Source organism: Chengkuizengella marina (genome assembly GCF_009910845.1).
Lineage (GTDB): Bacteria > Bacillota > Bacilli > Paenibacillales > KCTC-33759 > Chengkuizengella > Chengkuizengella marina.
In genome coordinates this window covers 57672-115342 of the sequence record NZ_SIJB01000007.1, presented here as the reverse complement: position 1 = coordinate 115342, position 57671 = coordinate 57672, and the positions used below count along the sequence as shown (strand labels likewise).

At 32.3% G+C, this 57671-nt stretch carries 53 protein-coding genes and 1 pseudogene (1 of these 54 only partly in view); 11 read left to right on the top strand and 43 right to left on the bottom strand.

Annotated elements, in window-relative coordinates; genetic code table 11:
- On the bottom strand, positions 1-851 hold the 5' portion of the coding sequence (gene cuyA, locus ERL59_RS02910; RefSeq protein ID WP_160644317.1) for a D-cysteate sulfo-lyase. It extends 160 nt beyond the left edge of the window; the window shows 851 of its 1011 coding nt (coding positions 1-851); it begins with the start codon at positions 849-851; its stop codon lies beyond the left edge, outside the window.
- Between the two features lie 140 nt (positions 852-991).
- Between cuyA and ERL59_RS02905 the strand changes: the two genes are divergently transcribed.
- The 3 genes from ERL59_RS02905 to ERL59_RS02895 are packed head-to-tail and all read left to right on the top strand — an operon-like array spanning position 992 to position 2915.
- On the top strand, positions 992-1867 hold the full coding sequence (locus ERL59_RS02905; RefSeq protein ID WP_160644315.1) for a LysR family transcriptional regulator: 876 nt from the start codon (positions 992-994) through the stop codon (positions 1865-1867).
- Between the two features lie 26 nt (positions 1868-1893).
- Complete coding sequence (locus tag ERL59_RS02900; RefSeq protein WP_160644313.1) at positions 1894-2607, top strand: sulfite exporter TauE/SafE family protein; 714 nt, start codon at positions 1894-1896, stop codon at positions 2605-2607.
- 32 nt (positions 2608-2639) lie between these two features.
- Positions 2640-2915 (top strand): GIY-YIG nuclease family protein, encoded by a 276-nt coding sequence (locus tag ERL59_RS02895; RefSeq protein WP_160644311.1) that lies wholly within the window; start codon positions 2640-2642, stop codon positions 2913-2915.
- Between the two features lie 47 nt (positions 2916-2962).
- Here the strand turns inward: ERL59_RS02895 and ERL59_RS02890 are convergent, their stop codons facing one another.
- The 8 genes and pseudogenes from ERL59_RS02890 to ERL59_RS02855 form a co-directional block, all read right to left on the bottom strand.
- A complete protein-coding gene (locus tag ERL59_RS02890) occupies positions 2963-3712 on the bottom strand; it encodes a metallophosphoesterase family protein (RefSeq protein ID WP_160644309.1) in 750 nt (249 codons plus the stop codon).
- Between the two features lie 34 nt (positions 3713-3746).
- Positions 3747-4286: an HD domain-containing protein gene (locus ERL59_RS02885; RefSeq protein ID WP_235929768.1), complete on the bottom strand. Its 540-nt coding sequence runs from the start codon at positions 4284-4286 to the stop codon at positions 3747-3749.
- A gap of 61 nt (positions 4287-4347) precedes the next feature.
- The gene (locus ERL59_RS02880) at positions 4348-5538 is read right to left on the bottom strand and encodes a hypothetical protein (RefSeq protein WP_160644307.1); all 1191 of its coding nucleotides are present in this window, start codon (positions 5536-5538) and stop codon (positions 4348-4350) included.
- Positions 5531-6748: a DUF58 domain-containing protein gene (locus tag ERL59_RS02875; protein ID WP_160644305.1), complete on the bottom strand. Its 1218-nt coding sequence runs from the start codon at positions 6746-6748 to the stop codon at positions 5531-5533. Before ERL59_RS02875 ends, ERL59_RS02880 begins: the two co-directional genes overlap by 8 nt.
- Positions 6745-7689, bottom strand: coding sequence for an AAA family ATPase (locus tag ERL59_RS02870; RefSeq protein WP_160644303.1), 945 nt, complete (start codon positions 7687-7689; stop codon positions 6745-6747). Before ERL59_RS02870 ends, ERL59_RS02875 begins: the two co-directional genes overlap by 4 nt.
- A 42-nt stretch (positions 7690-7731) precedes the next feature.
- Complete coding sequence (locus ERL59_RS02865; protein ID WP_160644301.1) at positions 7732-8544, bottom strand: hypothetical protein; 813 nt, start codon at positions 8542-8544, stop codon at positions 7732-7734.
- 64 nt (positions 8545-8608) lie between these two features.
- A pseudogene (locus ERL59_RS02860) lies at positions 8609-9165 on the bottom strand (alcohol dehydrogenase catalytic domain-containing protein).
- A gap of 91 nt (positions 9166-9256) precedes the next feature.
- A complete protein-coding gene (locus ERL59_RS02855; RefSeq protein WP_160644299.1) occupies positions 9257-9724 on the bottom strand; it encodes a site-2 protease family protein in 468 nt (155 codons plus the stop codon).
- Positions 9725-9948: 224 nt separating this feature from the next.
- Between ERL59_RS02855 and fadR the strand changes: the two genes are divergently transcribed.
- The 5 genes from fadR to ERL59_RS02830 all read left to right on the top strand — a co-directional run bounded on the left by fadR (position 9949) and on the right by ERL59_RS02830 (position 17171).
- A complete protein-coding gene (gene fadR / locus ERL59_RS02850) occupies positions 9949-10641 on the top strand; it encodes a fatty acid metabolism transcriptional regulator FadR (protein ID WP_160644297.1) in 693 nt (230 codons plus the stop codon).
- Between the two features lie 121 nt (positions 10642-10762).
- Positions 10763-12352 carry an FAD-binding oxidoreductase gene (locus tag ERL59_RS02845; protein WP_160644295.1) on the top strand — a complete coding sequence of 530 codons (1590 nt, stop codon included), beginning with the start codon at positions 10763-10765 and terminating at the stop codon, positions 12350-12352.
- A 43-nt stretch (positions 12353-12395) separates the two neighbouring features.
- Positions 12396-13979 carry a glycerol-3-phosphate dehydrogenase/oxidase gene (locus ERL59_RS02840; RefSeq protein ID WP_160644293.1) on the top strand — a complete coding sequence of 528 codons (1584 nt, stop codon included), beginning with the start codon at positions 12396-12398 and terminating at the stop codon, positions 13977-13979.
- 141 nt (positions 13980-14120) lie between these two features.
- Positions 14121-15680 carry an FGGY-family carbohydrate kinase gene (locus ERL59_RS02835; protein WP_160644291.1) on the top strand — a complete coding sequence of 520 codons (1560 nt, stop codon included), beginning with the start codon at positions 14121-14123 and terminating at the stop codon, positions 15678-15680.
- A 603-nt stretch (positions 15681-16283) separates the two neighbouring features.
- The gene (locus tag ERL59_RS02830) at positions 16284-17171 is read left to right on the top strand and encodes an NAD(P)-dependent oxidoreductase (RefSeq protein ID WP_160644289.1); all 888 of its coding nucleotides are present in this window, start codon (positions 16284-16286) and stop codon (positions 17169-17171) included.
- A gap of 84 nt (positions 17172-17255) precedes the next feature.
- On the opposite strand, the gene ERL59_RS02825 is transcribed toward ERL59_RS02830, so the two are convergent.
- Together ERL59_RS02825 and ERL59_RS02820 are read right to left on the bottom strand one after the other, a co-directional pair.
- Complete coding sequence (locus ERL59_RS02825) at positions 17256-17633, bottom strand: DUF1499 domain-containing protein (RefSeq protein ID WP_160644287.1); 378 nt, start codon at positions 17631-17633, stop codon at positions 17256-17258.
- Between the two features lie 84 nt (positions 17634-17717).
- A complete protein-coding gene (locus tag ERL59_RS02820; RefSeq protein ID WP_160644285.1) occupies positions 17718-18647 on the bottom strand; it encodes an alpha/beta hydrolase in 930 nt (309 codons plus the stop codon).
- Between the two features lie 380 nt (positions 18648-19027).
- On the opposite strand from ERL59_RS02820, the gene ERL59_RS02815 reads away from it, so the two are divergent.
- Together ERL59_RS02815 and ERL59_RS02810 are read left to right on the top strand one after the other, a co-directional pair.
- Positions 19028-19957, top strand: a complete 930-nt coding sequence (locus tag ERL59_RS02815) for a stalk domain-containing protein (RefSeq protein WP_160644283.1) — start codon at positions 19028-19030, stop codon at positions 19955-19957.
- 235 nt (positions 19958-20192) lie between these two features.
- Positions 20193-20699 (top strand): hypothetical protein, encoded by a 507-nt coding sequence (locus tag ERL59_RS02810; RefSeq protein WP_328699890.1) that lies wholly within the window; start codon positions 20193-20195, stop codon positions 20697-20699.
- A gap of 105 nt (positions 20700-20804) precedes the next feature.
- Here the strand turns inward: ERL59_RS02810 and ERL59_RS02805 are convergent, their stop codons facing one another.
- The 18 genes from ERL59_RS02805 to ERL59_RS02720 all read right to left on the bottom strand — a co-directional run bounded on the left by ERL59_RS02805 (position 20805) and on the right by ERL59_RS02720 (position 42133).
- Positions 20805-21767, bottom strand: coding sequence for an ABC transporter permease (locus tag ERL59_RS02805; RefSeq protein WP_160644281.1), 963 nt, complete (start codon positions 21765-21767; stop codon positions 20805-20807).
- Position 21768: 1 nt separating this feature from the next.
- On the bottom strand, positions 21769-22839 hold the full coding sequence (locus ERL59_RS02800; RefSeq protein ID WP_160644279.1) for an ABC transporter permease: 1071 nt from the start codon (positions 22837-22839) through the stop codon (positions 21769-21771).
- Complete coding sequence (locus ERL59_RS02795) at positions 22836-24374, bottom strand: ABC transporter ATP-binding protein (RefSeq protein ID WP_456236788.1); 1539 nt, start codon at positions 24372-24374, stop codon at positions 22836-22838. The genes ERL59_RS02800 and ERL59_RS02795 overlap by 4 nt, the downstream gene beginning before the upstream one ends.
- Before the next feature lie 24 nt (positions 24375-24398).
- Complete coding sequence (locus ERL59_RS02790; protein ID WP_160644275.1) at positions 24399-25421, bottom strand: BMP family lipoprotein; 1023 nt, start codon at positions 25419-25421, stop codon at positions 24399-24401.
- Positions 25422-25788: 367 nt separating this feature from the next.
- Positions 25789-26088, bottom strand: a complete 300-nt coding sequence (locus ERL59_RS02785; RefSeq protein WP_160644273.1) for a hypothetical protein — start codon at positions 26086-26088, stop codon at positions 25789-25791.
- Positions 26089-26251: 163 nt separating this feature from the next.
- Complete coding sequence (locus tag ERL59_RS02780; RefSeq protein ID WP_160644271.1) at positions 26252-28558, bottom strand: thiamine pyrophosphate-dependent enzyme; 2307 nt, start codon at positions 28556-28558, stop codon at positions 26252-26254.
- A 29-nt stretch (positions 28559-28587) separates the two neighbouring features.
- A complete protein-coding gene (locus tag ERL59_RS02775; RefSeq protein WP_160644269.1) occupies positions 28588-29592 on the bottom strand; it encodes a 2-oxoacid:acceptor oxidoreductase family protein in 1005 nt (334 codons plus the stop codon).
- A 624-nt stretch (positions 29593-30216) separates the two neighbouring features.
- The gene (locus tag ERL59_RS02770) at positions 30217-31566 is read right to left on the bottom strand and encodes an ABC transporter permease (RefSeq protein ID WP_160644267.1); all 1350 of its coding nucleotides are present in this window, start codon (positions 31564-31566) and stop codon (positions 30217-30219) included.
- A complete protein-coding gene (locus tag ERL59_RS02765; protein ID WP_160644265.1) occupies positions 31550-32251 on the bottom strand; it encodes an ABC transporter ATP-binding protein in 702 nt (233 codons plus the stop codon). The genes ERL59_RS02770 and ERL59_RS02765 overlap by 17 nt, the downstream gene beginning before the upstream one ends.
- Before the next feature lie 35 nt (positions 32252-32286).
- Positions 32287-33387, bottom strand: a complete 1101-nt coding sequence (locus ERL59_RS02760) for an ABC transporter permease subunit (RefSeq protein WP_160644264.1) — start codon at positions 33385-33387, stop codon at positions 32287-32289.
- The gene (locus ERL59_RS02755; protein ID WP_160644262.1) at positions 33380-34261 is read right to left on the bottom strand and encodes an ABC transporter ATP-binding protein; all 882 of its coding nucleotides are present in this window, start codon (positions 34259-34261) and stop codon (positions 33380-33382) included. The genes ERL59_RS02760 and ERL59_RS02755 overlap by 8 nt, the downstream gene beginning before the upstream one ends.
- On the bottom strand, positions 34236-34646 hold the full coding sequence (locus tag ERL59_RS02750) for a GntR family transcriptional regulator (RefSeq protein WP_160644260.1): 411 nt from the start codon (positions 34644-34646) through the stop codon (positions 34236-34238). Before ERL59_RS02750 ends, ERL59_RS02755 begins: the two co-directional genes overlap by 26 nt.
- A gap of 215 nt (positions 34647-34861) precedes the next feature.
- Entirely contained in the window at positions 34862-35509 is a 648-nt protein-coding gene (locus tag ERL59_RS02745; protein ID WP_160644258.1) for an MOSC domain-containing protein, read from the bottom strand.
- A 208-nt stretch (positions 35510-35717) separates the two neighbouring features.
- On the bottom strand, positions 35718-37280 hold the full coding sequence (locus ERL59_RS02740) for a glycosyl hydrolase family 18 protein (RefSeq protein WP_160644256.1): 1563 nt from the start codon (positions 37278-37280) through the stop codon (positions 35718-35720).
- Between the two features lie 217 nt (positions 37281-37497).
- The gene (locus ERL59_RS02735) at positions 37498-39399 is read right to left on the bottom strand and encodes a glycosyl hydrolase family 18 protein (RefSeq protein WP_160644254.1); all 1902 of its coding nucleotides are present in this window, start codon (positions 39397-39399) and stop codon (positions 37498-37500) included.
- A 266-nt stretch (positions 39400-39665) separates the two neighbouring features.
- On the bottom strand, positions 39666-40556 hold the full coding sequence (locus ERL59_RS02730) for a PhzF family phenazine biosynthesis protein (protein WP_160644252.1): 891 nt from the start codon (positions 40554-40556) through the stop codon (positions 39666-39668).
- A 28-nt stretch (positions 40557-40584) separates the two neighbouring features.
- Positions 40585-41331 (bottom strand): SDR family NAD(P)-dependent oxidoreductase, encoded by a 747-nt coding sequence (locus ERL59_RS02725; RefSeq protein ID WP_160644250.1) that lies wholly within the window; start codon positions 41329-41331, stop codon positions 40585-40587.
- A 34-nt stretch (positions 41332-41365) separates the two neighbouring features.
- Positions 41366-42133, bottom strand: coding sequence for a nucleotidyltransferase domain-containing protein (locus ERL59_RS02720; protein ID WP_160644247.1), 768 nt, complete (start codon positions 42131-42133; stop codon positions 41366-41368).
- A gap of 754 nt (positions 42134-42887) precedes the next feature.
- Between ERL59_RS02720 and ERL59_RS21375 the strand changes: the two genes are divergently transcribed.
- Positions 42888-43433 carry a DUF6886 family protein gene (locus tag ERL59_RS21375; RefSeq protein WP_328699892.1) on the top strand — a complete coding sequence of 182 codons (546 nt, stop codon included), beginning with the start codon at positions 42888-42890 and terminating at the stop codon, positions 43431-43433.
- A gap of 12 nt (positions 43434-43445) precedes the next feature.
- Here ERL59_RS21375 and ERL59_RS02715 read toward each other — a convergent pair whose 3' ends face one another.
- The 14 genes from ERL59_RS02715 to ERL59_RS02650 all read right to left on the bottom strand — a co-directional run bounded on the left by ERL59_RS02715 (position 43446) and on the right by ERL59_RS02650 (position 57571).
- Positions 43446-44129: a carboxylesterase family protein gene (locus ERL59_RS02715; protein WP_160644245.1), complete on the bottom strand. Its 684-nt coding sequence runs from the start codon at positions 44127-44129 to the stop codon at positions 43446-43448.
- Positions 44130-44195: 66 nt separating this feature from the next.
- A complete protein-coding gene (locus ERL59_RS02710) occupies positions 44196-44729 on the bottom strand; it encodes a DUF1572 family protein (RefSeq protein ID WP_201763454.1) in 534 nt (177 codons plus the stop codon).
- Positions 44730-44837: 108 nt separating this feature from the next.
- A complete protein-coding gene (locus ERL59_RS02705) occupies positions 44838-45554 on the bottom strand; it encodes an MBL fold metallo-hydrolase (RefSeq protein ID WP_160644243.1) in 717 nt (238 codons plus the stop codon).
- 336 nt (positions 45555-45890) lie between these two features.
- Positions 45891-47360 carry an FHA domain-containing protein gene (locus tag ERL59_RS02700; RefSeq protein ID WP_160644241.1) on the bottom strand — a complete coding sequence of 490 codons (1470 nt, stop codon included), beginning with the start codon at positions 47358-47360 and terminating at the stop codon, positions 45891-45893.
- A 3-nt stretch (positions 47361-47363) separates the two neighbouring features.
- Positions 47364-47870, bottom strand: coding sequence for an A24 family peptidase (locus ERL59_RS02695; RefSeq protein WP_160644239.1), 507 nt, complete (start codon positions 47868-47870; stop codon positions 47364-47366).
- Positions 47871-47897: 27 nt separating this feature from the next.
- Positions 47898-48422, bottom strand: a complete 525-nt coding sequence (locus tag ERL59_RS02690) for a TadE/TadG family type IV pilus assembly protein (protein WP_160644237.1) — start codon at positions 48420-48422, stop codon at positions 47898-47900.
- 37 nt (positions 48423-48459) lie between these two features.
- Positions 48460-50613, bottom strand: a complete 2154-nt coding sequence (locus ERL59_RS02685; RefSeq protein ID WP_160644235.1) for a DUF5702 domain-containing protein — start codon at positions 50611-50613, stop codon at positions 48460-48462.
- Positions 50614-50632: 19 nt separating this feature from the next.
- Positions 50633-51601, bottom strand: coding sequence for a TadE/TadG family type IV pilus assembly protein (locus ERL59_RS02680; protein ID WP_160644233.1), 969 nt, complete (start codon positions 51599-51601; stop codon positions 50633-50635).
- Positions 51602-51633: 32 nt separating this feature from the next.
- Positions 51634-51852, bottom strand: coding sequence for a Flp1 family type IVb pilin (locus ERL59_RS02675; RefSeq protein ID WP_160644231.1), 219 nt, complete (start codon positions 51850-51852; stop codon positions 51634-51636).
- 9 nt (positions 51853-51861) lie between these two features.
- Positions 51862-52530 carry a type II secretion system F family protein gene (locus ERL59_RS02670; protein WP_160644229.1) on the bottom strand — a complete coding sequence of 223 codons (669 nt, stop codon included), beginning with the start codon at positions 52528-52530 and terminating at the stop codon, positions 51862-51864.
- A gap of 138 nt (positions 52531-52668) precedes the next feature.
- Positions 52669-53409 (bottom strand): type II secretion system F family protein, encoded by a 741-nt coding sequence (locus ERL59_RS02665; protein ID WP_160644227.1) that lies wholly within the window; start codon positions 53407-53409, stop codon positions 52669-52671.
- A gap of 18 nt (positions 53410-53427) precedes the next feature.
- Entirely contained in the window at positions 53428-54642 is a 1215-nt protein-coding gene (locus ERL59_RS02660; RefSeq protein WP_160644225.1) for a CpaF family protein, read from the bottom strand.
- The gene (locus ERL59_RS02655; protein WP_160644223.1) at positions 54635-55762 is read right to left on the bottom strand and encodes an AAA family ATPase; all 1128 of its coding nucleotides are present in this window, start codon (positions 55760-55762) and stop codon (positions 54635-54637) included. Before ERL59_RS02655 ends, ERL59_RS02660 begins: the two co-directional genes overlap by 8 nt.
- Before the next feature lie 177 nt (positions 55763-55939).
- Positions 55940-57571, bottom strand: coding sequence for a serine/threonine protein kinase (locus ERL59_RS02650; RefSeq protein WP_160644221.1), 1632 nt, complete (start codon positions 57569-57571; stop codon positions 55940-55942).
- Positions 57572-57671 lie beyond the last annotated feature (100 nt).

Here is a 57671-nt window from a genome sequence, read left to right as displayed (position 1 = left end):
AGCAAAATACCTTCCTTTTGAGCCAAAAGTTGAATTGCAGCTATTGTATCTTCAGAAGGCAGTGCATAACCAGGTCCAATATAGTCATCTAAACAATGAACAGCTTCTCTTGGTACATCATCATGTAAATCAAGTCGATCAACTAGATTACGAATTATTCCATACACTTTTTGTTCTTGCTGAAATTTACCCCGCCGAACATTTATACCTGTTACAGGGATATTTACTGTACTGTCATGAATACCTGCGACAAGCCCGGAATGTGTACCACCACTTCCACTAGCAGTAACAATATGATCAAATTGAATTTCCATTTCTTGTGATTGCTCTAAAATCTCATGAACACAATTTACATATCCCATTGCACCAATATCATTGCCCCCACCTTCAGCTACAATATAACCTTTGCGTCCTTCTGATTCTAATTCTTGTTTCATTATATCCATTTCTGATACAACGTCTGTACCGTCCGGAACTACTTTAATTTTTTCAACCCCCATCAATCTGTCCAAAAAAAGATTACCATTTCCATTCGGATCATATTTTCGATTTCTTTCTTCAAAAAGCAATCTACATTTAAGCCCTTCCTTTACAGCAGCCGCAAGAGTTAATCTGCAATGGTTGGATTGAACAGCTCCTGTTGTTATCAAAGTATCCGCACCTTGCTCTAGTGCATGAGCAACTAAAAATTCAAGTTTTCGAGTTTTATTCCCACCCCCTGTTAAACCTAATAAATCGTCTCTTTTTATGTATATATTCGGACCACCTAATATTTTTGATAAATGACGCAAAGGTTGAATAGGTGTATTATATTCAGTATATATTCTTCTTGGAAAATGTTGTAGATTCATAACTTTTCTCCTTTCCATGGTTTCAATCTCATGGTTTTTTGTGTATACTTAGAATAATTTTAATCATATCATTTGTAAAATATATTATATTTATGTTTATAATGAAAATTATTAATGATGGATGAAGGTTGTGACAATAGGTGGATCATCATTTACATATTTTTATAGCTGTAGCTGAAAAGAAGAACTTTACCCGTGCAGCCGAGGAACTGCATCTAACTCAGTCTGCAGTAAGCATCCATATAAAAACATTAGAAGAAAAATTTGGAATTAAATTATTTGACCGAACTAATAAATTTGTCAGGTTAACTAGAGCAGGAGAAATTTTATATTTTCATGCTAAAAAAATTATAAATCAATATGCTCATGTCCAGAGATTAATAGATGACTTAAAACTTATTCCTAGCGGCCCCCTTCATATTGGCTCTGGTTATACTTTTGGAGAGTATCACTTGCCTAAAATCATTTCACAATTCACTGAAAAACACGCTATGGTAACACCTAATATTACAATTAAAAACTCACAAGACATCGTTAACCATGTCATTAATCATGAGATAGAGCTTGGTATAGTTGAAGATCATATTGATTTGACTGAGTTAGAATCATTTACATTATTAAAAGATGAATTAGTTGTTATAGTTTCCTCTAAACACCCATTAGCAAAACAAAAGGAAGTTGAATTTGAGCAGTTACTTAAAGAACAATGGATTTTAAGAAAACCAGGTTCAGGCACTAGAAATACAGTAGATAAAGTATTTTCTCATTTTCAATTCTCACCCAAATCGGTCATGGAATTCGGTACATCTCAAATCATAAAAGAATCGGTAGAAGCTGGTTTAGGGGTTTCAATTATTTCAAAATCAGCCATTCAAAAGGAAATCATTTTAAACACAATCACACCAATCAAACTCAAAAACTATCCTATTGAGAGAGAGTTTATATGTATAACGCACTCTACTAATTTGAAAACTAGAACAGCAGATTTATTTTTACAATTTCTACAATCAATTTAAATCTTATACTGAAAGTAGGGCATCTCGTGGAATGGGTAATTTTAATTAGTATTGTATTTATTGCTACATCCTTACAAACAAGTACAGGTTTCGGTTTCTCCATTCTGGGTACACCTTTTTTATTTTTAATATATCCTGTGCAATCAGCGATTCAAATCAATATCATACTTTCTCTTTTTATTTCTGTTTTTATGATATATAAAATAAGAAATGAAATAAATAAAACACTAGTAACAAGATTAATTGTTGGAAGTTCGATTGGCATTATTCCAGGTTTATTGGTGTATCTAACCTTTAATGTAGAAACTTTTAAATTATTGATTGGGATATTGATTCTAGTTTTAACCTTGCTTTTAATTTTTAAATTCACTATGAAACAAACTCCATTGAAGGACTTTTTTACAGGAGGTATCTCTGGTTTACTAACAACTAGTATCGGAGTACCAGGTCCTCCCTTGTTATTGTATTTTTCTGGGGTAAATACTGACAAAACAGCACTGAGAAGTACGACATTAGGCTACTATTTGTTTATATATTTGATCAGTCTCATCATGCAAATCATTTTTGGAGGTACAAATCAAATGGTTTGGAGTTCAGCATTAGTTGCTATACCAGCGGTAATTGGAGGTATATTATTTGGTCAGTTATTATTTAAATGGATTGATCAAGGAACATTTCGTATCATTACTTATGGTATCCTTTTAATTACAGGTATTTTTATGGTGGTTTCCAGTTTGTAAAATTAACTAGAAAATTAAGCGGAGTGGTTTTTATGTTTTACGTTTATATATTAAAATGTTCAGACAATACCTTATATACCGGATATACTAATAATATGAATAAGAGAGTTGAAGTTCATAATCAAGGAAAAGCTTCAAAATATACTAGAGCAAGGTTGCCAGTAGAGATCGTATATTTTGAAGAATGTGATACTAAATCAGATGCATTAAAAAAAGAATATGCATTAAAAAAATTAACTAGAGTAGAAAAATTGAGGTTGATTAACGAAGCCAGCAAAGACCATACCTTATCCCAACAAATAGATTGAATGCTAACGTTCATACTATTGAACAGTCCACCTTTTTGAAATATATATCATATACGACCTAGCTTAATCCATTTCGCCCAATCATCTCTACCATTTTCTGTTGCTTTATCTGCAGCTGCATTCCAATTATAAGGTACTACAAGATGTTCAATCGTCCAAGGTCCATTATTTTTATTTAAAACTACATAATTTGCATGGGGATTTCCAGACTCCATATGATGAGGATATGGTAAATCATCTACGTATGCTGGCATTCCTACACTACCAGGATTTAAAACAATTTGTCCAGTTGGTAAATAAACTGTTCTAGGTACATGGCTGTGTGCACAACAAATTACGGATTTTTTTATATCTTTTACATCTTTCTCAATTTCTTCAGAATTTCTAAGATAAACACCATGTTGTGTAACTTCCTCAAGTAAATGGGCTTCATCAGAAGATGGTGTTCCATGACATAGAAAAATATCTTCATTCAATGATAATGTTTCCGACTGTTGATCCAACCATAATAGGTCATCAGAGGATAGCTGTTCTTTTACATATGTATAAGTACTAGATTCGATGAACTCTTCTGTAGGTTTTAGAATAAGTCTATCCTGATTGCCTTTAATAGATGTTATTTTATGAAATTGAAGCTTTTCAGCAGTCCTACGAGGATCTAATGGACCAGTTAAGCTATCTCCCAAATTTACGACATCTGTCACTCCTCTTTTTTTTATATCTTCTAATACAGCCTCTAAAGCCCATGAATTTCCATGAATATCTGAAATAATTGCTATTTTAACTTGATTTATCATATGTATTTACTCCTTCTAACAAAGATCTGATTTTTCACTTCAACTCTAACCCATCTTTTAAATCAACTATAAATTGTTTAGCAAAACTTTGCATTTCTTGATAAATTGGAATGGCTTCAGGCAAATAACATTTTCCTTTATCTAAAATATTCGATTCAATGAAATTTATCGTTTCTTCCAGTGACTGCCCTCTAGCCGTACCAGTTACTAAACATTTAACAATGATAAATGTTTTACCCCCTTCAATTAGATGAGTATCGTGCACGATTTTACCTTCTAATGTATCGGGAGTTTGATCTTTTAATGACTCCCAAGCAACTTTAATGATTTTTTGAATTTTGGATGGCTTTACTTCATTTTCTTCTAAAAATTTCACAATATCCGCTTCATGATTATAAATAAATCCATGAAAATAACATCCGTAAGTAATCAGCTCTTCATCCGCTTCTTTATATCGAAGCATGATACGTTTACTTGTTTGCAATATTCTTTTGATATGACTTAAATCATGCATCATGTCTTTGTCAGTATAATATGGGTTAACAAAGTGAATTAACTTTTGATTATTTATCAAATAAAACACTCCTAAAACTTAAAATACCTTATTCCTTTTTTGTTTTCAATTGAAAAGTTAGTTATATTTTCTTCTTAAAATTACCTTTTATTTTTTTAATGGAATCTATAAAACTTCTTTTATCTTGTTTATTGATTTTCTCAACTCCATATCTTGCCTTTTTATAAACCTCTATCATTTTCATTGATTGATTTTTATCTACATCAATACGTGTGAGCCAATGATCTATCGTTTCAGAAGGTTTCCTTCCCTTACCATATTTAGCTAAATCATGTTCAAACCGATCAATCTTCTTTCTAATCATTTTATTATTGTGGAAAGAGTATTTTTGTTTTATATTCATGAAACTTTCTGATTCTTCAAAAAGTTCTGTTGGGAGCATTATACTTTTTGAGTTTTTTGCAATCACAACATTTTTAGTTCGTTTATATAAGTAAATGAAAAGAAGCCCAACAATGATGATTACAGTTATATAAACTAAGGATGTAAGTATTGTTGAAAGTAACATATTTGAGTTCACTCCTTCTATTGAAGGCGGAACTTCATTAGCTCCTCCTGATTCCATTTCAGAAAAATATTCATCTATAGTTTCAATAGTTCCAATCTTTAAAACTAGCCATTCAACTATTCTCCCTAACGAATATATGAAAATAAAAGAAACTATATATATGATTACTTCAGACAATATTGGTAAAATAAAATAAACACATAAAGCGATGAATAGACTAACGATTATCATGCTCAAAAACATCCACATGTTCTCTTTTCTATTTTCATTTATTGCCACGTTTTCCCTCTTTACCAAAGGAAAAAGTATAATTTGTATAAAAAACAGATAAAGTACATGATCAACCATAAAGTCAGTAAACCATAGTAAACAAAAAGGAATGATAAGCAGAGAAAACATAATCTGTTTTTCCAAGCCCTCTTGTTTTTCTTCATTTAAATAAACAGTAAACCTCCAAATCGATATAATGGTAATAAGTATTGTATGATAAATAGTAAAATCAAATAATAGAGCAAAGATAAATATAACCAGAAGTGATATAAAGCTATAAATTAAGGTAGATCCTCCTTTTATTATACCCCATGTTATAGGAAATGTTCCTACCACATAAGTGATAATGAAGGGGACATATAAAGGAATCTGTTGATGAAGCAGAGATAGTAAGATCACTACATAATACACAAAAAATGCCTCGTAAATATAGTTTACCCAAACAAGATAATGATCTTTTATAAAACTAAGCAAAGGATCCCCTCCTTGCAGACATAGTGAATGGTTTTAAATTTGCAGAATCATCTGTTACATCCACCGTAAATATCGTTGTACCAGATTGATTTTGAGAGCTTAAAAAGTTAACTGTTTTATCACCTTGGTTACCAATATATATAATAATCCCGTCTTGATCTAGTTTTCTCTTCAATGAAGTATAAAAGGGCAGTAAATTAATTGAAAAACCTCCTGGAGATATTCTTGAAAGCATCTCCATTGATTTTAATAAATGTGTTTTCCCTTTTCCTGTTTCTATATGAAATTGAGATTGATTATAGTTCATTACAACATTCGAATACATCTCAAACGGAATATCAAACTTATGGGCATATTGACACATATATGTTGCATAACTAATGTAATCTTCAAATTTAGAAGAAAAACTCCAGGATGATGGATGGTCTAGCAAAACATTTAAAATGATGGTCCACTTCACATAAGTTGTTTTATCAAATTCTTTTGTCATAAGTGTATTGTTTTTTGCTGATAATCCCCAATGAACTCGTGAAAAAGGATCATTTACTGTATACTCCCTAGCACCTCTTATCAAGCTGGTATCTTCAAATAAAGAGTGGTGAGTAACATAATCTCCACCCTTCATTTTCGTTAACATATTAACATTAGCTATTTGTTTAGGTTCTGGAAAAACGATGACTTCTGTTCGAAATTTATATTTATATAATAATGATGAGTAACTGATATAAAACGGATCAATAGCTTTTAATTCTAGGTTTTGTAAATTTGCAGTACCGCGTTTTTTTGCTAAGATTTCAATTGAATAAGATTTCATAGATTTGTATTGATATGAAATTGGGAATTTATATATAGATCTATTGTTTCCTTCGATTGAACTCGATGTATTCAGACACTTTATAGTGTCTGAACATTGAAAAGAGATATGTCCTTGAGTTAGTGGAATGATACCTTTATGTTTAATAACCACCGGGATAGTCGCCATCTCATTAGGAAATAATCGAATCGTTTTCTTTTTATCTATTAGTCTAATCTTGTTATGAATCGTTTGTAAGTTATAGTAATTTATTCCATATATAACAAAAATAAAAAACATAGAATATAAAAAAAACGGTGACGAAACTAGGAAATAAGTTAGAACAAATACGATGGGTAATATGTACCCTAAATGTTTAAATATCTCCGGGATATGAACTTCTTTTTCCCACATCATGATTCGATAGCTCCAGATTCAACAGGGACTTCTATGGCTTCAACTATTTCCTGAATCACTTGACTATTCGTTGTTTTTAATGATCCTTCCGTGGATAGTATAAGACGGTGACTTAAAATATAAGGTGCTAAATCTATCACATCTTCAGGTAAACAAAAGGTGCGTCCATTCAAAAATGCTTTCGCTTGAATCGCTCGCATAAATGCTAGCGTCCCACGAGGACTAACCCCAGTTTCAATTAACTCTGATTCACGAGTAGCATAAATAATCGCAAGCATATAGGTTTCGATATCTTCTGTGATTGTTACTGTCTTAATTTCATCTTGTAAACTAGTAATTTTCTCTATGTCTATCACAGCCTCAATTTCCGAAAGAGGGTCTTCCATTCGATATCTGTTCATCATTTCTTTTTCTTGATCAAAAGTAGGATAACCCACTGGAATCACCATTAAAAATCGATCAAGCTGTGCGTCTGGTAATGGAAAGGTGCCATGTGATTCTGCTGGATTTTGAGTTGCAAACACAATATAGGGTTCAGGAAGTTTAAAGGTTTGTCCATCGATCGTAACCTGTCTCTCCTCCATTGCTTCCAGTAAGCTAGATTGTGTACGTGGGGTAGCCCGATTTATTTCATCTGCTAACAATATATTAGTATGAACTGGACCTAATCTTAATTGAAATTCCTGATCTTTTGGATTGAAAAATTGTATACCTGTCACATCACTTGGAAGCACATCAGGTGTAAATTGAATACGTTGGAATGAACCATTTATGAGAGTTGCAAAGGTTTTAGCTAATTTGGTTTTCCCAGTCCCAGGAACATCTTCTAGTAATACGTGCCCTTTACTTAATAATGAGATCAACAATAGCTCAACCACTCGATCTTTACCAATTACTACTTTTCCTACTGAGTTTTGAAAATCATTTAGAAAATTTGACATGATAACAGCTCCTTATTTTATGTGAATTTCTACCTATATCGTTTAAGATGTTATTTCCTTAATATAATCTATCCATTCTTTTTCTAACTCATTAATTGTCTTACCATATACTTCTTGAAATTTCATATCTAAGTGGTCTGTATTGTAAATTTTTTCAAATTTATGAATACCATATGTATCTATTAAATAGGTAATGAAAGAACCTGCATGTATGTAACTCTTTCTTTGAAGTGTAGAGTCTTGCTCTGGTCTGAAATATTCATCATCTATATTTAAATCTATTAAATTTTGTAATGGAATGTTATGTTTTACATCTATATATCGTTTCATAATCCAATGCAATGGTTTGTTTACTTTTCCGTACTTATTACCCATATAGACAGCGTATCCCTCTTGGGTAAAGTACCCTTTTTCTGATCCAAAATGTTCTCCATATCCAAGTAAGGTATGTGTCAGTTCATGAACAAGCGGATATTTTTCATTCTTTATGTTATACAAATTGACACTAGTTCTTATACCCCAAGACTGTTCATAACCTTCACTTAAAAATACATTGATAGTCTCAGAAGGTACATAATTTGTTTCAATGGACTGATGTATAACATTGTATGCGTCTAACAGCTCTTTTTTTATGGATTCCACTTTCTCTTGAGACACATTTACATAATTAAAAATTGTGAAAGTTATTTTCCCGTCCTCAGTTACCACACTGTTTTTGTTACTTCTGATTTTGTTATTCTCCTCCTCTGTTTGATCTAAAACATTTTCTTTTGGCGGGGTTTCTTCTAACAAAGTTTCCTCACTTGAACAAGCAGTTAATAATAATAAGCCAAAAAATAATACTATACGAATCATAACATCCTCCTAATTTATGAAATTAAGCATCTCTATACCATTATCTAAATAAAGCATTTAAAATTTAATAAGTTACTAATACTTTCAATGGACTGATTGTCCCAGCACTTAACTCTTCAAAACAATTTATGAGTGCTTGATAGGTAATTTTGTTTCATTCTGATAATTCCATCCATCACTTGATCCCACTACCTTTAATTCTTTTTCATAAAATTCTGCAATCAATGTAAATTCCATCTGATAAGATATAAATTTCACCTTTTTGTTTTACCACTAAAGCTTCTGAAGCACTTAATTGTTTAGGTACTCTGATCACTTTATCCTTTTTTACAATTCCAAACGTTTGATGACCATAAAAAGCAACAACCTTATCGCCTAATTTTATAGACTCTACGCTATCACCAATCTTTACAACTTCTCCAAAGCTCTCATAACCAGTGTTTTTGGGATAATTTGGATAATTGTCTAAAACATCGCTTTCATCATATTGAGGTAATTCGGTCCCGATACTTATCGCCCCTGCAATTGTTTTTATTAATACTTCATCTTCTTGCAAAGTAGGAATCCTATATATTCAGTCCATTCTAATGATTTCTTACCATTTAATTCTAGTGATTTAATTTACTAATGCTATTCAAATAAGTTATTTATTAATATATATTTTTCCACTAAAACGTTTCCAAATTTAATACGCTTTTATAGATTGTTGGTTTCAACCTTTTTTTAACCTGCTTTTAATCGAAAAATATATAACCTCCAATACTTGCCATCCATCACTTTTTAGTAATGCAAATTTATATGGAATCCCATTGATTACAACCAGGGCAAAGGAATATAAACCAAAAGGGAGGAAAGGATAAATTACTTTCGAAGAAAACGACGACATCAATAATAAAAAAATCGAAGCACTTACTAAATTAAATATAATTCCGCCAAGGTGAATTAGACTTATTTGAAAACCATTTAAAAATTCCTTTTCTCCCCAATTACAATAACCGCCTAAAAAGAAACCGAGTCTAATTGTTAATGTGCTCCTTTTATATATAATTGGTCCTGCCCCAATTGAAATTTCATTCACTTGAGCATTCATTAATCTTGCAAAAAAAACATGACCAAATTCATGTAATGAGTGAGCCATAAATATAGAAAATATAATCATAATAATTTGAATAGATTGCATTGTTTAATCTCCTGTTATTATACAGATGAAACTATATTATACTACAAAAATTAATGAATATTATATCAATTTCTAATCATTATGGGTTTAATATACTTTAGATTACCCCTTTACTTAAAGACTTCAATGTTATATATTTGTGGTAAGACCACAGTTAGAAAGAGGACTGACCATAAATCAGAGAATAATTTCAGAATATTTCAAAAAAACTGGAGGCTTTTCATTTGGAAAAAAAACAAACCTATGTAAACCCTACCCAAACTATAGATCAATTATTAATCAAAGCGATATTAAATAATGAATTTCCGCCTGGAAGTACACTTCCACCAGAAAGAGAATTATCATCCAAGTTAGGCATTGCACGTACTACATTAAGAGAATCCCTACAAAGGTTAGCACGAGATAAGTGGCTAACCATTCGTAAAGGGCAACCCACTCTCGTGAATCACTTCTGGCAGGAAGGCAATTTAAACACACTTGAAAATATTATAGCGAATACGGAACAGCCAACTAAAAATTTTGTAGTTCACCTTCTTGAAGTTCGCTCTTCTTTAGCACCGGCATTTGTTCACGACGCAGTGTTAAAAAACCCTGCTAAAGTCATTGCCATTTTGGCTAAAAGTGATGAACTAAAAGATGATCCTGCCAGTTTCACATCATTTGATTGGGAACTGCAAAAACAATTATCTGTTCTATCTGAAAATCCAATTTATGTCCTGTTAATTAATAGTTTTTCTCGAATTTATGAACACATGGGGCAATTGTATTTTTCTCATCTACAAAATCGAGAAGCTACCCGCTTGTTTTATACTCGTTTGTTAGCAGCTGCAATGGCAAGGGATCCAATTCAAGCAGAACAAATCACTAAAGAAGATATGTTAAAAAGCATCACGTTATGGAAAAACGCATCAAATTAATGCAAGCATCAATGCAAACTTTTTATTTTATTTAAGTTAGTAGAGTTTTGAAATAGTTCTAGTTGTTTTGTAAGCGATTACTTCAATCATTATATATTTTATTAACTAAGGGGGAATTAAATTGAGAAGATGGAATGGCTGGGGTGATGAATCTGTAAATGTTGAATTACCTGAATCAGCAATAGAATTTTTAAAAAATGAATTAGGTCCTGGTAATAAACCACAAGATATATCATTAGATAAAGCACTTAGTAATGTACCAGCATCTCGATTACCTGAACACCAACTGATTAACACAGATCCACTGGAAAGACTTCGTCATGCTGTTGGGCAAAGTTTTGGTGATTGGAATGCAATTCGAAGTGGCACAATACCAACTTATCCAGATGGTGTAGCGTTTCCTTTAAATGAACAAGAAGTTCGCGAATTGCTCCAATTTGCAAAAAAAATAGATGCACATATTGTACCTTATGGTGGAGGGACTAGCGTTGTTGGTCACTTAGCAGCGCTCAAAGGAGACAAACCGACCATAACAGTAGATGTTAGTAGAATGAATAAATTACTTGATTTAAATGAAGAAGGGTGCCTTGCACAATTCCAAGCAGGCATTAAAGGTCCTGACCTCGAAGCAGCATTACAAGCTAAAGGTTTTACTCTAGGACACTTTCCTCAATCATTTGAGTACTCTACCCTTGGTGGTTGGATTGTCACGCGTTCAGCAGGTCAACAATCGTTGAAATATGGTAGAATTGAACAACTATTTGTGGGTGGAGAAATGGAAACACCAGTAGGTAGTTTAGAAATATCAAATCTACCAGCATCAGCTGCTGGACCAAATTTACGTGAATTTGTGCTTGGCTCAGAAGGCAGATTGGGTATTGTTACAAAAGCAACAGTTAAAATATCTCCCCTACCAGAAATGGAACAGTTTTATTCAGCTTTTTTTCCTACTCCTGAGCAAGGAATGGCTGCCATTAGAAAAATTGCACAACAAGGTATTCCTCTTTCGATGATGCGTTTAAGCTTACCAGAAGAAACGATCTCAACATTAACGATGGCAGGAGAAAGCAAAGTGCTCACATTATTAGACAAGTGGTTGAAAATGAACGGTGTTAACGAACAAAAATGTATGCTTGTATATGGGGTTACTGGAAGTAAAAAAAGTGTGAAATCCTCACTATACCAAGCCCAAAGCATCATTAAAAAATACAAAGGTGTCCTTGTAGGTACAAAACCAGGACAGCAATGGGTAAAAAATCGCTTCCGTTCTCCATATTTACGCAACAGTTTATGGCAAGAAGGTTATGCGGTAGATACGTTAGAAACAGCAACAACATGGAATCGAGTCCCAGAGACGATTCAATCTATTGAAAGTGCATTAAGAGAAGGATTGCAAGATATAAATGAAAATGTATTTGCATATACTCACCTCTCTCATATTTACCCACATGGCTCTAGTATATATACTACCTATCTTTTCCGTATAGGTGATGATCCAGATGAAACCAAACGTCGCTGGGAAAAACTAAAAAAAGCTGCAAGTGAAGCAATCGTTAAAAACGGTGGAACGATCAGTCATCAACACGGAGTTGGAACCGATCATCGACCGTATCTTGAAAATGAAAAAACGAAACTGGGCATGGAAATGATCCGCTCCCTTTGTCATACTCTTGATCCTGAACAAAGAATGAATAACGATAAGTTAATTTAATAAAACAAGACTTTTTGAACACTTAATTTAAGGAGTGTTAGATATGAATAACCGCGAAGAAGTTTGGGATACATTAAACGAGGAACCTTGGGATATCATCGTTATTGGTGGAGGAATTACTGGAGCAGGAATTTTGAGAAAAGCAGCTAGTCAAGGTCTTCGCTGTTTACTGTTAGAAAAAAAAGATTTTGCATGGGGTACTTCCAGTCGTTCTGGTAAACTAGTGCATGGTGGTTTACGTTATTTAAAACAAGGTCAATTAAAAACCACCTGGCATTCCGTTCATGAAAGAGAGAAGTTACTCAGTGAATGTGATGGTCTTGTAGAGCCTCTTGGAATTTTAATGCCTTTTTATGAGGAAAATAAGTTTGATCCTATTTTGTTAAAAGCAGGATTAACCCTATATGACATGATGGCGCATCGAAAAAATCATCGAAGTTATGATTCTCATAACATAAGCAAAATGGCGCCAGGTATTAGACAATCAGGGCTTAGCACTGGTTTACAATATTATGATGCAAAAACAGATGATGCAAGGCTCGTATTAAGAGTGTTAAAAGATGGACAGCTACTCGGGGGTACTGCTATAAACTATTGCTCTGTAGAACAATTATGTCGAGATCAAAAGGGTCGTGTACGTGGAGTCACAGTGAAAGATATGATGTCAAATAATACAAAAGAAGTATTTGGGAATATTGTTGTGAATGCTACAGGGGTTTGGGTAGATCAACTAAGAGCTCAGGTAGGTGAAGCTCCAAAGATGCGACCTTTACGTGGAAGCCATCTAATTATTCCTAATTGGCGTTTACCACTAGCACAAGCGATCGGATTCTCTCATCCAGCAGATGGACGTTATATTTATGTATTTCCTTGGGAGGGAGTTACCTTAGTTGGCACGACAGATATTGATCATGAAGATTCTTTAAATTTAGAACCGAGTATTAGTATTGAAGAGGGAAACTATTTGTTCGAAGCACTAAATGAAATGTTTCCTTCCTTCCAATTAAAAGCTGAAGATGTTTTATCAACATTTGCTGGAGTAAGACCCGTCGTTCATACTGGAAAAAAAGATCCTTCCAAAGAATCAAGAGATCATTGCATTTGGGAAGAGCAAGGTTTGTTAACTGTTACAGGAGGGAAATTAACTACCTTTGATTTGTTAGCACGTGAAGTTTTAGATAAAATAAAACCACAGATCACTCATGTTAATAAGCAGCAAAATAAAGTCTTGGATGAACGACAAGAGATGACAAGTCATTCCATACTTCACTCTCACTTAGGTGAATCCATGACACGTCGTTTATATGGTCGTTACGGAAATGGATGGGATAGTTTTATAGAAGAAATTGAAGAAAATGGCTGTGAATTTATACCTAGTACGAATATATTATGGTCAGAGCTTCGTTGGGCAGCACGTCATGAATCTATTTCTCATCTAGATGATCTATTATTACGCAGAGTGCGCATAGGGATGTTATTACCTTCTGGTGGAAGAGAAATAATAAATCGTTTAAAAGAAGAGATTCTACCTGTGTTAAACTGGGATGAGGAACGTTGGAATAATGAAGTGACTCGCTATAATAATATATGGGAAAATAACTATAGTCCTAATTTATTACAAAGATAATTTTGAAGTGATTCTCATTAACTACCCCATTAACCGATAAAATATATATCCATATAAAAAAAGTTTACTTACAATCTAGAAGGTATCCCTCTTCTTTTCTAGAAGGGGATACGGATATTTTAAAAGGGGGCATTTCAATCCATGGTTGAAAGCGTTTTAACTATAGATATTGGAACTCAAAGTGTCCGAACACTTGTATTTGATGGAAATGGTCGACTTATAGATTTTGCCAGAGTAATTTATAGTCCTGCTTATTACTCTCCTGAATCAGGTTGGGCTGAGCAGCAGCCAGAATATTATTGGAAGTGTATAACTGAGGCTTCAGTAAAACTGTTTAATCAAGGCAAAGTAAACAAAGATTCCATTGTTTCTGTAAGTGTCACAACTCAAAGGGGATCAATGGTAAATTTAGATGCGGAAAAAATTCCTTTACGATCAGCTATACTCTGGTTAGATCAACGAAGATCAACGAAATTGCCTAAAGTCGGAGGGGCTTGGAAGTTCCTATTTCATCTTGCAGGTCTTAATAAGACATTACATTACCTTCAGGCAGAAGCAGAAGCAAATTGGATCAAGGAATTTCAGCCTGAAATTTGGGATAAAACTTCCCACTACTTGATGATTTCAGGATACATTAATTATAAATTAACGAATGATATTATTGATTCAATTGGGAGTCAAGTTGGGTATCTTCCATTTGATTATAAAAAACTTACATGGTCTAAGAAATCACATTGGAAATGGAAGGCCATACCTGTCAAGGAACAAATGCTGCCTAAACTAGTCCAACCAGGTGAACAATTAGGTGTGATTACGAAAGAAGCAGCTAAACAAACAGGAATACCTGAGGGGTTACCTGTGATTGCAGGAGCGACTGATAAAGCATGTGAAGTACTTGGCACAGGGTGTTTGCTGCCAAACCAAGGAAGTATTGGTTATGGTACTACAGCCACAATCAATGTAAACTCAAAAAAATACCTTGAACCTATTAAACTTATACCCCCTTACCCAAGTGCATCACCGGGAGAATATAATCTTGAAGTACAAACTTTCCGTGGGTTTTGGATGGTATCATGGTTCAAAGAACAGTTTGCTAACGAGGAGTTACAACTAGCCAGCAATTTAGGAGTGCCTGCAGAGGAAATACTAGATGATCTAGTGTCTGATATTCCACCAGGATCTTTAGGGCTAGTACTCCAACCATTCTGGTCACCTGGCATAAGATATCCACGTCCTGATGCAAAAGGTGCTATCATTGGTTTTGGTGGAGTCCATACTAAAGGACACTTTTATAGAGCTCTTCTTGAAGGTTTAGCCTATTCATTACGTGAAGGAAGAGAAAGAATAGAAAAACGTACAAAAGTTCCCATGACAGAATTAATCGTATGCGGCGGTGGATCAAACAGTGATAAAATGATGCAAATTACAGCAGACGTTTTTCAATTACCAGCCATCAGACCAGCCGTTAGTGAAGCATCTGGTTTAGGAGCAGCTATATTAGCAGCAGTAGGAGCAGGGATTCACCCTAATATTGAAACAGCGGTGAAAGAAATGACAAAAAAGGCGCAGGTTTTTGAACCAATTCAAAAAAACGTTAAGATATACGATGAACTTTATAGCCACGTTTATCAAAAAATGTATAAAAAATTAACTCCATTATATGAATCTATTCAAAAAATAACTGGATATCCTGAGCATTAAGCATTAAATAAGCGGTTTTGTCTCATCTCTCCAAAAAACATTTGATACCTTTTTAGATGGATTCAGGGATGTATTCTCTGTTTCCTTCTTCCATACTTGATAGATGTTACTTTTCACTTCCTATCACAATCATTTGCACTACTATTCTCCCATCACCCTCCGTTTGAAGCAACATAATGTTCATATATGTAGTCGTTATTTCTAATTTCTCCCCTAATAAACCAAACAATTAAAATAGTGAAAATCAGCAAAATAATAAAAAGATAATTCGTCTGATTACATCTTGTCTTTTTCCTCAAATAGGAGTAGGTCATATCACCATTTTACATTTTAGAAGCTTTTCATAGGCGAAAGTATTATACAGAAAGGACGTTCTTTACATATGATGGTGTATAGAGTTTGTTGGATCCTTGAGTATAATTTTTTTTATGGGTTGCATCTATAAAATTAGATAAACCAAACTAACTAACAAGTCAAAATCATCGGTTCGGCAAACTCTTTTATAATTTTGTAATAACAACAATCTTGTCAGAATTATAGTTAAAGAATATACTTATAAAAATTAATAAAAATTTTAAACTTATTTGTTGAAAAGGAGAAGTTATGAACAATGAAAAAAACAATCTAACGATTGGGTTTATTGGCATAGGTGTGATGGGAAAAAGCATGGCCGGTCACTTGATGAATGCAGGATACAACCTACATATTTATACTCGAACAAAAGATAAAGCTGATGATCTAATAAGTCAAGGTGCAATTTGGAAAAACTCAGTGGTAGAATTAACTAAACAAGCCGATATAATTATTACAATGATCGGATATCCCCAAGATGTAGAATCTATATATTTAGGTACAAATGGAATTATATCAAATGCGAACAAAGGTACTTATCTAATCGACATGACAACATCTACACCTACATTAGCCCAAAAAATAGCTCAACATGCTAAAGAAAAAGGATTGTTTTCTTTAGATGCACCTGTTTCAGGCGGTGATATTGGAGCAAGGGAAGCTCGTTTAACCATTATGGTAGGAGGAGAATCTGGAGCCTTTGAGGTTTGTAAACCGATACTTGAAAAAATGGGGGCTAATATTATTCTTCAAGGAGAAGCAGGATCAGGACAACATACAAAAATGTGTAACCAAATTGCTATTGCCACCAATATGATTGGGATTTGTGAATCTATTGTATATGCGAGAACAGCTGGACTTGACCCAGAAAAGGTATTGCAAAGTATCTCTGCTGGAGCAGCAGGAAGTTGGTCTTTAAGTAATTTAGCTCCAAGAATCATCAAAGAGGATTATGAACCTGGTTTTTTTGTGAAACATTTTATTAAAGATATGGGGATTGCATTAGAAGAAGCATCTTCTATGGGACTGGAAATGCCAGGGCTTGAATTAGCAAAACAATTATATGATGAGCTTGCAATTGTAGGAGAAGAAGATCGTGGAACACAAGCGTTATATAAACTATGGGAACATAAAAAATAATATAAATTAACAATAGTCGCCCCCGTTATGTTCATTAATGAATGAACATAGGGGGCTATATATTTTTCAGTCTTTGTTACTCATTTAAAAAAGAAATCTCTTTGAAATTTCAATCATACGTTTTCGATTCACGCCCAAATCAGAATAACCTGTTCGTGAGGCTGAACGATAATGAACCACCTTTTCTTTTTCATCAAGGTAAAATTCAACGTCGTCTACAAAACGAAATAATTTTGTTGTAAAGGTCACATGTATGTAGTTATTATCCTGACTAATAACTTTCGTTCTTGGCATTTCATTTACAACTTTTATTATTTTTTCCATTGCTTTCTCGTTAGAAATAGTAAAAGGAATGGGTTCCATTTTTTTGGATTCATCCATTGTCTGAGTCGACACACAATTCGGAGAATTTGGACACTCGGCTAGTTTTCCTTCTGTAACTCCAAGTTGAACTTTAGGCATCTATAATCACCCTTTCACAATTTATAATAATAGCAATATACACTTCCATTTCTTTATCTTTTTGATTGAAACATTTGAAATTACCTAATTGATGTTTAATCTTTCTTGTAGCCAGAATATAATATCCTGAGTCACTTCATCAAAGTTCAATTCATTTAATAATTCATGTCTGGCTTCCTTATATATTTTATAAGAAATATCTTTTACTCCTGAATTTTGATATAAATTAACGACTTTTTTTATATCCTTGCCAAAGTTACCCACTGGATCCTTTTCACCACTTAGAAAATATATAGGTAAATTATTAGGAGTTTGTTGAATGTTCTCCATTCGATGAAGTTCTTGCACTCCCGATAACATGTCATAATAAAAACTTGCTGTACACACACCACCAGTGAATGGGTCTTCAATATATTTATCAACTTCCTTTACATCTCTTGAGATCCAATCAAACTCAGTACGATTTGGATGAAAGCTTTTATTAAATTTACCAAAAATGAGTTTATTCATTCTTGGGCTTCTTCCCCGTTTCCCCTTTCTTTTCACCTCGTGTTTAACAATTTGCACTCCAATTTTGGCTAATATTCCTCCATCTCCCCCACTACCAGCTAATATTACTCCATCTAATCCTTCACCGTACAATTGAATATATCTTCTGGTTAAAAAAGAACCCATACTATGTCCAAAAATAAAAACTGGTAAGTCCGGATATTTTTCTTTAATCAATAAATGTAAAGCATACATATCTTCTACTACTAGCTTCCAGCCATCTTTATCTGCAAAAAATCCTAAATCTTCTTTGGTAGCTGCTGTTTTTCCATGACCTCGATGATCATTTCCAAAAACAGCAAATCCATCGTTAACCAGTGTCTTTGCAAAACGATCATACCTTTCAATGTGTTCGGCCATCCCATGTGCAATTTGAACTACTGCTTTTGGTACTTCATCTGGCAACCAGCATTTCACATGAAAAGATAAACCATTTGATTGAAGTGGCAAATTTTCTGTCTTCATTTCTCCGTGCTCCTTCCCTAATTGATTCTTTTTAAAATACAATAAATAATTCCTTATTAAGAGTTCTTTAATATATTGAAAGCTATGACATATATAGTTAACTTGTTGTATATTTTACAAACTAGTTACAACTTCATTTTTCTATCACGTTTGGTATACTGATTATATAGTCAACATACATAAAGATTGATTTATAACCTATATTCAACTACATAAAAATTTTGCTAAAAATATCACAGAAATGGAGACCTTTATCATTAATATTTGGTATATTTTGATAATATCACTTTGTGATAAACAAAGATACACCAAAAGATACATCATCTAATCAAATATTATGTATGTTCCTATAATACAAAACATGAATAGGAGTTTACAAGATGATTAAACAGCTTAAGTTTGTACTCATTATAGTATTATTGTCTTCATTAATCATGCCTTCCTCTGCACTAGCAGCCACAAGTATCTCCGTGATTGTAGATGGAGAAAGAGTAAATTTTCCAGATTCAGAACCTATTATTGAAAGGAATAGAGTATTAATTCCACTTCGAGGTGTTTTTGAAAAAATAGGGGCAAAAGTAAATTGGGATAAAAGTTCAGAAACCATTACTTCTACATTACATAGAGGTAATGAACAAAAACAAGTAATAATGAAAATTGATTCTAAATTTATTCATGAAATGGATCAAAACACTGGAGCAAAGAGTAAAATTTCTAAAATTGATACAACGGCTAAATCCATAGGCAGTCGAACTTTGATACCTTTAAGAGCAGCAGGAGAAGCATTTGGATATGAGGTTTCATGGGATGAGAAGCGTTCAACTGTCATAATGAAAAAAGGCGATACTTTAACTTCGAAAAAATCCAGTTTCCAACAATATCAATATATCCAAAGTGATACATATATTCCAGATGAATTTGAATTTGAAGTGTTTTTCTTAACAAATGAACAAAGAGTAAGTAACAAATTAACTCCATTAACGTTAAATGCAAATATCAGTAATGTAGCAAATATAAAATCTAAGGATATGTTGATTAATCAATACTTTGATCATACCTCTCCAACCTATGGATCTCCGTTTGATATGATGAAATCCTTTGGCCTGAATTATCGTGCAGCTGCAGAAAACATTGCTGCAGGGCAAAACACTCCTGCAAAGGTAGTGAATGGATGGATGAACAGTTCCGGTCACAGAGCAAATATTTTATCTAGCAGTTATACTCAAATCGGTGTAGGGTATTATTATGGTTCTAATAGCAACTACAGGCATTACTGGACTCAACAGTTTTTAACTCCTTTCTCTTCATAAATTAAGTTTAATAAATTGATCATGCTATCAAAATTAAACTGCACCTCAATTGTTAGAAATTATCTTATAGTTGAAGGTGCAGTTTTTCTATGGCTAATAAATTATAGAAGGACTCTACATGATTTTCAAAATAAATCTATGATGAATTCCTTATTCTTATATTTGAAAAACACTTGCATTTTTATACATTTCATATATCATTTTATATAAAATACTTATGAACATGGGTGAGATAGTGAAAATAGGAGAAAAAAATTTAATCGAACTATTCGAAACAGCAAAGTCAAGTACTGAATATGATGAAGTCAGAGAACAAATGAAAGAAAAAGGGTATTCCGGTTTTAGTCATTTTTTATACTGGATGAAAGAACAACTTAAAACTTATGATGACACAAACATCTCCAGAGTTACAGAATTGCTAAATAAAGCAAAATTAATTTTTCAAAGTCCAATTCAATTTAGTCCTTCTTGGGCGAATGTTTGGACTCAACTAGAACAAATTATGCAACATAAAAATGAAATATTAAAACAGATTCCAATTGAGAGTCGAACTGGAGAATGGCAAGTGATCATGGATAATCCATACACAAATGAAGCTATTGTATGTTATCCAGGACTTTCTTTTATAGAGGCGGCCTATCTTTATGGTTTCTTCAGGTTAGATTTAAAAAATAATGAGTACATTCGTTTACAAAGAGTTGAAAATCTAGTTGTTTTTAGCAAGGATAATAAACCCGAATAAAATATTGTATTAAAAACTTGATTTTGTCGATGAAAAAAACGAAGGTTCCCAAATAAACATATAGGAACCTTCGTTTTTAAATATAATAATGTTTTGATTTTACAATTATCGACTTCCAAGCTCATATGGTCTACCTAGAGCAGATGGTGCATCTGCACGACCAATTAATCCTGCTAAGACTAATATCGTAAGCACATACGGAAGTATGAATATAAAATCAACTGGAATATAATCTGTAATTCCAAACTGCTGTAACACTGATCTTAATGCTGTTGCCATTCCAAAAAATAATGCAGCAAACATCGTTTTCGTTGGATGCCACTTACCAAAGATAAGAGCAGCTAGTGCAATAAAGCCTTGTCCAGAAATCGTACTATGTGTAAAATTATTAGTAGTAGTTAACACAATAGTAGCTCCTCCCATTGCTGCTAAAGCTCCACTAATCATCACTGCGATATAACGTGTTCTAAAAACATTAATCCCCATCGTATCTGCAGCTCTTGGATGTTCCCCAACTGCTCTCAATCTTAACCCGAATGGGGTTTTAAATAATACTACATAAGAAATTACTACCACCAATATCATAATCACACTAGTAGGGTAAGCTTTAAAAAGAGCTCCTATCGTTGATTGATCTGCAAGAAATGGTATTTCCCATTTATCAAAAGAAGCTTTTAAAGTTTTCGTTTGTGCAGAGCCATCAAATAAAACTTTTGTAAAGTAAATGGCAACTCCAATTGCTAAAAAGTTTAGAGCAATACCACTTACAACTTGATCTGCTTGGTATCTAATAGATGCAACCGCATGTGGTAACGAAAAGATGATACCAGCGACAATGGCACTAATAAAGCCTATCCATGGTGAAATAGGACTACCTCCTAATGATTGATCCACAAAAAAGGTTACCACTGCACCTGTGAAAGCTCCAATGATCATTAGCCCTTCTAACGCTATGTTAACAACTCCGGAACGTTCGGAGAACATGCCTCCTATGGCTGCAAATACTAAAGCCGTAGAAAAAACTATGGTATTGTGCGTCAGATCAACAAATATTTTTAGCCAATCCATATTATTGTTCCTCCTGTTTATTCACATTCAATGCATTCATTAGCCTTTTGAAAATTAACCTTGACGCTACAAAGTAAATGACAAGTGCAATGACAATATTGATGATTTCAAATGGGACACCAGCACCAAGTTTCATCCCTGTTGCTCCAAAAGTTAAAGTCCCTAATAAAAATGCACCAACGACTGAACCAAACGCTGCGTTCCCACCTAATAATGCAACAGCGATACCGTCAAAACCGTATCCCTGGAAGGCAGGTAATATGGTCACATTATGCGTCACACCTAGTACTTCTACAGCACCACCTAGTCCTGCAAACATACCACTGATAACCATTGCCTTTATAATATTGCTTTTTACGTTAATCCCTGCATATTCAGCTGCATGTGGATTTAGCCCTACAGAACGAAGCTCATATCCTTGTTTCATTTTCTGCAAAATAACATAAAACACTATCGCACAAAGAATAGCAATTAAAAATCCAAAATGTATTCGTGCATTATTGAATAGATCTGTTAAAAAAGAAAAGGATAACCACGAGCTTTGAGCAAGTGTTTCAGATTTTTGTTGACCTTTTTCTAACAAATGTGTACGAATTAAATAATTTGACAAGTATAAAGCAATCCAGTTCAGCATAATGGTCGTGATAACTTCATGAACTCCACGAGAGGCCTTTAGAAAACCTGCAATGCCTCCCCATAAACCGCCAACGATACCCCCAACTATAACGGCTAATGGCATATGAATTATTGCTGGAAGGTCAAGCATGATCCCTACGTAGGCAGCAGCCAGTGAACCCATAATGAACTGTCCCTCTGCACCGATGTTGAATAGTCCAGTTCGAAATGCAAAAGCAACAGCTAGTCCAGTAAATATAAGCGGAGTGATTGTACGAATCGTCTCTCCAATTCCGTAAATGTTACCAAATGCTTTATTAAATAAGGCTTGGTAAGCCTCAAATGGGTTATAACCGCCAAACATCATAATGATAGCTCCAATGATAAGCCCAGCAAACACTGAAATAAGAGGTATGATAACCGATTCTCTTAATAACCAACGTGATAATGTTTTCATTGTTCTTTACCTCTTTGGTTTATTTTTCCGCCTGACATCATCAACCCTAGTTCTTGTTCATTCGTTTCTTTTGGATTCACGATGCCAACAATACTTCCTTCATAAATCACTGCAATTCGATCAGATACGTTTAATAATTCATCCAATTCCAATGAGATTAACAATACAGCTTTTCCTTTATCTCGTTGTTCGATTAACTTTTTATGGATAAACTCAATCGCACCTACGTCTAAACCTCTAGTTGGTTGACCTGCAATTAATAAATCAGGATCACTGTCAACTTCCCTTGCAATAATCGCCTTTTGTTGATTTCCTCCTGACAACGCCCTTGCTGGGGTTTTATGACTTGGTGTACGAACATCAAACTGTTCAATTAAATCAATTGAATACTTATCAATTTCATCAAATTTTAGGAATCCATTTTTATTAAATTGAGGATGATAATAATTTTTTAATACCATATTTTCACTAACAGAAAAATCAAGCACTAAACCTCTTTTATGACGATCCTCAGGAATATGTCCGACTTTTTCCTCTGATATTTGTCTCGGATTAAGCGTTTGCAGACTGGAACCATGTAACGTAATTTCTCCAGAAGTTACTTTTCTTAACCCAGTTAGAACTTCGATCAGCTCACTTTGACCATTGCCGTCAACACCTGCAATCCCTAGTATTTCACCTGCATGAACTTGCAAAGAAAGTTCATTTAATGCTGGCAAGCCTCTATTATTCTTAGCATTGATTTTATCTACGGAGAGAATTTTATCTTTAATCTGAGCCGGTTTTTTGTCTACTGAAAAACTTACCTTACGTCCAACCATTTTCGCAGCAAGTTCATCTGGGTTTGTACTCTCAACGGAAACGCTATCGACCACTTTCCCACGTCTTATAATCGTCACATTGTCAGCAACTTCCATAATTTCTTTCAGTTTATGGGTAATTAAAATAATTGTTTTACCTTCTTTGACTAGATTTCTAAAAATTTTCATTAATTCCACAATTTCTTGCGGTGTTAAAACAGCTGATGGTTCGTCAAAAATTAAAATATCTGCTCCACGATATAACGTCTTTAATATCTCAACTCTCTGTTGCATCCCCACTGAGATATCTTTCACCTTAGCATAAGGATCAACGTCTAAACCATATTGTTCTGATATTTCATTTATTTTCTTAATTGCTTTACTTTGATTAATGATAAGACCATTTTTGGGTTCGATGCCTAAAATAATATTTTGTGCAACTGTAAATGGCTCAACCAGCATAAAATGCTGGTGAACCATTCCTATACCCAATTCATTTGCCATATTAGGGTTTGTTATTTCAACCTTGTTACCGTTGATTAATATCTCTCCCTCTTCTGGCTGATAAAGGCCAAATAAAACATTCATCAAAGTGGATTTTCCCGCACCATTTTCTCCTAATAGAGCATGGATTTCACCATGTTTCACTTTAAAGCTAATAGAATCATTTGCTACGATACCAGGAAATCTTTTGGTAATCCCTCTCATTTCTACAGCTATGTTTTCTTTATTCACCTTCATCACCTAAATTAAATTTTTTTATTCAATACCAGAAGGGACTACAATCTCACCGTTGATGATTTTTTCTTTATATTCATTCACTGCATTCATTACTTCTTCAGAAATATTTGGATTCTCATCTGGTAAACCAACTCCATTTTCAGCTAAACCAAGTTCTCTAATTCCACCTTTGAAATTACCTTCAGCATAATCTCTAGATACTTGATACACAGCTTCATCAACATATTTCATCATTGAAGTTAAAGTAATTTCATCTCCGAATGTGATGGATTGATCTTTATCAACACCTATTACCCAAACACCAGAACGTTCACTTGCTTCTCCAAATACTCCATCACCTACACCACCAGCTGCATGAAAGATTACATCAACTCCATTATCATACATCGTTGCTGCTGATGCTTTACCTAAACCAGCATCTGTAAATGAACCTGTATATTCAACTTTAACATCAATATCTGGATTAACAGCTTTTACTCCTTCAAGGAATCCAGTTTCAAACTTTTTGATCACCGGAATGTCCATTCCACCTACAAATCCAATTTTATTCGACTTTGTTGTCATTGCCGCAACAACACCTACTAAGTAAGAACCTTCATGTTCTTTAAATACAGTAGAAACTACATTTGGAGCATCAACTACAGCATCAATGATTCCAAAATTAGATTCAGGGTTTTGTTCTGCAATCGCTTTAATAGCATCACCCATTAAAAATCCAATACCCCAAGTTAAATCCCATCCGCCGTTCACGAATTCATTTAAGTTTGGTTCAAAATCCCCTTCGCCTTGGCTTTCTATGTAGTTTACATCACCGCCTGCTCGCTTTAAACGTTCTAAGCCTTCCCAAGCACTTTGGTTAAAGGAATTATCGTTCACTCCACCAACGTCTGTAACCATACCAACTTTCACTTCATTCTCTAGTGGTTCATCTGTTGGTTCTTCTGGTTTCTCACCTGGTTCTGACTCTTGAGCACACCCAATTAATGCCATAGAGAACACTAAAATTAAAATTAGTGACTTCAACATAAAATTCTTTTTCATATTTTTAAATCCCCCTTCTTTTTTTAGCCTGACAAGTAACTTATCATTATTTTCCATGTCAGAATAGAAACCTCTGTTTTTATTTTATACCATGTTTAGTACAACTTAAGGTTTCTATGAATATATATAGCATAATTTAATGCAATCTCCAAGCTAATTTTAGTTAATTACAGTGGTATTGCGTTAAATAATTCCCAATAATAAACTTTTTATACAATTATCACATTCAATCAACACCTCTTGCAGCATAAATAGTTAAATAATAAAGGTCTTTAAATCTAAATTTGTCATGTTTAAGTTGTTCATATTAATTGGAAACTTCTTTTGTAGCGTTCGCAATTATCATTTTTTTATTCTATATCATAACCTATTCTTCCTCTTTATTTTTTACAAAAGGAGATTTTGTCTCTTCATCAATAAATAATGATTTAGCGTTGTTATTATTTAATTTTACATTGAAAATTTTCAATTTTTGCTCACTTACTTCAAATACAGTCCAAAGTTCAGGATCATTCACTTGATGTTGTTCAAGAAATGCATTAGCTTCTTGTTCTGCATGTTTAAGCTTATCCCAAAATTTTGTACCGTAATAAGGAAGTTGATAAATATTAATTAAAGTGCAAGTAAAAATTTGAGAACTTTCCTTATGTTTTAAAACAAACGGCATTATCCTATTCCTCCCAAATCTAAAATAATGTGAATTGTAAAACAGAAGTGAAAGAGCACAATCTTTATTTTGATTGTGCTCTGAAGAATATTAATTTATAAACCCTATTTAAACTAAATTGACTACTATGTGATTATAATCACAGTAATAAATCAGGGTTCACTTATAAATAAGGATTTTCGTGTTTGGCTTTTAGTTTTTGCCAACGACGGTCAACTTCATCTTCAAAGGATTTATATGCAGATTCATATTCTGGCTTTGTCATATGTTTCGTTTTACCCATTGTTTTTAACCAATCAGACAATGGAATCCGTTTGTTCTTAGCTTCTGGATCGAACGTTATTGTTGTAATGCCTCTCTCAATTTCGTACAGAGGGAAGAAACATGAGCCTACTGCCGCATCTATGATCGTTGCCCCTTCTTGTTCCTCAGACAGCCAGTTTAATGGACAAGTAATTAGAATTTTACCATAAACTAATCCTTCATTTTGAGCATACCACTGTGCTTTAGCTGCTTTTTTCACTAGGTCTTGAGGATAAGCTTCTGATCCTGTAAACACATAAGGGATATTTGTAGCTGCCATAATTTGAGCAGTATCTTTATGATGGAACAGTTTACCACCTTGATGTTTACCAACATTTGAAGTAGATGTTCTATGACCTAAAGGTGTGGAATAAGATAATTGCGCTCCAGTATTCATATAACCTTCATTATCATACTCTAAGATAATCATTTTATGATTGCGTAGAGCAGCACCAATTGCTGGTCCCATACCAATATCCATACCGCCATCACCAGTAATCATGACAAAGGTGAAATCATCTTGTAAACCTAAATGATCAAGTTCACCTCTTCGTTTTCTCTCCCAGAACATTTCAACAACACCAGATAACGTTGCAGCTCCATTTTGGAATAGATTATGAATATAAGTTGCTTTATGAGCTGAATACGGATATCCAGTTGTTACTACCATCGCACAACCTGTATGGAATAAAGCAACGATGTCCCCTTCAATACCTTTAAAGAATAATTCTAATCCAGAGAATATACCACAGCCAGGACATGCTCCATGACCTGAAGCAATTCTTTTAGGCTTTTTTGTTAATTGACGTAATGGCGGAATTCTTACCTTTAATTTACCAGCTTCCTCATCTTCAGTTACCTTAATTAGACCTGTATTAAGATCCTCGTATTTCATAGGCTCAAGTACACGTTTAGGTGCTTTATCTGGATCTCCAGGCGTATGACCATGATAATCAAAAGGTACTTCTACCTTATCTTTTTCTACAGCTTCTATCGCTAATTGGAAGAAATGATGTCCATCTTCAGCATAAAAGTCTTTTCCACCTAATCCATAAATACGACTGATTACTTTGGTCGTTGTATTTCCATAGGTAAATAAAGCGGCTTTAATTTCATTTACCATGTTTCCACCGTGAGCGCCATAAGAATCAGCACGATCCCCTACGGTAATTGCCTTCACATTTTTTAATGCTTCAACAATTTGTTTTTGAGGAAATGGACGAATAATATTAGGAGCAATAGAACCGGCCTTTATCCCTTTTTCACGCAGCTGATCCACTACATCCTTTACAATCTCTGAAGATGAATTCATCAAAAACACTGCCACTTCAGCATCTTCCATACGATATAAATCTAAGACAGGGTATTCACGACCTGTTAATTCAGCATATTCTTTTTGAATACGTTCATATACACCCTCTGCTCTATACATGGCTTCGGATTGTTGATAACAGTTATTAATATAATCTGGCTCATTCATGTAAGGTCCAACTGTAATAGGATGATTACGATCTAAAGTATCTGGATATCCTTCAGGTGCTTTCTCTCCTACAAAGTTTAGTACGTCTGAACGATCCTTCATCGTCATAACCCTACGTTTTTGGTGGGAAGTGAAATATCCATCCTGTGCAACCATCACAGGTAAACGAACCTCTGGATCTTCAGCAAGTTTAAGAGCAATAATATTCATATCATAAACGGCTTGAGGATCACGACACATCAAAATAGGCCAACCTGTATTTAATGCATAATATAAATCAGAATGATCACCATGAATATCAAGTGGACCTGAAACGGAGCGACAGACTAAATTTAGAACCATTGGAAAACGAGTACCAGATTGTACTGGCATCTGTTCTAACATATATAAATACCCATTTGCACTCGTTGCGTTAAATACACGGCCTCCAGCTGAGGAAGCTCCATAACAAACACCTGCTGATCCGTGTTCACCATCTGCAGGAATTAATACAATATCATGCTGTCCGCTTGTTTTCATTAAATCTAAAAATTGTGCTACCTCCGTTGAAGGAGATATAGGAAAGTATCCCATAATATGATAATTAATCTGGTGTGCTGCATAAGCTGCCATTTCATTGCCAGATTCATAAACAACACGTTGTTCTACTTTATCCGTTGTTTTTTCATTATTCATTTCTATCGCCATCTAAATCTCACCTCTTCACTATTCAAATTTTATTTTGCTAGATTAAAAACATGTGGAACTCTATGCTCTTCAGCATATCCCTCTTCTTCACGGTGAGAAGATAGTGCTTCTGTCGGACATGCAGTTACACATTTCAAACAACCTTTACAATATTGATAATCAATTCCTTGTAAGAACATTTGAGGTCTACCTTTTTTATCTTGTTGCTCATCCCAAACAAAACAAAAATCAGGACATACATTATCACAAGAAGCACAGTGTATACATGTGTTCTCATCAAAGTGTGGAAGCATACCTGCTCTAGAAATACTTAAATCTTTTAAAATACTGTTCCCTGGATTCGTAATTACTCCGCCCATTGGTTGAGTTTCATAACCTAGTACAGGCTCATCACTTCTTGTAAATGCAGGCATTTCTTCACCTTCAGATAATTCAAAAGTTTTGAACTGAACTTCATTATAACCTCGATCAAAAGTACGAATCGCTGGTGCAACTGCTTGCGGATACTTTTTACCTAGGGACTTTTCAATGACATCACGCATGATTTGTGGATCAAGAAAATCACATAGTCTGAATAATCCACCAAGCATAGCCATGTTTACACGATTTTTCTCTTCAAGTGAAATTCCAGTTGCATCAATAACAGCAATGGTTCCACCTAACATGTTGAAATTTTCCTTCAATTGATCAGGTGACTTGTTTGAATTTACTAATACGATGCTATCTTCATAAAGTCCACTAATTACGTTGATTGTTTTTGCAAGTGCTTCGTGGAATACCCCAACAACATGAGGTCTCTCAACAGGTGTAGTATCACGAATGTTGGCATTTATATCGCAAAAGCGGATATGTGCTTTTACAGGTGATCCTTTTTTCTCAGATCCATATGATGAAAAGCTTACCCCATTAAAACCAGCACCAACAACTCCTGCTTCTGCAAGCATTTTACCTGCTAAGTTGGCACCTAAACCACCTATGGATTCCAAACGAATCTCAAAAAAACCTAATTCGTTTACTTTTGGAAGTGAATTCATCCATTTATCCCCTTTCTCCCATATCATCATGTTCATAATTCCCAATGATTAGTTATCGATCATAATAATTAATTATACATGTGTAGTTTTATAATAACAGTACCTCGAAATTATGGCAACAATTATGTTATATATTCATAATAAATAGTTTACATACTGTGCTATTGTCACATATCTTGATATATAACAGGATATGATGTGTAGTATAACAGTTAAAATTTAATTTGTATTTCATAAAATAAACCTTATAATGAAAGCATTTTCATTATTGTAAGATAGACTTTTTATTTAGTTAAAATAAAAACTTTGAATTCTATAAATTTTATAAATCATCTATTCGATTCATAAGATGTAAGGTGACTTTTCATTTTAAATTAAATAATTATTTAATTTTTCAAAATAGGATTTTTTTTCTAATTTAACTTGTAAAACCTTACCAGATATCAAAATGTGATAGACATCACATTTCAGAAATATGAATATATATTCAATTTTAAATTAATATTTATACAAAGATAAAAGCACCCCTTCAGGTGCTTTTCACAAAAATTACTTTATATATTTTTATATGTTATCTATATTTCTCCGTTTGTAATTCTAACTATCTCCATTGTATATGGTAAGTTATAAATCCCTGCGCATCGCTTTTAATACATCAACTGATGTCGCCTTTTTAGCTGGTCTCCACCCTGAGAAAACGGCTACTAGAATACTAATTGAAGCTGAAATTACAACCAAAGATAATGGAATGTATGAAAACATTAACCCTTCTGGTGAGGATTCTTCTGACATCGTTTCAATAAGAAATGGTAAACCGATATTCACTGCCTTACTTAAAACAAATGCACTAACAGTACCTATCAATGCACCTAAAATCCCTATATAACTACTTTCGATCAAAAAGATTTGCCTAATTGTAGAAGGATGGGCTCCAATGGCTTTCATAATTCCAATATCTGATGATCGCTCAGTGACTGCCATAGTCATCGTATTAAAAATTCCGATGGATGCAATAATCAAAGCAATCGTTCCTACAAAAATCAAACCTATTTTCATGACTAAAAATAATGTATTAATCTCTTGAATTTGATCAGTTACTGAAGTATTAATATATCCCTTTTCTCTTATTTCTTCACTTACGCCTTTCACTTGCTCTACATTTTGTGTATAAACAGAAACTCTATCATATAGTCTCTCTCCATTTAATTGGACACCATCTAAATAATCTTCTTCATATTCTATTTCTTGAAATAAAACTTCCCCTTTTTTCGTTTGTGTGAACTCTTCAATTTGCTGGAATAGTGCATCAGATATTGTGATATTTGTATCCTTATCAAACTCATTTGCCAACTTTTCTTTAATACCTACAACTTTCAGGGGAATTGTTTTGTATTCAATATTCCCTGTCTGATCAAATTTTCTTATTTTTAATTGTAAGTTTTGTCCTATTAATTCATCTTCATAACTTACCTTAGGTTCATTAGCATCCTCTGAGGGTTTCTCCAAATATTCTTTAAAATTATAACCCACAAGTACTTCATTATCAGTGGAAGGAAGCCTTCCTTCACTTAATTCCATTCCCATTTCAACTTCTGCTGGAAAATAAGAAACAGCTACTCTTGGTTGAATTTGGTAATCTTCTATACTTACAACCGCTTCTTGACTGTAATGTAAATATTGTAATCTTGTAACAGCCTTTACATTATCAATAGATTCAAAGTACTCTATATCTTTATCACTCATATATGACTTATTCTCAGGGCCTGGATCTTCTTTTCCATGAATATAAATTTCATTTAAAACTTTACCTTCCGTAAGATCTGTAATGATACTTTTCTGCAAACCAAACCCTACAGATGCTAACATAATTAAAAAAGCACACCCAATTGCAGTAGCCAAGACGGTCATAAAAACACGCATACGATTTTTCTTCATATTTTGTCTTACAAAACGAATTTTATCTATGAACTTCATGAACCTTTTCCTCCTGTAGTTTTCCATCTTTGATGAGAAGCGTGCGATGTCCAATGGCTGCAACCTGATCGTCATGTGTAATAATTAAAAATGTAATGTTTAAATCTCTGTTAAGTTTTTGAATAAAATTTAATAATTCCTGTTCATTTTCACTATCTAAACTACCTGTAGGTTCGTCTGCCAAAATAATAGGTGGTTTTACAACTAATGCTCTAGCAATGCTGACACGTTGCTGCTGTCCACCAGATAATTCATTAGGATAATAATCTGCATGGTCTGATAATCCAACCATCTCTAACATGTCCAGTGCTTGCTGTTTCCTTGCAATATTACTGGCCCCTTTTAAAATTAAAGGAAGTTCAATATTTTGATAAGCTGTCATACTTGGGATTAGTTGAAAACTTTGAAAAATAAACCCTAAATTTTGAATCCGAAAATCAGCCCAATCTCCTTCACTCAATTTCGTTACGTTTTGATCTTTAATAAAGATTTCACCATTGGTAGGTCTAATATATCCACTTAATAAATTCAATAAAGTAGATTTTCCAGATCCACTTTTACCTACAATGGTTACGATTTCTCCTTGTTTAATTTGAAAATTTACATTTTCTAATACGGGTACAATTGTTTTTCTTTTCTTTTTTCCTATTATAAATTGATGATTAATTTGCTTCATCTGAATCACGAAAATCCCTCCCTCTTTTGATGTATAATTTTTCTTTATCTGCTGCTAATTTTCAAATTCATATTGTACAGTTTCCTAGTGAAATAATATGATAATATCCCAAATCCAATAAACCCAAAAAGATAAAACAAATTATTTAATTCATTTAAGCGAAATGGAACAAATGCTGTTCCAATGATCCCCCCTAATAATGCAAAACAGATAACAATGCCAAACATAAAGAACTTATTTAATTGTGAAAACAATAAAAATTTACCATTATTCTCCACTTTGTTTCTTTCATACAACAATACACTTAATGTTAATAGAATTAGTGTGTACAAAATAGGAATAAACAAAAAGTAATAATTAAACTGGTAGTCATATGATTGAAAGGAGTAAAAACCATCTTCAATCATGTTATATTGATGTACTGTATTAAAAAATAAATTTTTAGAAGTATAAGAACTTATATCTAAATAATTACCTAAAAACCACACATCAAATTTGTTGTAAAAGACGTATAACTCCTTATTTAATATCGTTTGCGAAAAACTTTCCAATAAGATATAAATACCTGAAGGAAATATGAAAAAAATAAAAGTTAACGCAGCTTGATAAATGAATCCACCTGTAATCGTGCCAAAAAATAAGGCAAAAACATAAAGTGCCACAAAAGCCATAAATGGATAGACGAAATATATAAACGACCATTCAAAATCTAACATGTTTTGATATTCAGAAAAATAAATAATAACTTGAGCAAATATAAAATTAAATATAAACGCTGAAACAATAAATGTAGTTCCAATCATCCACTTTGATAAAAATATTTGTTTACGTGAAAAAGGAAGTGAAAAAGTAAAATCATTTGTTTTATTTCCTCTTTCAGACCCGATTAGTAGGCTTGCTAAAATAAAAATTAAGATTACTAACACAACATAGATGGAATTGAAATTAAGAACACTATTATAAAAGTAGTCTGTATAGATTTTGAAATTTGGATTGATCAAAAGTTCGTTTTTTTCATATTCCCTTAGATTTTGCAATCGTGTAATTACCTGAACCGGCATTCCCAAAAATAATACAGCCCAAATCGACCATAAGATGAACTTTGTCTGTTTATAATCTTTATACCATAATGTTTTATTAAACATGTTCCTCACCTCCTAGCTTTGCTACAAAAATATCCTCTAACGTGATTGGGAGTTCTTCGAAGAGCAACGGTTGTTCTTTTTTTATCAATTGAGAAATATCATCATTTTTATCTGAGAGTAACAAAGTATATACACGTCCTATTTGATTAATCTGCTTTACCTCATCTAAAACTTCAATTGACTCAGGTAAATTTTCTTTAAAAACAACCTGGATTTTTTTATATTTACTTTTCATATCCACTAGTTCATTATGGGACTCGATCCTTCCCTCTTTCATTACCATGATTGTATCTGTAATTTGTTCTAACTCATCTAAACGATGGGATGAAATCAGAATTGATGTATTCCCTTCAGAAACTTCTTCTAAGACATAACGTAAAATTTGTTTTTTAATAATGACATCTAAACCATCTGTTGGTTCATCCAGAATGATAAGTTTTGCCTTTGTTGAAAAAGCCAACACAAGTGAGAATAAAGCTTTCATCCCTTTAGAGTACTTCCCGATCTTCTTCCCCTGATTTAGTGAGAACTTTTCTAATAAACTATAAAAATAATTTGGATCAAAATTGGGATACATCCATTCATAAAGCTTTACAATTTCAGAAATTGAATAATTTTTTAAAGCTTCAGGTGAATCGGGAACAAACACCATATGTTGTTTTATACTTGGATTTGTATAAATACTTTGGCCTTCAAAACATGTATCTCCATCATTAGGGGTTAAAATCCCTACAATTGTTCTTAATAATGTTGTTTTTCCAACACCATTTCTACCTACTAAACCTATGATTTTTCCAGGTTGAATCTCAAAGGATATATTGTCTAGAACTTTATGACCTTGAATTGTTTTACTTAAGTTTTGAACTCTTAACATCTGTTCCGCCCCCTAACTCCTTATCCAGCTCATCAAGCCATTCAGTTAATTGTTCTTTAGATACCCCATAATACTTTGCTTCAATTAAAACTTGCTTTATCGTTTTTTTTAACTCTTCCATTTTCTTAGAATCTAAATTAGAAACAGGTTGATCTGAAATGAAAGTCCCTTTTCCTCGAAGTGTGACAATCACCTCTTGCCGTTCCAACTCCTGATAAGCCTTACTTACTGTATTAGGATTGACCAACAGAATGGAAGATAATTCTCTAACAGAAGGTAGTTTCTCATTCACTTGAAGAATTCCTTTCACTTTAAGTTCTTTAATCTGTTTAATAATCTGTTCATAAATGGGAGTTTGACTTTTTTGATCGATATGTACTAACATATGATTTCCTCCCTCGTTTGTATTAAATGTACTATATCAAATGGTACACTTAATACAATAATGGATATTTTTCATTATGTCAATATTACAATTGTTACCATAAAAAAATTGGAGAATCGTTATTTAAATAAAATAAAGAAGACCCTCAAAGATAGAGTCTTCCTAAAATGACCACTCAGTTCATCATTTTATGTATATAATTAGTGTCGTACAAATTAGTTGCTATTTAAAATTTCTTCTAATCTTTTTTGGAACTTCTCTCGTAAGGAAGTTTTTAATTCTACAACTTTTATGGCTCTTTTCAATAAATCTATATTTTTTTGATTTGTATAATGCAGTTTATTTACATCAGAAACAGACAGTTGTTCAGGATGTCTTTGGATAAGTTTTAAGGTGTCTCCTGGTTTAATATATCCTTCTTTTAACACACGAAAATAAAAACCGGTATATCCACTGTCACTAACCATCTTTGCGAATTTATCATTGTTAAATTTTTTTGCTAAAACTCTACAAGGTTGTCTCGGCAAACTCACTTGTAGCTTGGTTTCCCCAAGTTCAAAAATATCACCAATACATATATCATCCTCGGAAATGCCCTTTACAGTGAGATTTTCACCAAAAGACGGAATTTCTACTTTATGATTCAACTGTTGCTCCCAATGCTCGTAATAATCATAACAATATAAACATAACACCTGATCTTTTCCACCGTGATGTTCTAGGTCAGCTTGTTCATCTCCATTGATAATTGTAGAAGAAACATATACTTTTTCTGCTATAGGAAATTTATTTATGGCTGAAATTAATCCATCATCTATTTGTTTTGACTTCCCAATATTTATTGACTTCACTTCATATTTCATGACCACTCCCACTTCCTTATGTATGTTATATAAGATAATAAACCTATCTTATCAAGGAAGGGATTATTTTACAATGTACAAATTATTCACAATATAAAAGTATTGTCATCATAAAGAATCTAATCAAGAGGGAAAATTCTATAAAAAATATGCATGAAGTTTCCAAGACCTTCATGCATATTATCTTTTCCTAACAACTAATAAATTATTATTGTAATCCTTTTTCAACGGCTGCCCAAAAACCATCATTAGTAGATCCAATTTCCCAAACGGATACACCTGCTAAACCATATTGATCGATCAATTCCACTTTATCAATTACACTTTCACTGTCTTCATACCAAACAATATGTTCTTGTCCATTAGCATCTGTATATGTCAAATATGGAGAATTAGCAGCTTCATCACGATACATTTTGGTGCTTTCATTATTAGTCATAATTTTTGAAAGTTCACTCCACAATATTGTTTTATTTTTTGAAGAATCATCTAGATTCCAATCATAACCGTAAGAGGGAATTCCTATTAATATTTTATTATAATCGATTTGAGAAACTGCATATTTCACTACGTCTTCTACCCAATTTAATCCTGAAACAGGACCAGCTGAGCCCCAAGGACCATTTTGATCATAAGACATTAATTGTACATAATCTACAATTTCTCCTAATGCAGCATAATCAAAGGCTCCACTCCAAGCCGCATTTGGATTGTCAGATGATTTTGCTGAAACTGAAACGATAACTTCATATCCTTTAGGTTGTAATTGATTAGCTAGTTTTTGCACAAACTGAGTATACACATCTCTATCCTCAGGATGCATATTTTCAATATCTAAATTAACACCATTATAATCATAATCTTTTAATAACTTTTCTATATTATTTATAGTTCTCTTACTTAACTGTTCATCATTTAATATAAGGCTTGCTAAATCTGAATCAAAATCATGACCGTTGTTAATTGCAGCATAGGTTGTAATATTATTATCATTTGCAAAATTCACGCCTTTTTTTGCAAATAAGCCATCAATTTCCCCTGATTCAGTTAATGTAAATGTAGTGGTGGCAATAGAATTTATAGAATCTTTATATAACATTAATGAATCATATGATGACAAGTCTTGTGAACTATATTTTGTATAAAAAGCAAGAACTTTTTTATCTTCTACATCAGATAATGAACTCTTTTCTTTTACTATACTAAATACTGAATAAGCTGATTCTACTAAAAATTTACGATTGGCAGAAATAGTATAATCCTCATGACTTTTTATAAATTTCCAATTCAGTGCAGCTGCAACATAATTGACTGCCCAAGTACTCACATTACCTTCAACATTTTGTTTTTTTGCTATTTTTTCACCATTTATTTTCTCATATCCAACGGTTAACATTTTAGCAAACTGCTCATAAGTTACAGTTTCTTTGGGTGCAAACTTACCATCACCAATTCCATTAATAATTCCAAATTCAGCTGCAGCTTCTATATATTTATAAGACCAACTACTCTTATGAACATCAGAAAAAGTAGGATCCTCAGAAATATTTGATAAATCTAATTCAAACAAAAGTGCAATAATTTTTGCTGCCTGCTCTCGATTCATTTTATCTTCTAAATGAGGTAATCCATCTTCATACCCACTAAATATTTTTTCATCTTTCAATTCCTTAAACATTTGTTCAGTAGTTTTTGCTTCAACCGTAGTAAATGTAGTCATTAATGAAAATACCATGGCTGACGTAAGTAATGCCGATAAGATTTTCTTCATGGTAAAATCTCCTTTAATCGTTGAATTTTTTAAAATAAATGATGAAATCAACAATAAATATATATTAATCTATTAAAAATACTTCCAAAAATACAGTTAATATAATAACAGCAAATATTTTATATATCTACCAGCAAATGTTTCCACGAATAGATATCATTACAGTTACAAAAAAAAATAGCCTTTCGGCTATTTTCAGTACTTTTATTTATATAATCTAGTGATGTTGTATACCTTTTTTTATGGCTTTCCAAAAATCTTCATTACCGTAGTCAACTTCCCATATAGAAACTCCAGCAAAATTATAATCATTAACTAAGCTTACTTTTTCACTAATACTTTGGTCATCATCGTACCATACCACATGTTGATTTCCTAAATCATCTATATATTCATAATAAGGTGTTTTTGACTTATCATCTCTTTTTGCAGTAATACCACCTTGAGAAAATGTTCTACTTACTTCTTTTTGACTTATTGCTTTATTATTAGAAGTACCAGATAAATCCCAATCAATTGCGTAGCCGGGGATTCCAATTATTATTTTATCTGATGGGATCTGAGAGTCTGCATAATTAAATACGTTTTGTAGCCAATCATAACCTGAAACTGGACCAGGCTCGCCCCAAGTTCCATGTTGATCATAGGACATTAGTTGTATATAATCTACAATTTCACCAAGCGCAGCGTAATCAAAAGCTCCACTCCATGCTGCATTTGGGATGTCCCTGGTTTTTGCAGTAACCGAGACGATGATTTCGTATCCTTGAGGTTGTAATCTATTAGCAAGTTCATCTACAAACTGAGTATATATTGCTCTATCGTAATAATACATATTTTCAAAATCTAGATTAACCCCTGCATAGTTATAATCTTTCACCAAAGTTTCAATATTATTTATCATTTTTGATCTCTTATTGTGGTCATTCAATACATCATTAGCTAATTGAGAACTAAATCCATTAGAATCATGATTTCCGATTGCTGCATACGTATTCAAGTTATTATTATTTGCAAAATCTATAGCATCAGTAGGGTAATACCCTTCTATTTCACCTAAATTAGTAATACCAAATGTTATAGTAGAAATAGCACTCATATAGTTATGAAACGTATTCAATGCTTGAAGTGAGGAATTATCTTGAGCAGTATATTTAGTATAGTACGCTAAAACTATGGGCTCATCCTCACTTACTTCTGTACCTGAACCTTCACCTGGGTCTGTGCCTGAACCTTCACCTGGGTCCGCTCCGGAACCGTTTCCTGGGTCTGTGCCTGAACCTTCACCTAATTCCGTTCCTGTGCCGCTTCCTGGGTCCGCTCCTGAACCGCTTCCTGGGTCCGTGCCTGAACCTTCACCTAATTCCGTTCCTGTGCCGCTTCCTGGGTCCGCTCCTGAACCGCTTCCTGGATCCGTTCCTGAACCTTCACCTGGTTCTGTTCCTGAGTCGCTTCCTGGATCTGTGCCTGTGTCATTACTATTAGTTGAACCACTATTTCCTTTAGAAGGGGAAACTACTGGTTTTTTAACAGTATTCAAAAATTTCTTTTCTGTTATATATGCCGCCTCTACCAAAAACACACGATTAGCATATTTTTTATAATCTTCGGTTTCTTCAATCAATCCCCAATTTAGTGCTGTTGAAACATATTTCTTAGCCCATCCACTCACATGATTTTCATCTACTAGTTTTTCTTCAGAAATTTCATCATTTATGGCTTGACTATATCCAATAACTAACATTTTTGCAAACTGTTCATATGAAACTTGATCAGTTGGAGTAAATTCATTGTTTCCTATTCCATTGACAATTCCGTGATTAACAGCAGTTTCAATATATTGATGTGACCATCGATCTAGAGGAACATCAGTGAACGTCTGCTCACTTGAAGATTCAGAAGTATTTAAATTAAAAATAAGGGTAACAATTTTTGCTGCTTGTTCACGAGTCATTTGATCTTCTAAATGTGGCAATCCGTCCTCATATCCACTAAATATGTTTTTTTCCTTTAATGAATCAAACTTTTCTTCCACACTTAATGCACTAACTAAACTCAATGAAGTGAATAACAAAAATACCATGGTTAATGTAAGTAATAACAATAAGATTTTCTTCATGGTTTCCCCTCTACTTAAAATATTTTTAAATATTCGTCTTAAATAGACACGAATTTAAAAATACATATAGTTTATCCACTCAAACTTATATCAATAGTTATTAAAGATTAATATAAAAGCATTTACATACATATATGTATTGCTAAATTCCTAATGATCATATCAATTAATTTTTTAATAGACTACCAGTAAATCATGCCAATTCTTGAATAAAGGAAAAAACCACCTTTGAAGGTGGCTGTTACTTTAAAGTAAGTACTCCATATTTATATTGTAATTTTAAATTCTTTTACAAAAACTGCAGTACCATATATTCCTACTTCATATCCGTCAGAAGTTTGTTCTACATTAACTGATACTCTTCCATCCCTATCAATCTCTTGACCTTGTTCTACTAGAATTGATAACTTATTCGTATCTCGTTCATTATAGATGTATTTTGCAAAATACGCACCCATTACTCCAGAAGCTGTACCTGTCACTGCATCCTCAGTCGTTCCTGAATATGGTGATGAAAAATGCCTACCATGCATATCTGCTAAATCATCGTATGTTTCTAAGCAAAAAGGATGAACAGATGACTTTGGCAATTCTTTTAAAATTTTTGGAAACAATTGATTATTAGGTTTCATTTTTTGAAAGGATTCAAGTTTTTTAATAGGTATTAGTAACGTCCAAATCCCTGTACTTCCGTATGTAATTGGAAATTGTAAGTCTATATCCTCTTTCGTTAATCCTATTGATTCAGCTAGCTTATTTACTTGAGATTTACATGGTAAAAACTTGGCAGGAGTTTGTTGCATATATATGCCCAAATGCTCTCCTTCTTCATAAGTACGAACTGGCAATTGTCCTGCATTTGTTTCAATTGTAAATAAATCTTTAGTTATTTGATTGTTGGTTCTAAGTGCATAAATGCTAGCAATTGTTGCATGGCCGCATAAATCTATTTCATGTCCAGGAGTGAAAAATCTTATACGTATATCTGAGTGATCTGACTCAAGAATAAATGCTGTTTCATTAAAACCAGCAATTTTTGCAATTCTTTGCATTTGATTTTCATTTAAATGATCTGCACTTAGAACGATACCAGCAGGATTTCCTTTGTTAGCAATTTCACTAAATGCATCTATATGTAAAACCTTAATTTCATTCATGGTGTTTATCTCCTTGTTCGTTTTGTGTTTACCTCATATAACAACCGTTATTAATATCAAATACAGAACCAGTAAAATTACGAGCAGCATCTGATAAAAGAAAAGCAACCGTATTGGCTACATCTTCAGGTTGTAATCTCTCATTTAACAATTCCTTTTCTCGATATTCATTTATCCGCCACTCTGGAATATCTTCTAGCATATTTGTTTCTACTAATCCAGGTGTCACCGCATTAACTCTAATATTAGGAGAAAAATTAAGTGCACAACTTTTTGTTAATCCAATAATTGCAGCTTTCGTTAATCCATATACCGCATCCGTACTACCTTCCTGCCCTGAGACAGAAGAGATGTTCACAATAGATCCCTTATCTTTACGGTGTAATAATAATTCTCCAAAAAGTTGTGAAAAGTAAGTAGAACCTTTTATATTTACGTTAATGACTTTATCCATCAGCTCTGGAGTGTAATCTAGTAAATCTCTACCTAAATAAATTCCAGCATTGTTTACTAGACCATCAATTTTAGAGAATTTCATACTAATAATTGAAAAAAATTGTTTTACATCTTTATGATCTGAAACATCTACTGGAAAAACAAAAAGTGGATTATCATAAAATCTATATTTTAATTTTTCAAGTTTTTTTAATTGTTTATTATTAAGGTCACAGGCAATTACGGTCGCACCTTGCTCTAAACATTTAATTGTAATTGCTTCTCCTATTCCCCCTGCCGCTCCGGTTACGATCATCGTTTTGTTAGCTAATTCATTCATGCTCATCACCTTATATATGTAATATATTCTAATTTTACCAAACTTCTTGTAAAGTCTCTAAAAATATTTTATCTAATTCGTCATCGTTATTCCATATAACTTTAGAAACATTCTGAGTATATTGTTCATAATATTGTATAGTTTCTTCTATAAACAGGTGAATTTCATTAATTTTGGGCTCCTTATCTAGTTCTTCACCTGTCTTTTTTTTATGTAATAATTCAAAAATCTGTTCTTTAAGTTGCCCTTCTGGAACAAGAGATGAAACTAGAAATTCAAACTTCAATGGAGGAGGAGATTGTTTTAACTCCATCCATTTACAAGCTAATAATGGTCTGAGAACATAAAAGTATTTTTTGATTTTCACTTCGTTTTCTTGTAAATAGTCTCTAAAGTTGCCTTTTGCCATATTTAAATAATGATGTAAACATGATTTTGGAGAAAACGATACAGAAACTAGATTCCTAATTTTTTGAGCAGTTGTAAAGGATTCTGAATATACAATGTCGGATTGCAACCATTCTAATAATGGAGGATTTGACTTTTTAAATAATTTTAATGCTTTTTGTAAATCCCATCCATTGATATCTAATAAATCATCAATTGGTAATTCAATCACATCTCTCTTTTCTTTAATAGACAAATACCAATCTCTAGTATGGATATAGATAAACCTTACATCATAATCACTGTCCTGTGATGCAAACCCCCATGCCCTGCTTCCTGATTCACAAGCATATAAAATTTTTACTTGATGTTCTTTTTCTATCTTAACGAGTTCCTGTTTAATTATACTTCTCACAGTAACCAACCCCCTACGATTTTTTACTGCTGTTCAATAAGTTCAGTTTTGTTTTCAGTACAGAAGATTATCTTTATACGATCAACACTTCATTGGGGGGACTTAAACACCTTTATAATATCGTTTTTTCGTATTCCTTTCTTAAAAGTGAATACATTTTTACATATTCATCATTCTTTTTAAAATATTTGTTCTCTTAAAGTCCCTTCATAAGTCATCCCCATCTTTTGCATGACTCTTTCATAACCTACATTTTCAACATTGCATCTCGATTCAACTCTGTTTTACCTTCATATGATCAAAAGAAAATTTGATCAAAGTTTTTGAAGCTTCAGTAATGAGTCCTGGTTACAATAAACAAATTAACCTACAATTAATGTTTGATCCTCTATATGTTCAATTCCCCATATACATGTACATAAAAATATCTTCTATTTTTATTTTATCATTCATTTTCTCCACCCCATCATCTTTTATAACAACGAAACTGAAACAAACGTAATTTGAATGTAATTAGAGATTTTACTTTGTTTAGTAAATGTTGTCAACAAAAATTTATTGTGATCATCTGTTGCTAAACAATATTAATTTGTTATAATACTCCAGTAACGAAAAGGGGGAAATTATGAACAAACATTTTTCTATATGGAGGAGAGGGAACCAATTATGGAATTGATGAAAGTACATATGTTTATTTATTAAATGAAGAGATTCAAAATATCCAAGTAAGTGGAGTTTATTCTATTGAAAAAGTATTTTAATTAGCAGACTATTATTTAGGAGGAGGGATAATATTATCTTATTCCATTTTAGTGAAGATCCAAACATCAAAAAATTTGAACCCCGAAAAAGCAGTGCATTTCCAGATCTACCATCAGTTGTATGGTCTATAGACAAAAACAATGCACCTCTATATTTTTTTCCACGAGATTGTCCAAGAATAGGGTATTGGCCAAAGCTTGATTCCAATACAGTAGATGTACAAAACTTCCAAAAGTCTACAAACGCAGAAAAAGTTATAACAATTGAATCTAGATGGTTACAGACGATTAGAGGAACAAAATTATATGCATACCATTTTTCAAGTGAATCATTCACTTGTTTTGATGAGGAGGTTGGATATTATATATCTACTGAAACCATTATTCCACAACAAGTTGAACCCGTAGGAGATTTAATTGAACATTTAGTCGAAGCTAAAGTCGAATTAAGAATTACTCCTTCTCTCTTTCCTTTAAAAAACTCACTACTTTCCTCAACGTTACATGTTTCAATGATACGAATGAGGAATGCAAAATGATAAATTTAACATTTATAATGATTCAATATTCTCATTTTTATGACTTAACAACCATTCGTAAATTTCTTCGTTCTCATATGTCCTTGTCCATGAGTCATGACCCAAATGAGGGTATATTGTAAACTTCACTTTTCCACCAACTTGATGTAAAGCATTTACCATTGCTTCTGAATGATGGATAGGAACCGCATCATCTTCAGCACCGTGAAAAACCCAAATCGGTGTATTGTTTAGCTGATTTATTCCATCCCTAAATTTAACTAAAGGTAACGACACACCACAAATTGGAATTATCGCAGCAAACAACAATGGGTATTTTTCAGCTAAACACCATGCACCATATCCCCCCATACTAATACCTGTCAAATAAATACGAGAAATGTCCACTTTATAGTTTTGCACTACATCTTGAATTAAAAAATATAACATTTCTAATTCTCTATCCCAGACCGAGTCTACTGGACATTGTGGAGAAATTGTAATAAAAGGAAAATCATCTTTTTCCCCTACTATTTTGGGTATGCCGTGTTTTTTAATCAGTTCAAGATCATCTCCCCTTTCACCAACTCCGTGAAGAAAAAGAATTAGTGGTTTCTTTTCATCTGTTTCATGATACCCTTTGGGTAAGGATAATAAATAATCAACAGAGGAGGTATGAGAAATCTTTGTAGTATAATTATTTTTAAATTGTTGCAAAAATAGCCCTCCTTAAAAGAATGTTATTGTAACTATCACAGTATCATAAATTACAACATGATTCCTCTATGTATTCTTGTTCATCATACGTTTATTAAATTCTTTTGATTTACCTTTTGGAATACTTAAGGAGTCCCATGAACTTGAAAGTAGTTTAGATAAATATACAATTTGACCAACATGGTAGGAATAATGTGAAACCTGCCTTTGGATCGCTTGTATTACAGTAAGAGGTTGACTTCGAATTGTAATGATTTTATTTAAATCATTTTCTTCTAAATTATGTATAGCATTAAATACAAAATCCCACCCTTCATTCCAGATTGAAAACAATTCTTCTTTAGTATGAATAGAGCCTTCAAATTCACTATCCCGATTCCTCCCTGAAGATTCTCCATCTACTTCTAGGAAGTGTTCCCACCTTGATTTCATATTCCCATGTAAGTGTTTAACTATAATAGATACACTGTTTGAATTTTCATTTTCTGAAAAATTGATATGACTTTCATCTACTTGTATAATTGCTCTTTCACCCAGTGATTTCAATCCTTCAAAGTTTTGTATGACGGTTTCTAAGTAATGTTTTCCAATACTGTTCAAAATAGTACCTCCTTAAGTAATCTAATTTTTCTATGTTATTTATATTTTTTATGCAACTTGTTTTAACTTAATGAATAATAGAATGGATGAAATGAATTAGAAAAGTTTTTATTCTTTAATTAATTCTATCACGTCTCCAGGTTTCAATACCTCTTTATTCTCAATATTAAACATTCTTATATTTTCTTCATTATAAAATCCATCTTCACCTGTACTAATTGGGATTACTTTTTCAGCATTAATAATTTTAGCTACTACAGTTGCTTCAATTGGGTCCATATTATATATACCATCAATTGGCAACAAAGCATAGGTTATATTTAAATTTGATAATAATTTCATTTCCTCTATATTCGATGTATCTCCAGCATGATACAACATAACATCTCCTAGTTCTAAAATATAACCAAATGATTCTTCTTTTTTATGAAATTCATTATAAGCAGGCACAGCATAAATTTTTATGCCTGCTATCTTAGTAGAAGGAAATGTACTTGAGGTGCTTTTATCCTCAAAATCAAAAGATGGGGTAATATAAACAGTGTCTTTTTTGGCTTCTACTTTTTCTATATCAGAATGATCATAATGAAAATGTGTAATTAACACAATATCTGCTGGCTCATCATAGTTCTCACCGGACCAAGGATCTATATAAATGACCTTACCTTCATTTGTAACAATTTTTATACTGGAGTGTCCTAAGTATTCAAGGGTAGTATGATCTAGATTAGAATTACTAGAGTGAATACACGCAGTAAATAATGTGCTAGAAATAATGACAAATAAAAATAATGGTATCGATTTCATTAGTTTTAAAGATTTCATTATAAATCTCCTCTCACATAAAGTAAATATATATCCAATATCATATGCCAGGTTCATTTATTAATAATTAGCTCATATATTATAAAAAGATTATTACATTGAATATAAAAATCTTTCTTTGTATATTTATTATATTTTTATAACATATCTTAGGTCTAGAGTAACATATTTTATACTGTTTTGTAACGCTTACAAGCAAAAAGTTTAAATTATTTCATATTTAATAAAACAAAAGCCCCTTATTAGAGCCTTTGCAAGCTTAAACTATTTACTAATCTTCATAATTATTCATTTATATATAAATTTATACATTTTATTATAGTTATTCTATGCTTATTAAATTATATCATGGTTGACTATGGTGAATTTCATATCTACCGAAATGAAATTAATGCGGTCATTATGATTTAATGAATATGTTTTATAAGGAGTTAGTTTCTCATCATTTAAAAAACTTCCATTTTTTGAACCAAGATCCTTAATTTCATATTGCCCTTCATCAACTTTTATAATTTCTAAATGAGCTCTTGAAACCCCCACTTTGTTAATTACATAGTTTACTATCGTTGGATCTCTTCCTATCAAAAAATGTTCAATATTTATATCTACTCTTTTAGTTTCAGAATGATCTGAATTCGAAATATTCAAATATACTTCATCCGTTTGTTTTACTTTATTTAATTCAAATGAATTTCCAGATTCTAATAAGACAGTTTGATCTGATGGAGTTAATATCGTCGTATGATTGGGCAACTGTTTGAAGTATGTTTCATCTTGTGATTGTTCAAATATCTCCACTAAACTTACATCTTTTTTTATTGAATCCGTTTGAATAGCAGATGCTTCTTTAGATTCAGATTCAGTTTCTGTACTATTTTGATCATGCTTTTTTGCAAGCAAAAATATAAAAAGATTTACAATAATCATAAAAATAGATACTCCAATAGCTATAATGTAAAAAAATGATGTTAGGTATGTTAAATAAATCCTCCATAACATTGCAACGATCAAAACTGATATCGTAATGATAATAGTATGGTTTTTTCCATGGATTATATCTAAGAACTTAGTAAATGGTGCTGAACTTATGATTTTATCAATATAGGCTTCACTTAAAGGGTGAATGCTGTCATCTGATTGAGGTATGTTCGTTTCATCCATATGATTAAAATTAATCCATTCATTCATTTCGTTATTATTATCTTTTTCCAATCCATCATCTAACCATTGCAAAACTTCATCTTTTATCATTTGTAAAGATACATTATTTTCACTTAATAATGTGAGTATTTTTTGTAATTCATTTTCTTTCATATCTTGTACAAATTCAGTTAATGTTAAAACTAAATCTTTTACCTGTACATTGACAGGTTCCTTTGAATTTAATTGTTTAACGGGTACGTAAGTTAAGTAAATATCAGTTACATCTCTGCCAATAAAAATAAAATCAGGGTGAATGATATAATTTAATTCATTTAATAACATCGCTTTATGTTTATGAATGATACTTACTATTTGTAGTACAATTTTGTAAAATTCTTTTATCGTAATTTGACTTACTTTTAATTGTTGACTAAGCATTCTTTTGTTTGTGTATTCAAATAAAAGACGTACGTTTAAATTATGTTCATCTATTTGCATGGGCAATAATTGGTGTGGCAAATTAGCTTCTATCATATTGAGTTGTAAATTGGATAATAAGTCCCTTCTTAAATTAGGCTTTGATAATGTTATGTAAAATCCATCTTGATGTATATAATCAAAATGGAAGTCCACAATCTTACCTACAAAAGTTTCACTGACCATCTTTTATATCACACCTTTCAATAAAAACAAATGAATATATGTAGCAACAACCCCAGGTAAAACTCCAATCATAAATGGAAACTGCAAATTATCATTTGTTATAAACGTTTTTATAAACTTAATGTCTCGATATATATAAATATTTAAAATATATACATAAACAGACTTCATACGACTCCAATTCTCTTTTTTAAAGATTAAAATACATATTCCAAAGATGAGTGAAAATAAAATTGAATAGGCTAGAATATAAATCGATACATCTATACCAACCCATGCACCTATTGCACCGAACAACTTAACATCACCAGCTGCTACTGCCCTAATTGAATATAATAAAATCGTAAAAAACATTGCAATAAAAAAACCTATAAATGAAAACCACAGTCCATTAAGACCATTCATAGCAGTATGAAAGACCCATCCCATTACTAGGGCTGTCATTGAAATCACATTTGGTATTTTATGAGTAGTTAAATCTGTATAAAAAGCTAATAAAATAAAAATCAATAAAAAGTAATATTGAATCAGTTGAGATCAACCTCCAATCCATACACGTTCGAGTGACTTTTTCTGAATAATAACTTCTCGCTCGATAAATGGAAGTAATAAATTCATAGAATAACTAGCTTCTATGCCGAAATAGGCACTCTGTTTATCTTTTAAATTTGGCAAGATCACTTTTATTACTTGAACCTGATCTTTTTGTAATAAACCCTCATCAATAAATAACAATAAATACGGTAAAAACATAGTATTTAAAATATCATTTGTGATATTATTTATATTTTCTTTTTGTAACTCTACTAATAAATTCATTTGCACAGGGATCATGTTAGTCATATCATTTTGAAAGGTTTGAATTGATTGATGATTGTTTAATATATAGATAGGATATACATGAGTCGCAGTTATTTTCGTTGCTTCATTCACTGCTTGATGAAGGGCCATTTCTGCCAAAGCAATTTGTAAAAAAGAAACAAGTGCCAGAAAAGCGGATATAAATATAGGTAATACTATACTTGCTTCTAATACCAGACTTCCCTGATTATTTCTTAACATACTCATCCCACTCCCAATGTAAACTTGAACATTTGCTCTAATAGGTGAAAAATATAGTTTTATTCATGATTATCTCATCACCTCGTACATTTTTACTCAACATTTCCATCATTCGTGGAATAAACCATAAGCCAATTGAAGTTTCAACTGATGCTTCTACACTGACAAGTTTTAGGGTTAAATCTTGATTTGTATTTAATTCTATTAACGACAACATTCGACTGATCATGTTGGAATCATTGCTATGTAAAAACAGAAAAACTCTTAAATAATCCTTATAATCTAGACTTATACTTTTAGATAACTTTTGAGATAATTTCACTTCTTCACCTGAAATAAGTTTTTGCATATCGTTATATGCTTTAGTTGCTCCTTCTGCTATTGCCCATAAAAATGATAATAATGGAGAACCTGCCTTAAGGATAGATTGTTCAGGATCACTCAAAGCTTCCATTGTTCTTATCGCTAAACGAAGTAAAAAAATTTCAGAAAAAGCTGAGCTTTGATTTAGTTCACAATGATTAAAACCATAGAGTATATATTCAACCTCTTGATTAAATAAAGTGTGATGCTTAGGATCTGATAATTCATTTGAGTCTTCGTATGTTCTGTAGTTAAATTTTGAAAGAGCAAATTCATTCATATATACTTCATCTCTTACACTTAATAGTGCAGCTGATAGTTTATCCACTATAGACATTGATTGCTTACCTATATCTTCTGCACCATTTTTTAAATCAATGGAGGAATTCATAGATTCCTTTACTTTGATTTGATTAAATTGATCATATTTTTCCTTATAATCTTCTAATTTTCCATATATAGGTTGCTCTGTATCATTACATGAATGTAATAACTGAGCAATTTGTTTTAATTGGTTTTCTGTTTTTTGACGTTGCTCATCTTTTTGATCTTTTATTTTAGCGTTATTATCCATCCGTTTATTTTCAAAAAAGAATTGTTTGCTATAAAATTCTGATCCATAATTCAATACTCTTTCATTGGCATCTAGCAGTTTTTGATGCCGAATTATATAATCTGATCCAGTTAGCAGCTTTTTTGAATCAAATTGTGATTTCATTCCACTAAATAAACTGATGATAACTCCTATTTCACTCTCTATCTTTCTAAAATAAGTTCGATCATAAGTACTTATGTACTCTCCCCCCATTATTTTTTCATTTTCTAATTTATCAACTAATTCATCATTTACTTTTAGTGCTTTTTGTATATTTGAATTTATCGATGTTTGTGCACCTATTAGCTGTTCGTAGTCCTTATTTAATTGCAATTCAGTAATTAAAATAGTTTCTGCATATTGTTCTATTTTTTTGACTAAAGTTTCAAGATCATAAATTCGATCCTTAATTTCATTCAACCACTGTTTATACTTATTAACTTTTGATTGAAAACTAACCTTTTCTGTCTCAGTTTCACTCTTTTCTTTTTTTTCATTGAGAACGTCTATCTTATGTCGATAGTTATCTACATCTTGTTGTAAATTTTTCATTTCCTGTCTAATTTCATCAACTTGCTTAACTCCAATTTCACCTGCTAAATGATGAATCTCATTAAACTGCTGATCATAATAATGATAGTATCTTCCAATCTTGCCTGAAGATCCTAGTATTTGCTGTATTTGTAACCATGCAGAATCCAAGTTCTTCTCTCTATCAATAATTAACTTTTCGATATCTCCTGCTTGTTTTGAAAATGTAGACGTTCCTTTTAAATCATCGGATAAACCCTCTTGTTGAAATGGTTCTAATACACTCAACACAAATTCAATCGGAGCTCTATATTTCATCTCCTCTAGGATTTGTCTCTGAAATATGTCTTCATTGGCTAAGGAATCGATTCCTGAAATTTCAAATGAATTTAATACTAAAGAGCTTAGCTGTATAGTATTTTCTAACTTAGAATAAGACAGGTTCTCCTCATACACTTCTTGAAATATTTTCAAAGCATCCTCTTCACTTGTAAAGGTATATAATCCATAAGTTTGTAAGCGACCATCATAACTAGATAAAATAGAGCGAATGGAAGATCTTATAATTTTTTCAGATTGTAAATCTGCAATTTTGATTCTAGCAAAATCAATCAAAACAGTATTAAACATAAAAATGCCAATAAATATGATCATAAAATAGATAGAAACAGACCCTGAATTTGATTTTAAAAAATCCCTCAATTCACACCCTCCATTAAAATTAATCATGGATGACTACTACAATCCCTTTGCTTTCCAGCTCAGATACAAATGCTTTAGAAGGACCTACCGTGACAGTTTGATTATGTTTTCTAAAAAAATGCCAAATGACGCCTCTCACTTCTTCTCCATTATTTAATAACTCAATATCCTTTACCATTTGAGAGCGAAGTTGATTCTCATTAAACGTTAAGTAGGCTTGATGTGCAATACCATTACTATCTAATGCATCTATTTTTCTAATACCATAACTTGTATGAAGTTTATATTTGTTTCCTTTAACTAGTTTTTCTAAATAAATAGCTGCATCACCATGTTTTGCAAAGGAAGTTGGACTCTCAAAATCAAAAAACTGATTAAAAGCATCCTTGACTTTGTTCTGATTTATCTTACGTTGCTTTAACTCTTGTATATACGTACGTAGTAAATCAATATTCCGGATAAATTCTACAGGTTCGGTTATAGAGGATTCAACATATGAATAAACATGATTATTCATTTTCATTACTTTTGGAATTTGAATGAATCTATTTAATTCAACTGACACTTTACGTGATACTAAATGGTTAGAATAAACGATTTTACCAATGAAAGAATCAGATAACAAATGAGCACTATTTTGCATTTTTTTTAGGACACTACTAGAGCCATTCGCATTGTTTTGTATAGGGAGTTCTAAAACCACTTCTCTTTCATTAGATCCAAATAAAAAAATCTGTGAGATCGAATCCTGAAACGCTCTCCAATAAAGATCGTCCAATGTCTCAGATGAAACCCTTCCAGTGATAGGATCTTTGAAACTGTTATCCCAATTAAATGAAATTCTTTCTGCTGTTAATGATGAGATGGAATATAATATTACTTTTTGATAAATAAATAACGATAAGAAAAGAGTAGATAATGTAACGATAAAGATAATAGGCAAAACCAAGGTGGATTCAATAGTGAAGTTCCCTCGTCTATCTTTCAAAATAGACAGAGACTTCCCGATGATTTTCATTTTTAATTACCTGATGTTGTAGGCTCTTTGATACTATCCAAATTTGTTTTCATTTCATTTTGTGTTTCATCAAACAAAGTATTTACCCAAGAAATAATCCATTTACGAAAAACGATAGCAATGGCTACCAACACACCTATGATTAGTAAGATTTCTAATGTTCCAAGCCCTTTTTCGTCTTTCCACAGTTTTTTTAATTGAACCAGTACATTTTTTTTCATTTTTTCCCCTCAATTCATCATTAATATTGCAGGAGCTGCAACCACTAAAATTACGACTATAAATACAAGAATCATTGGAAAAATTAATTTGCTAGAGGCTTCCTCGCCTAAGGTTCTAGCCATTGTTTTACGTGAAGTCCATAATTGATGAGACAAAGTTCTTAAAGACAAACTTAGCTGTTCTCCCCCACGCCGATAATTCATTAAAATTGTATTTGTAAAAATAGAAACTTCATGAATTCCAATCCTTTGACTTAATTCTTCTAGAGCTTGTTGAAACGAAACATTGTTTTTCAATTGCATACATACCTTTTGAAATTCTAGGTAAAGAGGATGAATAGGATTTCTTTTCTCACTTTCCACAGATTTTATCAATGCTCTTTGTATTTGTTCACCTGCATTAACTAATAGGGCAATCTTATTTAACAAAATTGGCAACTCCATTAATATCTCTCTTTTCTTCCTGTTAACTCTTTCAACCAACTCTCTATACAACAAAAAAGGTAATACAATGAGAAGGATCAATCCTACGACCAATAATTCAATACTCGTACCTATAAAGAATACTACTCCTATGAAAAAAACTATCATACATATTGATGCAGAAATGATTTGTGCCATATACATTTTTTTATAAGGAATCACTTTTTCAGAACCATATAAAAACTGGAGTTTCACATGTAATGACTCCATCTTATAGGAAAAATACTCCATCAATTTTAGCCGGTCTATTATATACAGTGAAATAGGATTTAGAAAATTTAGTTGAAATGGATCACCAAACTCTCTTACATATATAAAATAACTCTTCATCGTTTACACCTGTATCCTCATCAATTTGTGGCTGATTATAAAACTGAGAATTAAAAAGATTAGAGCCACAAACATGATGATAGACCCCTTTCCTTGATATAATGGAGCCATATATTCTGGGGAGCTGTAACGCAAAATCACTATAAATACAAATGGAATAATATTCAATACCCTTGTCTCGAACTTTTTATTTGAGATGAGGACTTGAATCTCTTGTCCAATCTCAATTTTATCTCTGATCATATTTGTCGTTGTACGAATCACTTCTACTAAATTTCCACCTGTTCTTGTGCAGATTTTAAACACTTCAACAAAATTGGAGATATCTTCGATCTTTGCACGGTCGCTAAAGTTTTGAAATACACTTTCAACTGAGGCACCATTCCTAATTTGTAAATTCATCATCTTAAACTCTTGAATAATATACGTATTTTCATTAGGGTATATTGTTCTTAAATCTTCCAATGTATAAACAAGTGCCTTTTCAATTGATCTCCCTGCTGATAAAGAAGAAGACAAACTAGCTAGAGCCTGTTTAAACTGTAAAATTAACTCTTCTCTCCTCTTTATGTTTAACTGCTGCGCTCTATATTTAGGAATAAATAAAGCACATGCTGCAAAAATAAAACTAATGATGAAATTCATAAAAAACACATAAGTAATTAGAAAAAATACACACCCGGCAATAAACAATGTCAAAATATATTGTTTTTTTGACAAAGAAAAATGAGTATAGTCAATCATAATCACACCACCACTAAACTAATATCCTGCCATTTTTAACTTATTCCGATTTTTTAAAGTACTTCCTGTAGGGTGTAACCCTCCAGTTATCATTCCATCTTTTTCACCTTCTTCTACAAATTGATAGAGTTGATTTAATTGAATTTCTCCATTTTTCACACCCTTCACCTCACAAATTTCAAGTACCTTTCTAGTGCAATCTCTCATTCGTGATAAATGAACCATAATATCAATGGAAGAACTAATTTGTTTTCTAACGACTTCTACAGGCAAATTAGTGCCACTTAAAACCATTATTTCTAATCTACTTAACATATCCTTTGCTGAATTTGCATGACCTGTCGATAAAGAACCGTCATGTCCAGTATTCATAGCCTGAAGCATGTCCAATGCCTCTTCACCACGAACTTCACCTACAATAATACGATTTGGCCTCATTCTTAAAGAGGATCGGATTAAATCACGAATGGAAACTTCTCCTTTCCCCTCTGTATTTACTATCCTAGTTTCCATACTTACTAAATTTGGAATGTTTCTAATTTGTAATTCAGCAGAATCCTCAATTGTAATAATTCTTTCATCACTTGGAATAAAATCGCTAAGAATATTTAGAAAAGTTGTTTTCCCTGATCCGGTACCACCTCCAATAAAAATGTTGTATTTTGATATAACCAATTGTTGTAAAAAATCAGCTGCTTCTTGTGAGATGGAATCATTGGAAATAAGCCGATCAATTGACAAAGGTTTTTCAGGAAATTTTCTAATGGTCATTGTTGGTCCTTTTAATGCGATAGGAGGCAATACTACATTCACTCTAGACCCATCTTTTAATCTAGCATCTACTATAGGGGAGGATTCATTTACTGCTCGATCTACCTTTGAAACTATGGTTTGAATAACATTTTCAAGTTTTTCTTGGCTTTCAAACTGGCCATCATAAGGGGTCACTTGACCCTCCTTTTCAATAAAAATTTCATCATAGTTGTTAATCATAATTTCTGTAATAGAAGGATCATCTACTATCGGTTGCAAGATATCTAACCCTCTAAAAGAATGAAATAAACGCATAACATAATCATATTTTTGCTTGGAGGTCAAATAATATTGTTCCGAAAATTGAAACACGATTTCTTCAATCATTTCTTTTAATTGCTCGTTAGAAATATCATCAGCTACATTAAGTTGAGTAATAACCTGTTTCTTTATATTGTTTAATAGGTTTAAATCAATCATCTAACTTCCCTCCAAGATAGCCAGTCCATTGTTTATATGCTTGAATCACCTTCTCATTGAACACATCTTGAGTTAATAGCTGATCAATATGTTTTACAGATTTCCATTGTGGAATATATGGTAAATACGCATGGATATAAAAACCATGTTCATCTAAATTATTTTTACATTCATTTGTATATTTGTTCATAATATATATGTTTTTTGAAGACAAGATTTCACTCAAACCCACTCCAGACAATTCGTTAGACTCCTGAATCAGTTGCTTCATTTTTAAAATACATTGAATATCATCTATAAGAATATTCATTATATAATCACTTTGTTGTAAGGCTCCTATCATTCTTTCATGTAATGAGCTCGAACAATCTATAATAATGGCATTATATTTTTTCGTTTCCTTTATCAATTGGATATATGTTTTTATATCATTCAATTGAAGATCTAAGGTGTCATTCATTTGTGAAGATGGATTAATATAATCACAATGTAATACTGGATGGTAGCTTAAATAATCATCTAACTGATTCTGCAAAAATGCTGGATTCGTTTTTATATAATAAAGCAGTTTTGAAAATTGATTTGTTAGGTCATCGCTTTGTATATAAAATTGAAACGGATATATTGTCTCAAGATTTAAGTAAAATACTTCTTCATCCATCATAGTTAATTGTTTAATTAAGTTAATAGAAAAAACGGATTTACCACTTCCACCAGCTGGTGAAAATACAGAGATCACTTTCGTTTTATGAGCCTGACTATTCTTATTTTCAGGAACTATGTTATAAGTTTCAATGTAACCCTTTTTTACAGCCATTAGTAAATCATTTATAGGTTGATATTTAAAATGATATTTGTAATTACAATTTTCCAAGCCCTTATTTGACTCACAAAGTACTTGAATGTTAATGGATGTATTAACTTCAACTGACATCCAAGTTTCGTCAATAAGTAATACATTGGCTGCTGCATTTTTTTGCAAATACTCATTTATCAGTTGTTGATCTGTAAAAAAAGTAATCGAGAACTCTTTCCCAATTTCTGAGGTTCTTATGTAGCTTGAAAAACCATCTATATATTCTCTATCATTTGATGCTACTATGAGTAAAATTTTATCCATTCAAATCTCCTTTCAATAAAGAAAACTTACCGATTTAAGATCCCCTAAGGTTAATAAAGAGGGCTGAAAATTTTTATAAATTTAGATGCAAAAAAACCACAGATACCGACTGATGTCGATGATCTGCGGTGCTTCCGCAATCATATATTTTATTAATAATTCATATTTTTAAAGTTATTATTGAAACCATTTTTTTATCTTTCCCGTTTTGTTGGCTTGCTGCTCTAACATATTCTTAGGGACAATCTTTCTAATGAATGGATACAATTCTTCTAATAATTTACTTTTAATATTCTTTTCGTCTTGAAACATCTTCCCTTTCCAGATGTGTTCATGAACATTCTCAAAAGGAAAATTTGGTATATAACAACTAGGATTCCAAGGTAAAGTGTTATTCCAAAGTTTTCTGACCATTGCATTTAAGTCACGGTTTACTATAAAATGAACGTTTTTACTAGTCTGTTTCAATCTAGTAGCTTTTTTTAATTGATCTTGGGATATTCCTGCGCTAAACTTTGTTGGAATAGAATCTACAACAAAACATATTTCATCAGCACTATTACATAACTGTTGAACGCTTGGATGTGTCCATCCATTTGAAATATCTACTATCATAATTGGTTTTCTAATATTAAAAAGTAAATTCTGAATTTCTGTTTGTGAACCGTTTTTATCATGTTGAGTATGATTTGACAATGGTAAAGGGTACCATGTTGTAAATCCTGAATTCCATTCTAATTTATTTGAGCTCCTATGATATGAATGATACTGATCAAATAAAAACTCATACTGTTTAGGTTTGTTCTTTTCTCCATTTAATAAACTATACAATTCAGGAACGTTGGTAGGGTATTCAATTAGTGCATTCTTTATTTTAAAATGATGAAACATTCTTGCTAGAGATATTGAAATAAAGGTAGAGCCTGCACCTTGATACATATTTCCTACTACTATAATCTTAGGTTCAAATTGAAGGCTTGCATGCAAACTAGTTTTGTTGGGAGAATCCAAACTTTGTCCAGTAAACTGTAATTTTTCTAAATCTCTTTTTACTTGCAACGTATCCTGATATCGATTTTCAGGATTAAATTGTAGTAATTTTTGAAGCACTCGAATTATTTGGAAGGGAATATTCGTATTCTCAAGTGATTTTGGACTGGTATAATAATGGCCTCCTGTTAAAAAATAATATAACATTGCACCTAAATTAAATAAATCTGTTCGGTGATCCGTTTGTTTGTCTTCGAATTGCTCAGGTGCGGCAAATCCCACTGTTCCTAAATGAACAGTATCCTGCTGTTTATGCTGTTTAAAACTACGTGAAATACCAAAATCTATCAGTCTAACATTATCTTGTTGATCTATCATCACGTTAGAAGGTTTTAAATCTCTATATATAATTGGGTTTTTAGAATGGTGGTGTAAATAATGAAGGAGTTCACATATTTGAATAGCATATTTTATCACTTTTTCAAATGAAAGATGATTTCCCATATTTTTAAATTTCTGAGCTAGGTTCTGTCCATCAATATAATCCATTACTAAGTAACTAAGTCCTTTTTCATTTGGAGGAAAATAATCGACAATATTAGGCAAGTAAGGGTGGTTTAATTGGATTAGAGTTTCCGCTTCCTTTTTAAAATTCTGAATATGTTCATTTTCCTTAGATTCCTTTATTGCCCAGCGCTTACCTCGCAGCTTTAAATCCTCTGCTAAATAAACTGCACCCATCCCACCTTGTCCTATAATGGATAAGATTCGATAACGATCACCTAAGCAGTCCTTAGGGGTTAAATAATTTTGAATCATGTTGGAACACCTACTACTGAAATTAATAACTATTCCCTATTCATACCAATATAAGAAAATAATAATATATAAGTTATTTATTTTCCATAGGACGTACGTT

Coding starts and splice junctions, on each gene's coding strand:
- ERL59_RS02820 (WP_160644285.1), bottom strand. CDS start 18,647: ATGAAGACAGAAAATTTGCCACTTCAATCAAATGGTTTATCTTTTCAT.
- ERL59_RS02780 (WP_160644271.1), bottom strand. CDS start 28,558: ATGGCGATAGAAATGAATAATGAAAAAACAACGGATAAAGTAGAACAA.
- ERL59_RS02660 (WP_160644225.1), bottom strand. CDS start 54,642: ATGATTGATTTAAACCTATTAAACAATATAAAGAAACAGGTTATTACT.
- ERL59_RS02855 (WP_160644299.1), bottom strand. CDS start 9,724: ATGCAATCTATTCAAATTATTATGATTATATTTTCTATATTTATGGCT.
- ERL59_RS02665 (WP_160644227.1), bottom strand. CDS start 53,409: ATGATTGACTATACTCATTTTTCTTTGTCAAAAAAACAATATATTTTG.
- ERL59_RS02730 (WP_160644252.1), bottom strand. CDS start 40,556: ATGAATGAAATTAAGGTTTTACATATAGATGCATTTAGTGAAATTGCT.
- ERL59_RS02745 (WP_160644258.1), bottom strand. CDS start 35,509: ATGAAATATGAAGTGAAGTCAATAAATATTGGGAAGTCAAAACAAATA.
- ERL59_RS02870 (WP_160644303.1), bottom strand. CDS start 7,689: ATGTCAAATTTTCTAAATGATTTTCAAAACTCAGTAGGAAAAGTAGTA.
- ERL59_RS02865 (WP_160644301.1), bottom strand. CDS start 8,544: ATGATTCGTATAGTATTATTTTTTGGCTTATTATTATTAACTGCTTGT.
- ERL59_RS02725 (WP_160644250.1), bottom strand. CDS start 41,331: ATGAATGAATTAGCTAACAAAACGATGATCGTAACCGGAGCGGCAGGG.
- ERL59_RS02740 (WP_160644256.1), bottom strand. CDS start 37,280: ATGAAGAAAATCTTATCGGCATTACTTACGTCAGCCATGGTATTTTCA.
- ERL59_RS02775 (WP_160644269.1), bottom strand. CDS start 29,592: ATGAATTCACTTCCAAAAGTAAACGAATTAGGTTTTTTTGAGATTCGT.
- ERL59_RS02750 (WP_160644260.1), bottom strand. CDS start 34,646: ATGTTAGTACATATCGATCAAAAAAGTCAAACTCCCATTTATGAACAG.
- ERL59_RS02805 (WP_160644281.1), bottom strand. CDS start 21,767: ATGGATTGGCTAAAAATATTTGTTGATCTGACGCACAATACCATAGTT.
- ERL59_RS02650 (WP_160644221.1), bottom strand. CDS start 57,571: ATGATTCAAAATTATTTAACCCCTAAGGACTGCTTAGGTGATCGTTAT.
- ERL59_RS02815 (WP_160644283.1), top strand. CDS start 19,028: ATGATTAAACAGCTTAAGTTTGTACTCATTATAGTATTATTGTCTTCA.
- ERL59_RS02755 (WP_160644262.1), bottom strand. CDS start 34,261: ATGTTAAGAGTTCAAAACTTAAGTAAAACAATTCAAGGTCATAAAGTT.
- ERL59_RS02705 (WP_160644243.1), bottom strand. CDS start 45,554: ATGAAATCTTTAAAACTAATGAAATCGATACCATTATTTTTATTTGTC.
- ERL59_RS02875 (WP_160644305.1), bottom strand. CDS start 6,748: ATGATGTGGGAAAAAGAAGTTCATATCCCGGAGATATTTAAACATTTA.
- ERL59_RS02840 (WP_160644293.1), top strand. CDS start 12,396: ATGAATAACCGCGAAGAAGTTTGGGATACATTAAACGAGGAACCTTGG.
- ERL59_RS02690 (WP_160644237.1), bottom strand. CDS start 48,422: ATGTTAAGAAATAATCAGGGAAGTCTGGTATTAGAAGCAAGTATAGTA.
- ERL59_RS02675 (WP_160644231.1), bottom strand. CDS start 51,852: ATGAAAAAAAATGTACTGGTTCAATTAAAAAAACTGTGGAAAGACGAA.
- ERL59_RS02890 (WP_160644309.1), bottom strand. CDS start 3,712: ATGATAAATCAAGTTAAAATAGCAATTATTTCAGATATTCATGGAAAT.
- ERL59_RS02760 (WP_160644264.1), bottom strand. CDS start 33,387: ATGTTTAATAAAACATTATGGTATAAAGATTATAAACAGACAAAGTTC.
- ERL59_RS02790 (WP_160644275.1), bottom strand. CDS start 25,421: ATGAAAAAGAATTTTATGTTGAAGTCACTAATTTTAATTTTAGTGTTC.
- ERL59_RS02825 (WP_160644287.1), bottom strand. CDS start 17,633: ATGCCTAAAGTTCAACTTGGAGTTACAGAAGGAAAACTAGCCGAGTGT.
- ERL59_RS02835 (WP_160644291.1), top strand. CDS start 14,121: ATGGTTGAAAGCGTTTTAACTATAGATATTGGAACTCAAAGTGTCCGA.
- ERL59_RS02830 (WP_160644289.1), top strand. CDS start 16,284: ATGAACAATGAAAAAAACAATCTAACGATTGGGTTTATTGGCATAGGT.
- ERL59_RS02735 (WP_160644254.1), bottom strand. CDS start 39,399: ATGAAGAAAATCTTATTGTTATTACTTACATTAACCATGGTATTTTTG.
- ERL59_RS02895 (WP_160644311.1), top strand. CDS start 2,640: ATGTTTTACGTTTATATATTAAAATGTTCAGACAATACCTTATATACC.
- ERL59_RS02700 (WP_160644241.1), bottom strand. CDS start 47,360: ATGGTCAGTGAAACTTTTGTAGGTAAGATTGTGGACTTCCATTTTGAT.
- ERL59_RS02770 (WP_160644267.1), bottom strand. CDS start 31,566: ATGAAGTTCATAGATAAAATTCGTTTTGTAAGACAAAATATGAAGAAA.
- ERL59_RS02655 (WP_160644223.1), bottom strand. CDS start 55,762: ATGGATAAAATTTTACTCATAGTAGCATCAAATGATAGAGAATATATA.
- ERL59_RS02800 (WP_160644279.1), bottom strand. CDS start 22,839: ATGAAAACATTATCACGTTGGTTATTAAGAGAATCGGTTATCATACCT.
- ERL59_RS02785 (WP_160644273.1), bottom strand. CDS start 26,088: ATGCCGTTTGTTTTAAAACATAAGGAAAGTTCTCAAATTTTTACTTGC.